A 57671-nucleotide genomic window follows, 5' to 3' on the forward strand; every position below is an offset into this window, starting at 1 on the left:
GGTGGGTGGAGGGCTTCGGTCGTGACCGAATCCGGTCGCGACGGGCTGAGCGGCCCGGGAAAGGTGGCCGGATGAAACGGATGGTTCTTCTCGCATGACCACCAGATCCATTGGTACGACGACCGTACGGCGATCATCCGGCAGTCGCTCCGGACCAACTTCGAGGGACCGTTCATCTACTTGCTGCTCGGCTCCGAACGGGCGCTGTTGCTCGACACCGGCACCGGCCACGCGACCCTGCGGCCGGTGGTCGAGAGTCTGCTCGACGGTCAGCGGTTGATCGTCGCGCACACGCACAGCCACGGGGACCATGTGGGCGGCGACGGCGAGTTCGACGAGGTGGTCGGCAAGTCGGCGGAGGACGTGGCGACGTACTTCGGGATCGCGGACTGGCCGAACGACGTGGTCCAGCTCGATCTCGGCGGCCGGGTGCTCGACATCATCCCGATCCCGGGACACCACGCCTCCCACATCGCCGTCTACGACCGGACGTCGAAGGTGCTGTTCAGCGGGGACTCGCTGTACCCGGGCCGGTTGTACGTCTTCGACTGGACCGCGTTCCGGGCGAGCATGACCCGGCTGGCGGAGTTCGTTGCCGCGGGCAATCCGGTCGAGTGGATCCTCGGCGCGCACATCGAGCTGACCCGCGAACCCGGCCGCGACTTCGAGATGGGTGCGGACAAGCACCCGGACGAACACGAGCTGGAACTCGATGCCGGCGTACTGAGTGAGCTGGCCGAGGTGCTCGAGGAGGCCGGCCCGGACCCGTCCCGGATCGAGAGCGACCACTTCATCGTGTACCCGGTGCCGGCTGGATAGGTTCACCTCATGCTGACCCTCGCGGCCCTGATCGGCGATCCCGCGCTCGAACTGCGCCTGCTGGTCCCCGGCCCGGACGGTGCGCTCGACCGGGAAGCCTTATGGGTGCACAGCACCGAGCTGCCCGACCCCTCGCCGTACGTGCGGGCGGGCGAGATCGTCCTGACCAACGGACTCTGGCAGGGGGAGACCACCGCGGGCGCCTTCGCGGCCGGCGTCCGGCAGGCGGGAGCCGCCGGCCTCGTCTTCGGCCTGCGCGAGGCGACGCCGGTGACACCGTCGGACCTGATCGAGGCCTGCCGGCACGAGCAGCTGCCGCTGGCCGAGATCTCGATTACCGTGCCGTTCACCGCCGTGACCGAGGCCGCTTCCACGCTCCGGGCCGACGAGCGCCGCGAGGCTCTGGTCGGCATGGTCCGGCGGGGCGACGCGCTGGCGTCGGCGATCTCGCACGGCGCGGGTGCCTCCGGCGTCCTGGCGGTCCTGCGGCGCGAGCACGACGTACCGCTGGCCGTCGTGGACCGAATGGCGCGACCGCTTGCGTCCTCCGGGGTGGACCTGTCAGCGGACCAACGCCGCCGGGTGGCCGAGGGATTGACCCGGCATCCGCCGCCGCTCGAGATCGACCTGGGTGGGACCGAAGGCCGCGCGACCGTGTTTCTGGTCGGTGCGGTCGGCGACACGGACGCGGCGCTCTTGTGTCTGCGGCCGGTCACCGCGCTGACGAAGGCGCAGCAGGACGCCCTCGACCAGGCGGCCCGCTTCCTCAGTCTCGAGGTGGCCAAGCAGCAGGCGATCCAGGCGATCGAGTTGCGGTTCGCGAGCGAGCTGCTGGACATGATCCTGTCGGGTGCCCAGCGTGCCGCCGAGGTGCCCGACCGGCTCCGGTCGTTCGGGGTGGATCCCTCGGGCCGGCTGGCGGTGCTCACGGTCGCGTTCGCCGAAGGCGCCGAATCGACGGTGCCCGGGTTGTCGGAGACGATCGGCGAGTTCTTCCTGACCCACGGCCTGGCGGTCGTCGTCGCGGGCGGCAGCCAGGACGTGGTCGCGGTCCTGCAGCAGCCCCGGCAGGATCTCGAGGAGCTGGCCGAGGCCCTGTGCGCCGCGGTTCGACAGCGGTTCCCCGACCGGCGGCCCGTCATCGGGCTCGGCGACATCGCGACGTCGGCGGGGGAGTTGCGGCAACCCCTCGTGCAGTCCCGGGAGGCATGCCAGGTGCTTCGGCGCCGGCGGGGCGGGCAGGCGGTCGCATCGTTCCGGGAACTGGGCACGCACCGATTGCTGCTCGGGCTGCAGGACCCGGCCACGTTGCGTGGATTCGCGAGTGGCGTGCTCGGCCCGCTGCGCGAGCATGACAGGCTGCGTGACGGCGAGCTCGAAACCACGCTGCGCGCGTTCCTGAGGTACGACGGCCAGTTCGCCGCGACCGCCACCGCGCTGTACGTGCACGTGAACACCTTGCGGAACCGGCTCGCGAAGATCACCGAGCTCACCGGCCGCGATGTCGCGCGGACGGACGACCGGGTGGACCTCTACCTGGCCCTCGAGGCGGACGACCTGGCCGGGGCCGGGTAATCGTCAGCGCAGGACGTCGATGGCCAGACCGGTCGGCCGGGCACCGTTGATGACGGTCAGATCCTGCGGGCAGGCGGACACCATGACGACACAGTCGAGCTCGGCCCGGAAGGTGATCGAGTCACCCGGAGCCGTGGCCGCGGGCAACCAGTCCAGAGTGCCGTCGGCGCGGACCGGCACCTGCATGAAGACGTTCACGGGCTGCGGTACGACGTCGACCCGGACACTGAGCGCGTCGCGCAGGTTCCGCGCGCAGGACGGATGATCCGGTACGCCGAGATCGGCGTACCGGGCGTCGTCACAGGCCGCGATGAGCAGGTCGTGCCGACCGGGCGAAGTGTCCTTGACCAAGGTGAGGATCGGGCGACGCAGGTCAGTCGTGAAGGCTTCGCCGATGGCCGGGAAGAGCCGGCTCGTCGCGGTCCTGGTGTGCGCGGCGCTCAGGTGCTCGGTGGTGACTCCCGACGGCGAGGCGACGTACGCGAAGAGGTCGCCGACCTGCCCGCCCGCGATGTCGACGACGCGGACGTGATCACCCCGCCGAACCTGGACGGCCCGTCCGGTCCGGGCGGGCACTGGAGTACGAGCGACTGTCTGCATGGCTCCACCCAAGCAGGCGGCAGCGCGGCGTTCAGTGGACGATCATCCAGCAAGGGCGGTGCATCTTGTGGGTTGATCCATCGCTGCCCGCCGCGATCGCTGCTGAAGTTCAGGTATGGAGCTGACCACGACTGATGTCCACCCCGCCCTGCGACCGGCCCGACTCGGTGCTGTCGAACTGGCGAACAGATTCGCCGTCGCGCCGATGACCCGGGTCTCCGCGACGCCGGACGGCGTACCGACGACCGAGATGGCCGACTACTACGCCGGGTTCGCCGAGGGCGGGTTCGGCCTGGTGATCACCGAGGGGACGTATCCCGACTCGTCGTACAGCCAGGGTTATCTGAACCAGCCGGGGCTCAGCACGCCGGCCCAGGTGGCGGGCTGGCGGGAGGTCGTTCGCCGGGTCCACGCGGCCGGTCGGCCGATCGTCGCCCAGTTGATGCACGCGGGCGCGATCTCGCAGGGCAATCCGCACCGCTCCGAGTTGGTCGGTCCGTCCGCTGTCCAGCCGCTCGGCCAGATGCTGCCCGAGTACGGCGGACAGGGACCGTGGCCGATGCCGAGGGCACTGACCGCTGGTGAGATCGACCAGGTGATCGAGAACTTCGCCGCGGCCGCGGTCCGGGCTCACGAGGCGGGCTTCGACGGTGTGGAGATCCACGGCGCCAACGGCTATCTCCTCGACCAGTTCCTGACGCTCTACACGAACCAGCGCACGGACCAGTACGGCGGACCGGTCGCGCACCGGATCCGGCTGACGGCCGAGGTTGCCGACGCGATCGTCCGCGCGACGCCGGCCGGCTTCATCGTCGGCGTGCGGCTGTCGCAGACCAAGGTGAACGACTTCGAGTACCGCTGGCCGGGCGGCACCTACGATGCCGGGATCATCTTCGAGCGGCTGGCCGCTCAGGGCATCGACTACCTGCACATCGCCAGCGAGGGCCGGGACTGGCTCGAGACCGCGCGACTGCAGGGCGGCCAGACGATCACCGGTCTCGCCCGCAAGGTCAGCGGTCTGCCGGTGATCGCGAACGGTGGCATGCACGACCCGGACCAGGCCGACCGGATTCTCACCGACGGCCACGCTGACCTGGTCTCGATCGGGCGCGGCGCATTGGCGAATCCCGACCTGCCCCGGCGGCTCGCGAACGACGATCGGCTCGAGCGGTTCGATCACGGGATGCTCCAGCCGGCGGCGACGCTGGCCAACGCGAAGCAGTGGCAGACTGACCGGTCATGACGAGCCCGACGTGGCACGGCGGGGCGCAGGCCGTCGTCACGCTGACCTTCGACGTCGATGCGGAGACGCCGATCCTGGCCGCCGGCCGGCGCTACGCGGACCATCTGATGACGATGTCGCACCAGGCGTACGGCCCGGACGTCGGCGTACCCCGGATCCTGGAGCTGCTGGCAGAGCTCGGCGTACCCGCGACGTTCTTCGTTCCGGGCTGGGTGGCTGAACAGCGGCCGGGGCTGGCGGCGACGATCGTGGAGCACGGCCACGAGGTCGCGCATCACTCGTACAGCCATCGGGCGCCGACCACGCTCAGCGCGGCCGAGGAGCGGGCCGACTTCGAACGTGCGCTGGACGTGTTCGTTGCGCAAGGCATCGAGATCCGCGGGCACCGGGCCGCGCTGTGGGACGCCACCCGGGTCACGCTCGAGCTGATCGCCGAGCACGGCCTGGCCTACGACTCGTCCTTGATGGGCGACGACCGGCCGTATTTGCTCGAGGTCGCGGACCGGTCGATCGCGGAGTTGCCGGTGCATTGGTCGCTGGACGACTGGGAGCAGTACGCGTACCTGCCGTCGCCGCAGATCGGGTCCGTCATCGAGTCGCCGCGCAAAGTGCTGGAGATGTGGACGGCGGAGCTCGACGCGATGCGGCACTACCGCTGCCTGTTCAACCTGTGCCTGCACCCGTTCCTGTCCGGCCGCCCGAGCCGGCTGCTCGCGCTGCGGTCGTTGATCGAGTACGCCCAGGCGTCCGGTGGGATCGGCTTCGCGCGGTGCCGCGACCTGGCCGAGGCCGCTCACTCGGACCTCTCGTTGCCCCGGCGCACGCCGCCGGCCGTTTCGGCGGACCCGGACGTTTACCCCGACTGATCCGGCGGTTCGGATCCCACCACGCGATTGCGCACCCCATCGATGGGCACCTTCAGGCACACTGAGGCCAGTAGCCACCTAGGGGAGGCGCAATGGGTGAGGAAGTCGACCGGGTCGAGTTCACCCGGGCAGACCGGACCGCGTTCCGCAATCAGGTCCATCGCAATCTGGACGCCTTCGCGCGGATGCTGCGCGAGGCCCGGTTCGCGCCCGAGCGGCCGATGACGGGGATCGAGATCGAACTGAACCTGGTCGACGAGAAGTACGACCCGGCGTTCAAGAACTCCGAGGTGCTGAGCGCGATCGAGGACGACGCGTTCCAGACCGAGCTCGGCCAGTTCAACATCGAGATCAACGTCCCGCCCGGGCAGATCGACGGCATCGGGCTGGACACGATGGAAGCCAACATCCGCGACAGCCTGAACGCGGCCGAGGAGAAGGCGGCCCGGACCGGGTCGTCGATGGTGGTGGTCGGCATCCTGCCGACGCTGCTGACCGAGCACATCCATCGCGAGGCACTCAGCACTAACCCGCGCTACGCCTTGCTCAACGATCAGATCTTCGCCGCCCGCGGCGAGGACGTGCAGATCTCCATCGACGGCATCGAGCGGTTGCAGGTGACCGCGGACAGCATCGTGCCCGAGGCCGCGTGTACGTCGACGCAGTTCCATCTGCAGGTGACACCGGAGGCCTTCCCCCGGTACTGGAACGCCGCGCAGGCGATCTCCGGCGTACAACTCGCGATCGGTGCGAACTCGCCGTTCCTGTTCGGTAAGGAGCTACTGCGCGAAACGCGCATCGCGTTGTTCGAGCAGGCCGCCGACACGCGGACGCACGAACTGAAAACCCAGGGCGTCCGGCCGCGGGTTTGGTTCGGTGAACGATGGATCACCTCGATCTTCGACCTCTTCGAGGAGAACTCGCGCTACTACCCGGCGTTGCTCCCTGTGACGTCCGAGGAGGATCCGATCGCCGTTCTCGATCGCGGGGACACGCCGGCCCTTTCGGAGTTGCGGTTGCACAACGGGACGATCTATCGCTGGAACCGGCCTGTGTACGACGTTGTCCGGGAGAAACCCCATCTGCGCGTGGAGAATCGCGTACTGCCCGCGGGACCGACAGTTGTCGACACGATCGCGAACGGTGCGTTCTACTTCGGACTCGTCCGCGCACTCGCCGATGACGAGCGGCCGATCTGGTCGCAGATGTCGTTCAGTGCGGCCGAGGAGAACTTCCACGAGGCGGCCAAGAACGGTATCGACGCCGAGGTGTTCTGGCCGGGTGTCGGTACGGCGCGCGCGACCGAGCTTGTGCTAAGACGCCTTCTGCCATTGGCTTCCAGCGGTCTCGACGCGTGGGGAGTCGATACTGCGGTGCGTGATCGGCTGCTGGGAATCATCGAGCAGCGTTGCCTGACGAACCGCAACGGAGCGTCGTGGCAGGCCGATGAGTTTCATCGACTGTATACAAAGGGATCGCACGACCGGCGCGACGCGCTGCGTGGAATGCTTCGCCGCTACAGCGATCACATGCACGAGAACACGCCTGTGCACGAGTGGCCGGTGGACTGAACCGGTTAGTTATTTTCGACAACGATGGACAGTGCGCACGGAACCGGGGTCTCTGGGGCGGAACCGTGCGTACATCCCGGGTACTGAGGGCGACCTTGCCCAAGGCAACTGGGTCGACGAGTTCGATAACGACCCGGACTACAGGGGTGGCGCGTTGGGTGACAGCCCTGCAAAGGTGTGCGCACCGGAAGGTTAGACAGAACTGTCGCGGGTAGTACTGGGGCCACCGCGCCAGGATCAGCTGACCGTCACCGCCGCGACACAACAGGTGTAAAGGCAGCGGATGCCGACCACGGTCGGGAGCAGTATCGTTCGAGACGGGTCGACACGACACCCGGAGGTGAGGCAGGGCGATGACGACCATCGTCGTGGGTTACGTGCCGAAGGCGGAGGGCCGTGCGGCCCTTCGGCGGGCGGCGGAAGAAGCAACGCTTCGAGACGCCAAGCTGGTGGTGGTGAACTCGCATCGGGGCGGACGCAGCTTCGACAGCGATGAGGCCGCGGCGAGCGACGCCGCACTGACGGAAGTACGGGAACAACTCGACTCGACCGGCGTGCCCTACGAGGTGCGGCAACTGGTGCGTGGACTCGATCCGGCGGAGGACCTGGTGGCCGTCGCCGAGCAGGTGCACGCGGAGTTCATCGTGATCGGCCTTCGGCGCCGGTCCCCGGTCGGCAAACTCATCCTCGGCAGCAACGCCCAGCGGGTGCTGCTCGATGCGCCGTGTCCCGTGCTGGCTGTGAAAGCCGAAGAAGGGGAGGACTGAGGTGACTTCGACACGCAGCAAGAAGCTGTGCCTCGCACAGCAGCCCGACGCCGACGACATGCTGAGCAGAGATCCTTTCGCCCTGCTGGTGGGGATGTTGCTGGACCAGCAGATTCCGATGGAGCGCGCGTTCGCGGGCCCGGTCTCGATCGCGCAACGAATGGACGGTCCGTTCGACCCGGCCACGGTCGCGCACTACGACCCGGACGCGTTCGTGGAGGTGGTGGCCGGCCCGCCGGCCGTGCACCGGTTCCCGACCGCGATGGCCGCCCGGATCCAGACGCTGGCCAAGCACCTCGACGAGGAGTACAGCGGTAACGCTTCGGGGCTCTGGTCCGATGTGAAGTCTGGGGACGACCTGCTGGCCAGGCTGTCGGCCCTGCCGGGGTTCGGCGCGCAGAAGGCGAAGATCTTCGTCGCGCTGCTCGGCAAGCAGCTCAAGGTCCGCCCGCGCGGCTGGCGTGAGGCGTCCGAGCCGTACGGCGAGGACGGCGCGTACAAGTCCGTCGCGGACGTGATCGACGTGGCATCGTTGGTGAAGGTGCGGCAGTTCAAACAGGAACAACAGCTGGTGCGGCAGCGCGTGGTGGCGCGGCCGCTGCGGCAGACTCGCAACGGATAGGGCAACCGACGAACGCTGACACGATCACGATCAGGCCTCTACCTGCGCGGGGACACCCACGCGGTGGGGGCCTGTGTGTGTCGTTCGGGGGGTCGCGCGACGCCTGGGCTTGGTTCGCGGATTACAATGTAGTGTTGCCGCCGCCTGACCAGCGAGCAGCGGCGAACAGTCGTTCCCAAAAGACTCGCAGTACTTATGGCACCACCATCAGTCCCACAACGTCGTACCGCCGTACAAACCCTGCGTCAGACGAGAGGTAATTCGTGTCGTCCAGCTCGTCCGAGAATCTTCCCGCCGAGTCAGCCCGGGCCGTGGCCGCCACCGCCCGCAGCACGGCTCCGAGGACCAGCGCCCGAGTGACCGAACCAGCTGCCAAGAAGGCGGCCGTGAAGAAGGCTGCGGCCAAGGCCGCCGGCACCAAGGAGGACGGTATCCCCGCCGCGAAGAAGGCCGCCGCCAAGAAGGCGCCGGCGAAGAAGGCCGTTTCCGAGGCTGGTCTGGCGATCGACCCGAAGACCGGCAAGCCGCGCGCGCTGGACGACGTGGACGAGGCGGACTTCAGCCCGGACGCGGTCAAGCCGCTGGAGAAGGAGCTCACCGAGGACGAGGGCTTCGTCGTCTCCGAGGCCGACGAGACCGACGAGCCCGAGCAGCAGGTGATGGTCGCCGGTGCCACCGCGGACCCGGTCAAGGACTACCTGAAGCAGATCGGCAAGGTCCCGCTGCTGAACGCGGAGCAGGAGGTCGAGCTCGCCAAGCGGATCGAGGCCGGCCTGTTCGCCGAGGAGCAGATCGGTGACGAGGCCGCCAAGCTCAAGGAGAAGGTCCGCGACGAGTACGAGTGGATCTCCGAGGACGGCCGCCGGGCGAAGAACCACCTGCTCGAGGCCAACCTGCGCCTGGTGGTGTCGTTGGCCAAGCGCTACACCGGCCGCGGGATGCTGTTCCTGGACCTGATCCAGGAGGGCAACCTCGGTCTGATCCGTGCGGTCGAGAAGTTCGACTACACCAAGGGCTACAAGTTCTCGACGTACGCCACCTGGTGGATCCGGCAGGCGATCACCCGCGCGATGGCAGACCAGGCCCGGACCATCCGGATCCCGGTCCACATGGTCGAGGTCATCAACAAGCTGGCCCGGGTGCAGCGGCAGATGCTGCAGGACCTCGGTCGCGAACCCACTCCGGAAGAGCTCGCCAAGGAGCTCGACATGACCCCGGAGAAGGTCATCGAGGTGCAGAAGTACGGCCGTGAGCCGATCTCGCTGCACACCCCGCTCGGTGAGGACGGTGACTCCGAGTTCGGCGACCTGATCGAGGACTCCGAGGCGATCGTTCCGGCCGAGGCGGTCTCGTTCACGTTGCTGCAGGAGCAGCTGCACGCGGTTCTCGACACGCTGTCCGAGCGCGAGGCCGGTGTGGTCTCGATGCGCTTCGGCCTGACCGACGGCCAGCCGAAGACGCTGGACGAGATCGGCAAGGTGTACGGCGTGACCCGGGAGCGGATCCGGCAGATCGAGTCGAAGACGATGTCGAAGCTGCGGCACCCGTCCCGCTCGCAGGTCCTGCGGGATTACCTGGACTGATGATGCTGGGGCAGGCATTCGCGGGCGCGGTCGCGCTGGTGATGCCTGTTCTGGATACGGCAACTCTGGCCGCCGCCGTTCTCACGGCGGCGGCCTTGCTGTTCACTCTGCTCCTCGTCGCCCGTACGTCGGCACCCGCGGCGGCGCCGCTGCTCGCGCGGGCGAGTTCCCTGCGCGATCGCGCCGAGCAGACCGTCTTTCTCCGGCTCTGTGATCCGGACGCCGCCGGCCGGCCACGTCCACGAGCACCTGGACGGTAGCGGACTTCCTCGCTACCCGTTCCTTCTCACTCGTGGAGTCTTGCTGTGCCTTCTTTCCTGGAGGCACCGGTCGCCGGTGCCTATCACGTGCTCACATCCCTCGTCACCGCCATCCAACCGCTGACCGGCAGCTTCGCCGCCGTGATCGCGATCGTCTTGTGCACTCTCGTCGTACGACTCTGTCTCGTCCCGCTCAGCGTGCGGGCTCATCGCGGGACGCGTGCCCGCGCCGAGTTGATGCCGCAGGTGAAGAAGCTCAGTGATCGCCATCGTGGTGATCCGGAGCGGCTGCAGCGCGAGATCGCCAGGCTGCAGGCGGAGTCGGGTACGACGCTCTTCGCCGGATTCCTGCCGACCCTCGCGCAACTGCCGTTCTTCTGGTTGATGTACACGCTGTTCTCCCGCGCGGTCGTGGCGGGGGAGTCGAACCAGCTGATCAGCGGGAGCCTTCTCGGCGCACCGCTCGGCCTGCACTGGCCGGTCTTCACCGGCACCCCGGCGTTCGTCGTACTCGCGGTCTTGCTGGCGGTGGTCGCGTGGTTCTCGGCCCGACTGCAGCTCCGTCAGCTCGACGAGACCGCGACTCCGTTGACCCGGGGTCTGGCGCGGCTGATGCCGTACGGCACGTTGCTCACGGTCGCATTCGTGCCGCTTGCCGCCGGGCTCTACCTGCTCACGACCACCACGTGGACGGTCGTCGAGCGGACCATCCTGCAGCGCTGAACAGATTCGTTGCCACCGTCCGGACCATTCTGCTACGGTCTTTAATAAAGCCGGTTGCATAACGGGTTGGGGCGATGGACACAGTGCGAGGTGCCGCCCAGGCGGAGCGATCGGCGAATCAGGTCGCCTGCCTGCGGTTGCTGGCCGGGACGGACGACCCGCAGACGGTCGGCGTCATCAGCGAGCAGACCGGGCTGTCGCGACCCACCGTGCACGCCGTCCTCGACGACCTCCTCGAGACCGGTCTGGTGGTGGCAACCGACCCGTCGACTGTCGGGCCGGGGCGGCCGGCACGGGCCTTCCGGTTCGCTCGGGAGGCAGGGCTGGTGGCCGGCGTGGACCTCGGACCGCGCGGTGCGCGGGCGATCATCTGTGACCTGTCCGGCCGCCGGCTCGGCTACACCGAGCTGAAGCCGGATCGGCGTGGTGGTGTCTCGGTGATCCAGCGGGCGATCCACACCGTGGCGGAGGAGAGCTCGGTCGACCTCGAGCGGCTCCGGGCGATCGGTGTGGCTCTGCCCGGTGTGATCGAGACGAACGGACAGCTTCGGGCCAGCCTGGCGTTGCCCGAGTTGGTCGGCCTGCCGGTCGCGGACCTCGTCTCCCAGGACCTGGGCCGTCCGGTTGCCGTCGACAACGACATCAAGCTGGCGGCGCTGGCCGAGCAACGTGGCGGCGCCGGCCGCGGGTACTCCGACGTCGTCTACCTCCAGATCGGTCACCGCCTGTCCGTCTCGATCGTGCTGAACGGCGTCATCCGGCAAGGACGCCACCGCCTCGCCGGCGAACTCGGTGCGCAACGCGGGATGCGCTGGACGCGGAACGCGCAGCGCGGGCAGCTGACCTGGACGTCGCAGCCGACCGGTGAGGCTGTCCTGCGGGCAGCCGCTGCCGGTGACGCGGATGCCCAGGCGGAGATCGAGGACTTCTGCGCACAGATCGCCGTACGCGTCGCGACGGTGCTGCTGGTCGTCGATCCCGAGATCGTGGTCGTGCGGGGTGGGCTCCCGCCGGAGAGCGACGTACTGCTGCGTCCGCTCGAGGCCGCGGTCGAGAAGGAGTTGGTCTTCCCCGAGCGTCCACCGTTCGTCTCGTCGGCCCTGGGCCGCGAGGCAGTGGTGCTCGGGGCGGTCGGCACTGCGTTCGACCATTTCAGTTCCGGCATCTACCAGGTCCACGGTTTCCCCAGTCCGTGGACCCGGATCACGCACGACATCCCTCATTCCCTGGAGAGGACCACCAAGTGAAGCTCGGAGTCAGCTCGTACTGTTTCCGCTCGCTCATGACGAGCGGCGAGATGGACCTGATCGCTGTCCTGGACTGGATCAAGGCATCGCCGGCCGGGCACATCGAGATCGCCGCAATGGACGGCGAGTACTACCTGGAGCACGACGAGGTCGTCCGCGACACGGCCAAGCATGCCGAGGACATCGGCGTACCGATCGTGAACTACCTGGTCAGCGGTGACCTGCGGGCGGCGGAGGAGAAGGAGATCGACCGCCTTCGCCGGCAGTTGGACGTCGCGCACCGGTTCGGCGCCAGCGTCTTCCGGCATGACGTCGCGCCGTGGTCATGGCGGGAACAGGACCCGGGGGAGTTCGAGTCGACGTTCGCGCAGGTGGTGGAAGGCTGCCGTGCGGTCGCCGACCACGCCGCGGAGCTGGGCATCGTGTCGACAATCGAGAACCACGGCTTCTTCATGAACGGCAGCGACCGGCTGGCCCGGCTCGTGCACGCCGTGGACCGCCCGAACTTCCGGGTCACGCTCGACCTCGGCAACGGTCTCTGCGTCGGCGAGGTGCCGGGGAAGACCGCGGCCGGACTGATCGACATCGCCGCCTCCGTGGGCGTGAAGGACTTCCACATCCGCCGGTCCGCCGGCGACGGCTGGCTGAAGACGCTGGCCGGCGACTACCTGCTCGGCACGATCTCCGGGCACGGTGACCTGGACCTGGCCGGTCTACTGGCGCTGGTCAACACCAAGCCCGACGTACCGGTGAGCCTGGAGTTCGAGGGCCTGGAGTCGCCCCTGAACGCGATCGAGCGCTCGCTCAACAACATCCTGCGACTGGCGGAGGCCGCCTGACATGACGACCCGAATTGCTGTCATCGGGGTGGGCTCCATCGCCACCCAGCACCTGCTGTCCTACCAGAAGAATCCGCAGGCCGAACTGGTCGCCGTGTGCGACATCGACCAAACCCGCGCCAAGGCGCAGGCCGACAAGTTCGGAGTCCCGAGGGCGACCGACGTCGTCGAGGAGATCCTGGCCGACGACACCGTCGACGCGGTGAGCATCTGCGTGCCGAACTTCCTGCACGCCAAGTTCGCCGAGGCGGCGCTGCGGGCCGGCAAGGACGTCCTGGTCGAGAAGCCGATGTCGGTGAACGTCGCCGAGGCCGAGGCACTGGTCCGGGCGACCAAGGAGACCGGGCAGGCACTGCAGATCGGCTACGTACGGCGGTTCGCTCCGAACGCCCTGGTCACCAAGCGGTTCCTGGACGAGGGCGAGTTCGGCGACATCTACGCCGCGCGGGCCACGATCATCCGGGCCGCCGGCAACCCGGGTGGCTGGTTCGGTGACGTGGCTGTCTCCGGAGGCGGTCCGCTGATCGACCTCGGTGTCCACATCATCGACCTGTGCTGGTACCTGATGGGAATGCCCGCGCCGGTCTCGGTGTCGGGTGCGACGTTCTCCAAGCTCGGTGCCCGCGACAACATCCAGCACCTGACCCGGTACCGGGCCGCGTCCGAGACGCGGGTGAACAACGTCGAGGACTATGCGACCGCGCAGATCCGGTTCGAGGGTGGGGCGGTTCTCGACGTGGACACGTCGTACTCGCTGCACGCCCGGAACTCGACGAGCGTGAAGATCCACGGCTCCAAGGGTGGGGCGGAGATCGAGCCCGAGCTGCTGATGATCACCGAGCGGCACGACACCCTGCTGCACATGCAGCCGCAGATCGACTCGCTCGGCTTCGACTTCGCGGTCGGGTTCGCCAACCAGATCGACCACTTCCTGCAGATCTGCCGCCGGGAGGTCCCGGCGGACGCCACCGCCGAGCACGGGCTCGAGATGGCGCGGATGCTGTCGGGGATCTACGAGTCCGCGCGGCTCGGCTCCGAGGTGACCATTTCCCGTTAGAACCGAAGGTGGCCCTGGGCATTAGTTGCCCAGGGCCACATCTTCGGTCAGGGTCACATCTTGGGCCGTCTTGTCAGAGGCCGCGGGGTCCTGGGGTCTTGGGTCCGCGGGACGGGGACTGGCGGGTGCCCTGGCCGAGGCCCCGGGCCCGATCGCGCACCAGCTGGGGTCGTCGGCCGGGCGGAATGGCGGCGTCCTCGGCGGCGATGCCGTCATCGAGGGCGGGGTCGTCGGCTGCGTCGGCACCGGTTTCCTCGCGCCGGGCGGCCGTGCGCTCGCTGCGTTTGACCGGGACCTCGGTTGCGCTCGGGCCGGAACGCCCCCGGGCCTCCTGGCGCTCTTCGCCGCGCGACTCGCTCGTCCGCCCGCTCCGGCGCTCTCCGGCCGCCCGGGGAGCATCACCAGCGGACGAAGGCTGGATGTCTGACACGTAGATCGCGTCTTGGGTATCGCTGATCGCCTGCGCGTCCTCGGGCATGGATGGAGTCTAGGCAGCGATCAGGCCAGCCGGGCTTCGAGACCGTCGAGGATCCGGTTCAGGCCGTAGCTGAAGGCGTCTTCCGAACCCGCTTCCAGGTCGGCGTTGTCGTACGCGGCGTACAGGGCTCGCATCCGGGGGAACGGCTCGGCCGCCTGCACCGCGGCCGGCCACACCGCTGCCCGCCAGTCGGCCCAGGTCTTGCCGCTGCGGTTGAGCTTGCTGATCGTCGCCGCCTCGACCGACGCGACACCGATGACGTAACCGAGCACGGTCTTGGAGGCGTTGTCGGCCTCGGTCAGCTCGAAGCCGGCGGCCTGGTAGACGCCGAGCAGCTGGTCGGAGACGCGCATCAGGTTCGGGCCGAGGTAGTTCATCCCGACCTCGGCCAGCGTGGGCGCGACCCACGGGTGGCGCACGATCATGTCCCGCATGCTGCGCGCGGACGACTCCGCCGCGGCCCGCCAGCCGGCCGCCTCGGCGACCTCCGGGACCTCGATCTCGGCGTACACCTCGTCGACGACGAGCTCGACGAGCTCCTCCTTGTTGGCGACGTGCCAGTAGACGGCGGTGGCAACCGCGCCGAGCTTGGCGCCGAGTTTGCGCATGGAGAGCGCCTCCAGGCCGTCGGCGTCCAGCAGCTTGAGGGCCTCGGCCACGATCTGCTCCTGGCTGAGCGCCGGCTGCTCACGTCGCCGGCCGCGCTTGGGCCGGGTCCAGACGGACGCGTACTCCTCGGTCGCCATCAACAACCTCCTCGTCGGCCTTCACTGTAGCCGTTTCATGAACACCGTGCAGGACTTGACCACCGTGCAATTAGCATTGCACACTGTTCAAGCAAACTGCACACCGTTCAATCAACGACTGAGGAGGTGCGTGATGACCGCTCGTCATCCGCGTCGCTGGCTGATTCTGATCGTGCTCTGCCTGAGCACCCTGGTCCTGGTGCTGGACAACGGTGTGCTCAACGTGGCCATCCCGGTGCTGACCGAGGACCTGGGTGCGACCGCCCAGGAGATCCAGTGGATCGTGGCCAGTTACATCCTGGTCTTCGCCGGCCTGCTGCTCACCGCCGGCAGCCTGTCCGACCGGTACGGACGCAAGAAGGTGATGATCGTCGGCCTGGCGATCTTCGGTCTGGCCTCACTCGTGGCGACGTACGCCGGAAGTCCGGAGACGCTGATCGCCGGCCGTGTCCTGATGGGCATCGGCGGCGCGATCGTGATGCCGAGCACGCTGTCGGTGCTGATCACGGTCTTCGACGACGACGAGCGCCGCAAGGCGATGTCGATCTGGAGTTCGGTGCTGATGGTCGGCCTGATCGGTGGGCCGGTGCTGGGTGGTGCGCTGATCGCGAAGTTCTGGTGGGGTTCGGTGTTCCTGATCAACGTGCCGGTCGTCGTGATCGCGATCGCCGCCGCGGTGATCCTGATGCCGGAGTCGAAGGCGCCCTGGCGCAAGCCCGATCCGCTCGGTGCGGTGCTCTCGATGGTGGGTCTGGTCTCGCTGGTCTGGGTGATCATCGAACTGCCCGAGCATGGGGTGTCCTGGCCGATGCTGGCTGTTGCCGTGGCGAGCCTGGCCGCCTTCGTCGGCTGGGAGTTGCGGACCGAGGTGCCGATGGTCCCGCTGCACCTGTTCCGGGACCGGAACTTCAGTGGCGGCAGCCTGTCGCTGGTACTGCTGCAGATCGCGAACGGTGGCTTGATCCTGGCGCTGACGCAGTACATGCAGTTCGTGCTCGGGTTCACGCCGACCGAAGCCGGCCTGGCGATGATCCCGATGGCGGTCGCGGTCATCCTCGTCAACGGCGTCGGTGCCACCCTCGGCCAGAAGATCGGCAACCGGCCGATGACCGTGCTCGGCCTGATCGGACTGGCGGCCGGGTTCTGGGTGATGTCGACCCTCTCGGCGGACGACGGCTTCGGCATGGTGGCGATCGCGCTCGGTGTGTTCGGCATCGGCGCGGGTCTGGCCCAGCCGGCCGCGACCGCGGCGCTGATGGGTGCGGTGCCGCACGAGCACGCGGGGGTCGGCTCGGCCCTGAACGACACCGTCCAGCAGGCCGGCGCCGCGCTCGGTATCGCGATCCTCGGCAGCATCCTGGCCAACAACTTCACCGACAACATGCCTCCGGGTACGCCGGAGGCGGCGCGTGGCTCGATCGGTGAGGCCCTGTCGGTCGCCGCGAGTACGGGCGACAGCGCTCTCGCTCAGGTGGCCAAGACCACCTTCGCGCACGCGATGTCCGGCACGTTCATCGCGAGCGCGATCGCCGTACTGGGATCCGCGGTGCTGGCCTTCGTCCTCCTCCGGGACAAGACGCCCGCGCCGGTCGAGGAGGAGGAAGTGGTCGCCGTCAGCTGATCAGCGCGGTGGTGAGGGAGTCGGCGTTCGCCTCGAGCCAGACCTGGCGATGCTTGATCGTGTCGCCGATTCCCTCGCTCCACATCCGCTGCCAGCCGCCGCCCAGGGTCTCCGCGCGGTACTTCATCGTGTGCCAGGCCCGCTCGTTCAGCCCGATCGCCAGCTCCATCAGCCGCTTCCGGTCCTCGAGTGCCAGATCGTAGGTGTCCGCGATCAGCCGGCACCGACGCGGCTGGTCCAGCCCGCGCATCAACGGATCGAGATCGTCGTCGGCTCCGAACGGCCCCCACCACAGCATCAGATTGACGAGCTCGCGGGCCCGGCTGACCGGGCGCAGGAGGTCGAAGTCGATCAGGGCGTACGCGCGGCCGTCGCGAAAGACCACGTTCTCCGGCGTGATGTCCTGGTGCCCGACCAGCTCCGGCGGATCGGCGAGATCCGGCAGACCGGCCGGCTCGATCGGCGCGGGCAGATTCGTCGGGATCCCGAAGCTCTCGACCGCGTTGTGGTACGCCCGGATCAGCCGGGCGATCGAGATCATCCGCTCCTCGTCCGCGATCCACTCGGGCCACGGACGGCCGGCGACCTCGCCTTCGATGTACGAGAGGGTCTGCCGGCCGGCGGAGTCGACGCCGAGGAACCGCGGTGCGCCGGTGAAGCCGACCGACTCCAGGTGCCGGAGCACGTCCCGGACGAGCTCGTCCCGCTCGCCGGGTGGCCGTCGTACCGTGTCGCCGACCCGGACCAGGCCCACGGTCACATCGCCGCCAAGCAGCGGAATCTCTTCACCGTCGTCGATCACACAGGCTCCATTCCATGTGGGTGACACATCTGTCCGCCATCGGACGCGCTACCCGATCCTAGGGCTTGTGTCGGTCACTGCCCAGTAAGTTGCCTGAGGCAAGCAGTTTCCCTGGCCCGAGGCGTGGCGGTGCGGGCTTGTGGCTGGCACGCTTCTTGCAGGGACTTGTGGGGGCGCTGGTCTCAGGGGGAGTGGTCACAGATGTCTTTGACGTTTGAACTTTCGATGGTGCCGAGGTTCGGGCTCGAGGTGTCGCCGGCACTGGTGGCGTTCGGCGAGATGCTGATGTTGCCGTACGCGTCGCTGCAGTCGGTGGTGGCGGATGAGCTGAGTGCGAACGACGCGCTCGAACGCGTGGAGCCGGGCGATTGCCCGATCTGCCGCGGTTCCTGGCGAAGTCGTTGCCCAGTGTGCTCGCATCAGGCTGGCCCGAGTGCTTACCTGCCCGAGTTCGCATCCACCGAGTCGGCGGAGACCGAGCCGGACACGATTGGACTGCTCAGAGCTGTCCGCCTGGAGGTCTCCGCGGCCGATGGCGTGATCGCGGAGTACCTGGTCGACAGCCTCGACCATCACGGTCTGCTGGACCGGCCGGTCGCGCAGTTCGCGGCTGAACTGGGCGTTCCCGCGAGCGCGGTGGCGAAGGTGCTGGCGATCGTACGACGCTGTGCGCCGCCCGGTGTGGGAGCGACGAGCGTGAACGAGTGCCTGCTTTTGCAGCTGGATGCACTTGAGTTGGAGGACGACCGGATCCGGATCGCGCGAGCGGTCATCCGAGACCATCTCGCCGACCTGGCTCGCGGCCGGTTCGCCTCGATCGCCTCGTCGCTTGGGGTACGGCGGTGTGATGTCCGGTGGGTGCTTGACCTGATCAGGGACAAGCTGCGGCCGTACCCGGCGTTCGACGGCAATGCGCCGACGGTGACGTCGTACGCCGTGCCCGATGTGGTGGTGCGGGTCGACGAGGATCAGTTCGTCGTAGAGCTGGTCGAGCCGGCGCTGACCAAACTGCGGGTGCGCCGCGGTGGCGCGTCGGTGCCGCGGGCCAAGTCGTTCCTTGCCCAGCTGCGGGACCGGTGGGACACACTGCGCCGGGTCGCGGAGTACGCCGTACACAGGCAGCGCGGCTTCGTGCTGGAGGGTGAGGCGGCGCTCGAGCCGCTGACCCGCGCGGAAGTTGCCGCGGCACTCGATCTGCATGAGTCGACAGTGAGCCGGGCCGTCGCCGACAAGTACGCGCTGCTGCCCGACCAGCGGTTGGTCCCGCTGTCACGGTTCTTCGGGACCGGCGGAGGCGTCGACTACGAGCTGCGGAGATTGCTCGAGTCGGCCGACGACCCGCTGTCGGACCAGCATCTCGCGGATCGTCTCAGCGCGGCCGGCTATCCGATCGCTCGCCGGACTGTGGCGAAGCGTCGGGCCCAACTCGGGTTCGCGTCGGTCTCGCTGCGCTGAGGCGGGTGGCACGGTTCTTGCAGATACCCAGGGTGTAGCCGCAACAGGTTCTCCCTGGAGGTGCAGAGGCCGTGAGAACGAATCCCCGGCAGGCCGAGCTCGCCGCAGAGCTGCTCGACGTCACCGGCGAACACGAGCTGGCCGAGTTCCTCGAAGGGCTCATGACCGAGACGGCGTGGCACGCGGGTGAGCTGCCGGTCGCGACCGGCCAGGAGCTCCTCCGCGAGTTGCGGAAGACCGTCGTACGGACGGTGCCGACCGTGGCCGCGCTGGTCGGGGATCGACCGCGCTCCGGCGAGACGCCGGCGGCGACCGCCGCCCGCGTCTACGGCCTGGAGCTCGAAGGGCTGAGTGCGGAGGACCGCGACTACGAGATCGCGCAGGAGTTCATTCGTTGCGCCCAGGCGGCCATCACCGCGGCCGGGCAGCGGCACTGATGCAGGGCTGGCGGACAACGTGGAAGGGGCAGGAGATGTTCGAGACGGGTGCACCGACGGCTGAGTACGGGCAGGCGGAGTACAGCCAGGGGGAGTACGGCGAATACGGCGAAGGCGAGGGTGAGTACGGCCAGGGTGAGTACGGCCAGGGTGAGTACGGCGAGGGTGAGTACGGCCAGGGTGAGTACGGCCAGGGTGAATACAACGAGGGCGAGTACGGCGAATACGGCGAAGGCGAGGGTGAGTACGGCGAGGGAGAAGGCGAGTACTCCGAGGGGGAGGGTGAGGAGCAGTTCCTGCCGTTGATCCCCGTCGTCGGCAAGGTTCTCGGTGGTCTGCTCGGCGGCCTGATGAAGGAGGGCGAGTACGGCGAGGGCGAGTACGGGGAGTACGGCGAAGGCGAGGTCGGCGAGGCCGAGGAGCAGTTCCTGCACAAGATCCTCGGCAAGGTGCTCGGTGGCGAGGCCGAGGTCGGCGAGTTGCCGCTGACCGAGGCGCAGGAGAACGAGTTCGCCGGCCGGCTGCTCGAGGTGTCGAACGAGCAGGAGCTCGATCATTTCCTCGGCGGCCTGGTCAACACGATCGGCCGGGCCGTCCAAGGCATCGGCCGGGCCGCGAGCTCGCCGCAGGGCCAAGCCCTGATCGGTGCCCTCAAGCCACTCGCCAAGGTCGCGTTGCCGGCACTCGGCGGTGCGATCGGCACTGCCATCGCCCCCGGCATCGGCACCACGATCGGAGGCACCCTCGGGGCAGCAGCCAGCAAGTTGTTCGAGTCCGAGAGTTCCGGCATGAACCCGGAGCAGGAGGAGTTCGACACCGCCCGGAAGTTCGTCCGGCTGGCCGCGACGGCTGCCCAGGATGTCGCCAGTGCTCCACCCGGTGCACCCGCGGAACTGGTCGGAGAGCTCAGCATCTTCCGCGCCGCTCGCAGGGTCGCACCCTCGCTGTACCGGCACGGCCTGCGGTCGATCTCGCCGCTGGCACGCCACGTCTTCGGTCGTTCGTACAGCAGGAGCCGGTACCCCGGCCGACGGTACGGATCGCCGTACCGCGGTGGCTACCGTCCCGGCTGGCGCGGATACTCGCATCCTGGCTACGGCAGCCGTCGCTACTGGCCGCCGCGCTACCGGTCGTCCTACGGCTACCCGTCCGCGCCGTACGCCGGTCCCGGGCCGGAGCCGATGCCCGAACCGCCACCTTCAGCGCCGCCTGGCCCGCCACAGCCTGGCTTCCGCTGGGTAGCCGTTCCTCTTGGTCAGCCCGACCCCACCCCACCACCTCCACCGGAGCCCGCCCCCGGCGCCGAACCGCCCGCGGCGCCTGCTGGAGCTGACGGCGCGGCGCCACCGCAGAGCGAGTACGGTCGCTACCGCGGGTACGGCGGACGCCGGCGCGGACGCGGCTATGGCGGCTACGGCAGTAGCAGCTCGTACAGCAGCAGTTCCGGCGGCGACGGCGACGGCACCGGTGGTAGCGGCCGCTGGATCCGGCGGTCCGGCAAGATCATCCTGCTGGACGTCTGAGTCATGTACGGCGATCTGTCCGCGACCTGGCTGCTGGAGCAGGAGACCCGCGCGATGCTGACGAGGCTCGCGCTGGTCGAACCGTTCGTGCTCCAGGAGACCTGCGTCGCGGCTGCCGCGGTGTCGCCGGCAGCGTTGTCGGGCATCGAGCAGCATCTGATCGCCGGACGGCAGGAGGTTCGCGAGCGGGCGGAGGAGCTGCTCGGCTGGTTGCGCGGTCCCGGTGCGACGGCCCCGGCGCCCGAGCAGCAGCGCCGGTTCTGGATGCTGCGGCTCGCGTTCCAGAACGCGTTGGCACAGTTCGACCTGTTCTCCGAGGTCATCACGCAACGCAGCGAGCAGGACAACGGCGTACTGCTCTCGGGCCTGGACGTGGCAGCGGCGGAAGCGTTGTTGCTGCCGGACAAGTACTTCGACGCGCCGCCGGTGGTCTGTTCGTTGCACCGCGGCCTGGGCGGGGCGATCCGCCGGGCGCGCACCAGGCTGCCTGGTGGCGGTGACAATCCGGTCGCGCTGATCCGGATTCCGCGAGAACGGATGATCGGCTACGGCATCGCCTCGTCGCTGGTGCACGAGGTCGGGCATCAGGCCGCCGCATTGCTCGGGCTGGTCGAGTGCCTGCGGGCGCGGCTGCGTGCCCGCAAGTCGCGGCTGCGGTCGACCTGGCAGCTGTGGGATCGCTGGCTGGGGGAGATCGTGGCGGACTTCTGGTCGATCGCGAGGATCGGCATCGGGTCGACGCTCGGGCTGATCGGCCTGGTCAGTCTGCCGCGCGGGTTCGTGTTCCGGCCGCCCGACGAGGACCCGCACCCGATCCCGTGGCTGCGCGTACTGCTCAGCTGCGCGATCGGAGACCGGCTCTACCCGGATCCGCAATGGAACCGGCTGGCGAAGCTGTGGCAGTCGATGTACCCGATCACCGACATCTTGCCGGAGCAGTCCGCGGTGCTCGACGAACTGCGGGCGAGCATGCCCGAGCTCATCTCGATCCTGGTTGGGGCACGACCGCAACGACTGCGCGGTCGGACCCTCGGCGAGGTGGTCCGCAATCCGCAGCTCCAGCGGGAGGCACTGCTCGAGCTGTTCGCCCACTGGCGAACCGAACCGGACCAGGTGGCGATGGCGCCACCGACGCTCGCGTTCGCCGTACTGGGACAAGCCAGGGCGAGCGGACTGCTGTCGCCGGAGCGCGAGAGCGGCATGCTGCGCCGGCTGATCACGAAGTGGGCCGTGGACAGCGCGCTCGCGACGGCCCGGGCCGGAGGCCGGGTCGAGACCGGAATGTACGTCGGCCAGCCGATCATCTGGTCCGACCAGCCCGACCACCCCCAGCGGTTACACGCCGCTGTCTGACCGGAGGAAGCACGATGGACAACAACCACGAGAACAACCACGGGAACAACCACGGCGTCGAGGTCCATGCGGCCCCGCGCAAGATCACCAAGGGCGGCATCGTCAGGGTGGAAGCCGTCACCGGCTCGCTCGGCGGAGACTTCACCGTCGAGTGGCGGGTCACCGGACCTGCGCCGTTGCCGGACCGGTCCCTGATCGGCACGACGGTCGTCAACGGCGGGGAGATCCACCTCCCGTTCGACGACGGCCGGCGACTCGAAGCGACCTTGGACACCAACTCGCTCGCGATCGGTGCCTGGCAGGTCGGCATCGTCCTGACGCGGGTCTATCACGAAGATCCACCCGTCGTCGCCGAGGACGGCGAGGAACCGCCGCTCGGGTCGAGCCCGATCGTCAACATCAACTCGCAGGCCCGGACCCCCGACGTCTACGAGGCGTGGTCGCTGCCGATCGAGGTGCGGGCCAAGCCGTTCGAGTCGGGTGACGACGTCGCCGTCACGATGAAGCGGACGGCCGTACCGGCGACGTCCGACCAGGCGCTGTGGGTCGCGATCCGGAGCAGCACGAACGCTCTCGGCTTCGAGAACTACAGCCGGTTCCTGGATCGGGTGATGTGTGGCGACGGCCCCAACGGCCTGAAGGACAAGGTCCGTGAGGTCGAGCGGCGTGCCGGACTGCCGTTCCCGAATGTGAACCGGTACCGGCTGCTGAAGGCGGCGACCGAGGTCTTCCTGATGCTGCACTGCGGTGTCGACCTGGAGCGGTTCAACCACCTGCACTTGGATCTCGATGCGGAGAGCCGGCGGCTGAACCGGACCGTGGACCGCAGCGATCTCGAGGCGCAGTGGCGGGACTACCTGAACCGGATCTTCACCAGCGACGGCGAGGCGCTGGAGATCCTGCCGTACCTGGAGCTGATCCGGATCAAGCTCGGCGACGTACCCGTCATCGGTGGCGGGCGCCGGCACGAGGACGCCGAGGTCTGCTACGGGATCCTCGCGGAGAAGCTGTCCAACCCGTGCTTCCTGGAGCTGATCTGGTCGTACTGGCTGGACGAGGGCAGCCTGATGCAGACGATGAACGCGATCACCTGGCGGTTCCAGAACCGCACCCACGGCCCGCGTGGCCGGGACCCGCTGGAAGGGCTGGAGATCGACCCACTGCGGCCGCTCAACAACCTGCTCTGGGGCTGGATCCAGGACGCGCAGCATCGGCTCACCACGGTCCGCCGGGCGTACGAGTACGACCACCACTACGGTCTCGTGCTCGCCAGCAAGCCGGGCCCGCCGGTCCGCGGTGCCGACTCACGGTCGCGGTTCATCGAGGCACTGCACAACCTGCTGCGGCTGTGCATGGAGTTCAACCACGACGATGACGACACGACCAGGATCGCGGACGGCTTCGGCGTACTGAACGCACTGAAGGAGACGCATCTGCTGCTCACCCAGGGCGCGCACAACGCGTACGGCGACCTGCCGTGGACCGCGCGGCACGAGATGCTGATGAACCAGTGGATCCTGGCCCGGCCGGAGATGCGGGACTTCCTGCCGACCCGGACCATGGTCGCCTACCCCGAGGCCTGGATGGACCGGGTCGAGGCGATGAGCCGGCTCCAGGGCTGGTCCGATGCCTCGGTGATGCACTTCCGCGACATGGCCGTCTTCGGTGAGCAATTGCTGCTCGGTATCCGGTTCGGCAACTGGACCAGCGTGATCGAGCCCGAGCAGGCCGCGAACTGGGCCCGCTACTGGCGCGCGGAGGTCCAGGGCTACATCCACGCCTACCGTGCGGTCACCGGTGTCGACCTGGCCCATCGGACCGACCGGTCGATGCCTGCGGTGCACCTGCGCAGGCAGTACGGCGCCCTTCGCGGCTGATCGGAGGACGTGCGGTGAACAGACTGTCCCGGGCCCGGCCGGCAGTGGCGACGATCATCGACGCCCACTGCCACGCCGGGCCCGGCGACGGTTTCACCGGGCCGTGGGACACCTCGGCCCCACTCGACGACTACCTGCGCCGCTGCGACGAGGCCGGCATCGGCCGGTCGAACCTGCTGGCGGCGTTCCACTCCGACTACCGGGTCGCGAACGAGGAGGTCGGCCGGATCGTCGCCTCCGATCCCGGCCGGTTCACCGCGTTCGCGTTCGTGAACGCCGAACGGGACAGGGGCCAGGTGCACTCGCTCGTACGCCGTGCCGTGGTCGGCCTCGGCTTCTGCGGCATCAAGGTGCATCGCCACGACGCCCGACTGAGCCGCGAGATCTGCGACGTCGCCCGGTTGTTCCGGCTACCCATCCTGTACGACGTGATGGGCGAGGTGGCCGCCGCGGAACTCTTCGCGACCGAATACCCGGACGTGAACTTCATCATTCCGCACCTGGGTAGCTTCGCGGACGACTGGAGTGCGCAACTGGCGTTCACGAGCCTGCTCGCGGATCACCCGAACCTGTTCACGGACACCTCCGGCGTACGGCGTTTCGACGTACTGGTGAAGGCGGTTCGACGGGCCGGGCCGGGCAAGGTGCTGTTCGGGACGGATGGTCCGTGGCTGCATCCGGGGCTCGAGCTGGAGAAGGTTCGGCTGCTCAAGTTGCCGCCGGAGGCCGAGTCACTCGTTCTGGCCGGCAACTTCCTGCGGCTGACCGAACCGGTGCGGCGCCGGCAGCTGCGGTCGTCCGGACTTCTGCCAAGCCCGGACCGCGCGCGCCGGCACACGTAGCTGCTGGGCGGCGCGTTCGACGTTGCCACCCGCGCAGGCGAGAGCGAACCGCATGGCCGCCGCAATGGTGGCCGAGGTGATGTCGTCGAGTCCCGCGCCACGAGCCAGTGCTCGACGCACACTGTCGCCCAGGTCGCCGTCGTTCGCGGCCGGTTCGGTGCGCGGCACAGGACGCTCATGATCGGGGATGTCCCCGACGGTGACGAAGCCATTGGTGAGATGGCGGTGGACGATCTGCATCACCAGGCTGCGCAGGTCGCGCACGTTGCCCGGATAGGACCTGGAGACGAGCAGCTCGCGGACCGCCTCCTCGAGTCGCGGCGGTTCGCGGCCGGGATAGACCTGGCCGAAGAAGTGCTGGAACAACAGGACGATGTCCTCGGTCCGTTCCCGCAGGCTCGGCAGTCGCAAGGTGCTGCCGGCGATCCGGTAGTAGAAGTCGTTGCGGAAGGATCCCTCGGCCCGGGCGGACCCGAGGTCGCGGTTCGTCGCGCAGACCAGGCGGAACGTGCTCTGGCGCCAGACGTTGCTGCCGACCCGTTTGTACGTGCCTTCCTGGATCACTCGCAGCAGTTCGGCCTGAAGGGTGGCCGGCAGCTCGCCCACCTCGTCGAGGAACAGCGTGCCGCCGTCGGCGAGCTCGAAAGCGCCGGCCCGGGCCGACGCGGCGCCGGTGAATGCACCCTTCTCATGCCCGAAGAACTCCGAGCCGGACAGGCTCGGCACGATCGTGGAGCAGTCCAGGATGACCAGGCTCTTCTTGCCCGGCCGCGGGTCGAGCTCATGGATCAGCTGGGCGACGCGTTCCTTGCCGGTGCCGCTCTCGCCGGTGATGAGGACCGCGGCCGAGGTGAACCGCGCGACCTCGACAGCCTCGCGTAGGACGGCCTGCCAGACCGCACTTTCGCCGACCAGGAAGTCCTGGACGTGCCGGCCCCGGACCAGCTCGTCGATCGTGTGCCAACGCTGGAGCCGGTCGGCGATGTGTTGCGCGGAATCCTCGGGATCGCGCCACGTGAAGACATCCGAGGCCCCGGCGCGCAACAGCCGCCAGCTGTCCTCGCCCCGCAACCCGTCGCCGGTGGACAACGCCAGTACGCGTCCGGGCTTGGCCGCGGCGTGCTCACTGATGCCGGCGGCAACAGCCGGGGAGGCGGCGCCGAAGACGACGAGGCCGTTGAGCACCGACCCGTTCGCGTGCGTGGGGTCGAGCAGTTTGATGTCGAGCGCCTCGAGGCCGTGCACTACCGTTCGGATCACCGATTCCGGTGCTCCGATGACGTCGATCCAGGCATCCACTGGCGTACGGCGGGTTGCGATCGTGGTGGTCAGCTGTCGCGGCGGCCGTGGTTACGCTCGCCGGCGAGGAGCGGCACGGTGTCCTTGTGCAGCTCGAAGTGGCTCTCAGGGAGGTGCGGCAGGCGTTCGAGGATGTCGGCCTCGGGGAAGACATCCTTCAGGACGTTGATCGCATCCTCCGCGTCCTGCCGCGAGTTGTAGTCGCGGGTACCGCGGGCCAGCGAACGGAGCTGACCGTTCTTGGCCTCCATGAAGCTCCAGACGAACTGATGGTTGCCGAGTCGCTTGATCTCGAACCAGTAGCCGTTCACGGTTGGTCCTTTCAACGTTGAGAAGAGCTGCGGAAGGTGCGGAGGGCCTGCGCGCCGGCGGCACGCCGCTTGGTCAGGACCGCCTGAACACCGGGGTCGCTGGTCGGCTTGTCGTTGACAGCGGCCGGGCGCTCGAATTTGAGTACGACGACATCCGACGCCTGGTCGAGAGTCACGCCGGGGGAGCGCAGCACCGTGTCGACGGCGCGATAGGTCCCGCGCAACTCGGCGACCAGGTAATCGACCTGCGCGTCGAGATTGTGCAGGATCGCCGAGCCCAGCTGCCGGCCGTTGAAGGTGTGCTTGAACAGCCCGACCCGGCGTTCCGGGCTGGTCCACTGCGCCAGCCCGACCCCGGGCAGCCGGGGACCGATCTTGCGGCTGAAGTTGCGGTCGCGGACCTGGTCCGGGGTGAAGTCGCGGAGCTGTCCGCTGAAGTCCGGCGCCCGCAACGGGGTCTCGGACTTACTGCCCTCGATCCGGTCGGGCTGGACCTGCGACTCCGACATCAGGTTGCCGACCAGACCGGCGGCGCCGTTGACCGGGTAGCCGTACTTGCGAACCAGCAACTCCATCACCCGGGCGACCCGCGCGTCGAGACCGACCGGGGTCGAGCCCGACGCCGGCGGACCGTAGGTGCGTGGGGCAGGAGGACCGTAGGTGCGTGGGGCCGGAGGACCATAGGTGGGTTTGGTGTCCGGAGCGCTTCGGGCGGAGCGGCAGCGGATCACCGCGAAGAAGCGGCTTTGGTTTCCCGACAGGTCCAGCTTGCCGTCCGGCCGCGTCCGCAGGAGCTTCTCGCCGACCGTCTGACTGACGTTGCCGCCGATCACCCGGATCTGCCCGGGCCGTACCTCGGTGACCACGTCGCAGTGCGTCTTCCAGGGTCGTCCGTTGCCGATGTTGTCGTAGGTCACGCCGCTCTCCCGGGAGGCGCAGACGAGGTCTCCGACCTGCGGTGCGATCTCGGTCGCGCGATAGGCCCAGAAGGGGTTCGACGTGTTGCCGTCCAGCCGGTTCTTGCGTGCGGCCGCGATGTAGGCCCGGTGCGCCGAGGAGTAGTTGAACCCTGTGGCTCCCGCCGTACGCATGACGTAGGAAATGAACACGGCCGACCACGGATGTGACCCCTGGTACGTCGAGCTCTGCATCTGCGCGTCGGTCACGGTGTCGTGGACACCGACGCGGTAGTACTCGCGCAGGATCGGACTCGCGGCGGGGGAGGTCTCCGTCAGGGCTCGTCCGCCGCCGGGACGCCAGCGCCGGAACTGTTCGCGCGCTACCCGGGCGATCGCGGCGCACAACGCCGAGTTGTTGGACCCGCTCGGGGTCTCGTGCTCGGAGCGGTCAGGCTGTCGTGGCCGGGTTGCGCCCGGCAGATCCGCGCCAGGATCGGCCAGCAGCCGCCAGCCGTAGGTCTGGGGAATGGCCATGTGGGTTACCCCTGTCTGCTCGACTCGGAACTTCGCGGATGTGCGCCCCAGCGCGGTGGCGACTCGGAGGCTGTTGCGGGCGGTCGCTTCGCCCGGCCGGAACAGGACCCGGAGCGCACCCGAGCCGGCGGCCTGGCGGCGGCGGGCCCAGGTGATCAGCGGGCCGGGATCGCTGTACAGGGCATCGAAGGTGTGCACCTCATCCGGGTCGAGATGCCGAAGGATCGCCATCAAGGCCGAGCCGCCGCCGGAGTGCGCGGTCAGGATCAGGCGCCCCCGGCGCGCGTGGACTCCGGTCGCCTTACCGAACCTGCGCAACGCTTCGTCGACGAGCTTCGTGATCGCGCCCGGCGGCTGGAGGGCCGGGAAGCTGTAGCCCCGGCCGGACCGTCCGCCGTAGAAGTGCCCGCGCGGCAGAATCATCAGCGTCGGCGTGGTGCGCCCGGCCGTCGACGGATGCGCCGGGTCGACGAGGTCGAGACCGCTGACCGGCGCCATGTCGCGGACGAGTTGCATCGAACGGCCCTTGGGCGAGTGTCCGTGCAGATGAACGACGACGTCGACCGTGGTTGTGCCCGCCGGCATCGCGCTCCACCGCAGCAGTACGTCGGGTGGGGTGCCGTGATGGCTTGCGAGCAGGGGCAGGTGTTCGACGACCAAATGGCCGCGTGTGGACGCGCCGCGCTGATGATCGAGCTCCGGCGCCAAGGATCCGGTCATGGGCCGACCTTCCTGCTGATCCGACCGTTGGCCCATATCCCTGCAAGAACCGGGCCAGGCCGAACCCCCCCCCGAGCGCGACCGGTCGCACGATGACGCGCAGCGCGCGTCTCCCAACCCCTAGGCTTAACCGTACCGTGATTTTGTTCATCTGTGGGCAGCTCGCGGTTCACCGCCGCAAGGCTGAAGGCAGCGAATGTTTGAGGCTATGAGCACCCCGAATCTGGTCAGCGAACTCGGCTTCCGTGTCCTCGACGAAGAGGACGACGACCCGGTGCTGCTGCGCGCGGACGGTACGCCGGTCGACACCTGGCGCGAGGGTTATCCGTACGGCGAACGGCTGGCCCGCGAGATCTACGACCGGGACAAGCGGCTGCTGCAGATCGAGCTGCTCAAACTGCAGTACTGGGTGAAGCGTTCCGGGCAGAAGCTTGTCATCGTCTTCGAGGGACGCGACGCCGCCGGCAAGGGCGGGACGATCAAGCGGTTCATGGAGCACCTCAACCCACGCGGCGCCCGCATCGTCGCGTTGGAGAAGCCGACGGACCGCGAGCAGACGCAGTGGTACTTCCAGCGCTACGTCGAATACCTCCCGGCCGCGGGGGAGATGACGCTGTTCGACCGCTCTTGGTACAACCGCGCCTGCGTCGAGCGCGTGATGGGCTTCTGCTCCCAGGACCAGTACGACGAGTTCATGCGGCAGGCGCCTGAATTCGAACGGATGCTGGTGCGGTCGGGAATCCTGCTGGTGAAGCTGTGGTTCTCGGTCTCGCAGGCCGAACAGCAGACCCGCTTCACGATCCGCCAGATCGACCCGGTCCGGCAATGGAAACTCTCACCCACCGACCTGGCGTCGTTGGACAAGTGGGGCGACTACACCGAGGCCAAGGAAGCGATGTTCCACTACACGGACACACCCCACGCACCGTGGACCGTCGTGAAGAGCAACGACAAGAAGCGCGCCCGCCTGGAGGCCATGCGCCACGTCCTGAGCCTCTACGACTACACCGACAAAGACCTGGAACTAGTAGGCACCCCAGACCCCAAAATCCTGGGCCCAGCCGCCCAAGTCCTAGAACACGGCGAATCCGCCAACCGAACCTTCCCGGTCCTCTGACTCGCTACTGCCACCAGTAGTAGTAATAGCCCTTGTACCAGCGGTAGCAGCCGCTGGTCGGGTCGGTGGGGAGGCCGCGGGCGTACTTCACCCGGCGTTGCTCGTCACACTTCCTGGCGTCTGCGTAGTTCGGCGAAGTGTGCCAGCTCTGCGACGCGACCACCGCCGGAGAACTCTGGGCCGCAGGAGACGCACTGGCGGTCGAAGCACCGGCGCCGAGTAGGGCAACCCCCGTCGAGGCGATGGCGAGAAGTGTCGTAGCAGTACGCCGCATGGAAAGTCCCAACTCCCGGAAACAGATGCCGCGAGCGTAGGAGCGAGCGCTTTCAGTTCGCTTTCAAACGTTAGTTCTCGCGGGGGAGGGGGAGGTGGACTGTGAAGGTGGCGCCTTGGGGGTGGGTGTTGGTTACCGTGACGCGGCCGGCGTGGGCGGTTACCAGGGCGGCGACTATGGACAGGCCTAGGCCGGAGCCGCCGGTGGAGCGGGTCCGGGCTGAGTCGGCTCGGTAGAAGCGTTCGAAGACCCGAGCCTTTTGCTCGTCGGACAAACCGGGTCCGGAGTCGCTGACCTCGAGGATGGCCTCGCCGTCTCGGGTGCCGACGGAGACCACGATGGGGGCGTCGATCGGCGTGTGGTGGAGCGCGTTGCTGATCAGGTTGCCCAGGACCTGACGCAGCCGGGCCTCGTCGCCCGAGACGACCGGCGCCTCGGAGTCCGGGAGGATCTGCAGGGACATGTTGCGCTCCGGCTCTACAGCCTGGGCATTGTGCAGGGCATCCGCGGCGATTGGGAGCAGGTCGACCGGCTCCATCCGCAAAGGTCGTTGTTGATCGAGCCGGGCCAGCAGCAACAGGTCATCGACGAGCAGGCCCATCCGTTTCGCCTCGTCCTCGATCCGTCGCATCGTGTCCGCGTCGCCGCCGTCACCCCGTTGCCGGGTCAACTCGGCGAAGCCGCGGATCGACGTCAGCGGCGTACGCAGCTCATGGGACGCATCCGCCACGAACCGCCGCATCCGGTCCTCCGACTGCCGCGCCGCGTCTTCGGACTGCCGAGCAATCTCCTCGGACTCCCGCGCAGTCTCCTCCGACCGCCGCGCCGCGAGCTCCGACGCGGTCCGTTGCGCGAACGCGTTCTCGATCTGCCCCAGCATCTGGTTCAGCGCGAGCGACAAACGGCCGACCTCGGTCCGTGGATCCCGCTGCGGCACGCGCCGGCTCAGGTCCCCGCCCGCGATCGCAACCGCGGTGTGCTCGACGTCCTCGAGTCCGCGCAGACTTCGTCGTACGACGTAAGTCCCGACGCCGGCGAGCAGAATCAACAAGATCACCGCCGCGGCAGCCTGAATGCCGATCAGTTGCCGGATCGTGCCGTTCACGTCGCCCAGGCTCTGCGCGACCAGCACCGAACCGCTGCCGTCGTCCAGCGGTAGCGCCACCACCCGCCAGGTCGCGTTCCCGGAGACAGCCTTGGTGTTGAACGGCTTGCCGTTGAGCGCACGGACCTGGTTGAGGTTGAGCGTCGGCAGCGCAGGCAACGGCTCGGTGTCCGCGAACGGCGCCCGGAACGGCTTGTCGTCAGCCGTGCCCTCGGAGTCGTTGTACTGCACGACGATGAAGCTGGGCAGCGGCCGGCGACCACCACCGGGACGCGGCGGGCGGTTGCCGGGGTTGTCCTGCTGGAAGATCGTCGAGGCCTGGGTCAGCTGTCCGTCGACCCGGTTCACCAGGTAGTCGCGCATGATCGTGGTCGCCACTACGCCGGAGGCGACCAGAGCCAGCGCCACCAGGGTCAGCAGGACGACCACGATGGTGACGCGGAGCGGGTACCGGTCGGCGAACCGCCGGTGGGTCAGCTGCATCAGTTCGGGCCTCGCGGGGTGCGCAGGACATAGCCGACCCCGCGGACGGTGTGGAGCAGCTTCTGGTCGCCGGTGTCGACCTTACGACGCAGGTACGACATGTACGACTCGACCACGCCCGCGTCGCCGGCGAAGTCGTAGTTCCAGACCGCCGACAGGATCTGACCCTTCGACATCACCCGCTCGGCGTTCTCCAGCAGGCACCGCAGCAGCTTGAACTCCGTGAGCGACAGCTGCACCGCCTGGCCGGACTTGAACACCTCGTAGCTGTCCTCGTTCAGCTCCAGGTCGGCATACCGCAGTACGGCGGCCTCCGTGGTGGTCTGCTCCCGGTGACCGGACCGCCGCAGCAGTGCACGCACCCGGGCGACCAGCTCGTCCAGGCTGAACGGCTTGGTCACGTAGTCGTCGCCACCGGTGTGCAGGCCGAGCACCTTGTCCTCGACCGCGTCCCGGGCGGTCAGGAACAGGACCGGCACGTGCCGGTCCTCGCCGCGCAGCCGCCGGACCACCTCGAATCCGTCCAGGCCGGGCATCATCACGTCGAGCACGACCAGGTCGGGCTCCACCTCACGGGCCTTGCGCAGCGCCTCGGCGCCGTGGGTCGCCGTGGTCACGTCGTACCCGGCGAAGCGCAGACTCGCGGAGAGCAGCTCGACAATGTTCGGTTCGTCGTCGACCACCAGCAGATGCGGACTCATGCCACTCAGTGTGCCGCCGGTACCCGTGTGATCCCTGGAAGCTTCCTGGCAATCAGCTGTGAGTCGGCTCCGGAATCACCGGGGGCCGTGCTTGAAACCCCACTTCTGGCCGGCCGCGTCGCGGGCGGTGCTGTCACTGACCGAGGTCGCCGTGGCGTTGTTGTTCGCCACCACCGCGCTGACCATCACGTTGCTGCCCGTCTTGATCGAGCCGATGCCGTCGCGGGCCGAGTTCACCAGGGTCTCCGCCGTGACCGCATAAGTCCGGCTGTACCCGTCCTCGCTCTTCACGGTGATCGAGTCCTTGCTGACCGCGATCACCGAACCCCGCTGGCTGGCGACGGTCTGGTATGTCCCGTCGTCCTTCTTGACCACGAACTCACCGTGCAGCGCCCCGCCGAGACCGAACTCACCACGAAGACCCGGGCCCTTACCAGGGCCGTCGGGCCGTGGCTGGTTCGGTGTCGACGGTGAAGCCGAAGGTGATGGGGTGGGGTCGGCACTGTTGGCCGCCCACGCGACGCCGCCGGCGGTGGTCGTCACGGCAACCGCGGCCGCCGTACCGATCAGTCGCCACTTCTTCTCTGAAAGCTTCATCCTTCACACACTGCCTCAGCTAGCTGTGACGAGGCTCCGGTGCGGCTAAGAAAATCCTGGCAATCACACCAAAAACAGGACGGCGATCAACCAGACGGCCGCGGCCAGCGACGTACCGATGAACTCGATCAGGATCGACAGACCGGTCGCCTTCAGCGCGTGCTTGGTCGACGTCCAGGCCTCGGCGTGGGTCCTCAGCCGCTGCGCCTCGGACAGGTACACGCCGAGCGGGAAGCCGACAAACATCCCGACCACCGGGATGACGAAGAACCCGACGATCCCGAGCAATACGCCGACGATCATGGACCGCCTGGGTACGCCGGAGTCGCGAAGTCTCCGCTCCGGTACGACGTACTTCACCACCTGGCTGGCCCCGATCAGCACCACCGCCGCGGCGAGCACGATCCAGGCGGTCGCGCTGCGGTCCAGCAGCGCCCAGACGAGGATCGCGGCCAGGCTGAGGATCGCCCCGGGCAGGATGGGCACGACGATGCCCACGATGCCGACGAAGATCACGATCCCGACCAGGACGGTCAAACCTGTATCCACACACCCCACTGTGCCCGAACCGGGGACTTTTAGAGCCGGACGCGCGCACCTTTAGGGTGGACGCATGCCCGCTTTGCACGAATTGGTCACTGCGCTCGCTGCTCCTTGGGTGGTTCTCTCGCCGCGTTCCGGTCAACTCACCGGGGCGGGTGCCGAGGGGGTGTACGCCCGGGACCGGCGGATCCTGTCACGCCTGAGCGTCACGATCGACGGCCAGGACCCGCTCCCGGTGCACGTCGACGAAGTTGACGCGGCCACCCACCAGTACGTCGCCCTGGTCGAAGGGCTCGGCGACACGCGGCACGATCCGACCGTGATGCTGTACCGGACCCGCACGGTGGACAGCGACGGCCTGACCGAGCGCATCACGCTGGTGAATCGTTCCCGGGCCACGATCGAGTGTCGCCTGGATGTTGCCCTGGGCACCGATCTCGCCGGCACCGCGGCCGTCCGCAGCGGCGCCGCGGCCGAGCTCCCCGAACTGACCCCGGTCGCTGACCTGGAATGGGAGAGCGACGAGACCCGAGTCCGGGTAGCAGCCGACCCGGGCGTCTCGGCGACCCCGCGGCTCGAACCGGGGGAGGAGTTCACCCTCACCCTCCGCGTCACCGCCGACTTCCCGAAGTCCAGCACCGGCTTCACGATCGAGCCGCCCGCGGACAGAACGCCGTACGCCGTTGGGCTGTCGTGTGACGACCGCCGGGTCGAGCGCTGGTGGAACCGATCGCTCGAGGACCTCCAGGCCCTGCAGCTCGCCGTGGGCGACGACCGCTACCTCGGCGCCGGTCCGCCCTGGTACCTCACGCTCTTCGGCCGCGACTCCCTCATCTCTTCGGGCATGCTGATCCCGGTCGATCCCGGACTCGCTGCCGGAACACTGCGAGCACTCGCCGCCTGGCAGGGCACCAAGGTCGACCCGGAGTCCGCCGAACAGCCCGGCAAGATCCCGCACGAACTGCGCGCCGAGGTCGCCGACCACGGTGGCGGCCTGGTTCTGCCTGCGGCCTACTACGGCACGCACGACGCGACCCAGCTCTGGATCATCACCCTCCACAAGGCCTGGCGCTGGGGCCTGCCGGCCGAGGAGTTCCTGCCGAACCTCCGCGGCGCGCTCAACTGGATGCGGGAGTACGCCGATCCCGACGACGACGGCTTCCTCGAGTACGTCGACGAGTCGGGTCATGGACTGGCCAACCAAGGCTGGAAGGACTCGGCCGACGCGGTGCAATGGCCGGACGGCACCCTTGCGACAGCACCGATCGCGCTCTGCGAGGTGCAGGGGTACGCGTACTCAGCAGCGATCAAGGGTGCCGAGCTGCTCGAAGCGCATGGCGAGTCCGGCGACGAATGGCGCGCGTGGGCGGCGGCCCTGCAGGAGCGGTTCCGGAGCGCCTTCTGGGTCGATGGCTATCCGGCCATCGCGTTGGACGGCGCCAAGAACCCGGTCGCGGGGCGTGCGTCGAACATGGGGCACCTGCTCGGCACAGGCCTGCTCGACGCGGACGAGGAGCAGACGGTCGCCGACGGACTGGCCGGTGCGGATCTCAACAGTGGCTTCGGGCTGAGAACGTTGTCCACGGCAATGACCCGGTTCAACCCGCTCGGCTATCACACCGGCAGCGTCTGGCCGCACGACACCGCGATGACGATCCAAGGCCTCTACGCATCCGGTCACGCCGCGGTGGCGTCGTCGTACGCCGAGGGTCTGATCCGTGCCGCGGAAGCGTTCGACTACCGGCTGCCCGAGTTGTACGGCGGCCGTGGGACGGGCGAGGAGAGTTCGCCGACGCCGTACCCGCTCTCGTGCCGACCGCAGGCGTGGGCCGCTGCGTCGGCGGTCGCGGTGGTTGTCGCGGCGCTGGGGATCGAGCCGGATGTGCCGGGGGAGACGCTGGTGGTGAATCCGGGCGAGTCTCCGTGGCGTGCGCTCGAGGTGAGCGGGCTTCGGCTCGGCGGGGAGACGCTGTCGCTCCGGTTGGACGCCGACGGTCTCACGGTGCTGGAGGCGCCTCAGAACGCGGCGATGAGGGCGAACGCGGACAACGCGAGGTAGATCCCGGCGACGACCAGGTTGCGGCCACGACTTGTCGTACGGACGGCTCGGAAGCGTCTGCCGATCGCGTCCGCACCGACGGCGTAGCAGAGGTCGAACACGAGGCCGATCAGCAGCGCGCCGGCGCCGAGCAGCAGCATCTCGGTGCGCAGCTGGTCCGGTCCCGCGTCGCGCGTGGTGAACTGCGGCAGGAACGCGAGGAAGAACAGCGCTGCCTTCGGGTTCATCAGATTCACGAGTACGCCGTCGCGAAAGACGCGGCCGAGTGGTGCGGTGTCGACCCCGCCGGTGTGCTCCGACGTCCGGGTCGTGATGAGCTTCACGCCGAGGTAGGCCAGGTACAGAGCACCGGCGAGCGTGATCGCGGTGAACAGCGCCGGCGAGGCCTTCACCAGCGTCGCGAGACCAAGTGCGGTGACGGCGATGTAGACGAGCGTGCCGGTCTCGATCGCCAGCGCCGAGACCACTCCGGCGCGGCGTCCCTGGGTCAGGCTGCGGAGCGAGATGTAGAGGTTGTTCGGGCCCGGCATTCCGACCAGCACCACCGTCGCGCCGGCGAACCCCACCAGTTGCCCGATCCCCATCGTCATACCTTCCGCTCGAACTGGACTGCTTGCCGGTACTAGCCTGGCGGCGCGAGAAGCAGTCCACCCGAGCCAATAGGGAGAGAAGTGGACCGTTCCGGAGACCCGGCCGCGCTGGCGGACCTGATCGGCCACCGGCTGTCCGGCCGCGTCGGCGGTCTGTACCGGCGACTGGCCGACGAGATCGCGGCACTGATCGGCTCGACCGAGCTCCCGGTCGGCGCCCGCCTCCCGGCCGAACGCCGGCTCGCCGAGTCCCTCGCGATCAGTCGCTCCACCGTGGTCGCGGCGTACGACGAACTCCGCGCCCGCGGCCTGGTCGAGAGCCGCCGCGGCAGCGGTACGACGGTCGCCCGGTCAGCCGGACGTGGTCGGTCCCGGGCCGACAAGCGGATGCCGACCGGGTACGGCGAGTCCCTGTTCCACCGGATCGCGGTCGGACCGGGCGAGGTCATCTCGCTCACGTACGCCGTCGATCCGGGGATGCCCGAGTTGACCGAGGAGCTCATTGACCTGGCGTCGACCGACCTGCCGGCCTTGCTCGGCGATGTCGGGTACCATCCGCGCGGGTTGCTGGTGCTGCGGGAACGGATCGCGGATCACTTCACTGAATCCGGGTTGCCGACCTCGCCCGACGAGATCGTGGTCACCACCGGTGCACATCAGGCGATCGCGTTGGTGACGCAGATGTACCTGCGGTCGGGTGCGGCGGTCGCGATCGAGCAGCCCAGTTGGCCGGGGTGTTTCGATCTGTTCGGGGCGGCCGGCGGGCGGGTGGTCGGCGTACCGCTGGATGATGCGGGGATCCGGCCGGACCTGCTTGCTGCCGCGTTCGCCGAGCATCAGCCGGCGATGCTGTTCGTGATGCCGACGTTCCACAATCCGACCGGCCTGTTGATGTCGGCGGCGCGACGACGGCAGGTCGCGGAGCTGGCCGCTCGGTACGGGGTGGTCGTGGTGGAGGACAACGCGTACTCGGCGTGGGATCCGGCCGGGCCGGCGATCCCGCCGCCGCTGGCGGCCTATGCGCCGGATGGTGCCGAGGTGCTGTCGATCGGGTCGGTGTCGAAGGCTGTGTGGGGTGGACTGCGGATCGGGTGGATCCGGGCGTCACGTCCGCTCGCGGAGCGGTTGGCGCGGCACAAGGCGCTGGCCGATCTGGGGAGTCCGGTGATCGATCAGGCGTTGACTGCTCGGTTGCTGCCGCGGCTGGGGGAACTGACCGCGGCGCGGGCGCGGACGGCGACTGTGCGGAAGAAGCTGATGGGTCAGTTGCTGACCGAGCGACTGCCTGATTGGGAGTGGTCAGTGCCCACTGGTGGGTCCGCGTTGTGGATCCGGTTGCCGGAGACCGATGCGCGGGTGTTCGCACAGGTCGCGTTGCGGCACGGGGTCGAGGTGGTCGCGGGGCATGCGATGGATCCGACTGGTGACCACGACGACTACCTACGGGTTCCTTTCGCCTACTCCGAGCAAGTGCTTGATGATGCGGTCAACCGGTTGGCACGCGCCTGGCAAGAACTACGCCGCCACGGCCCCGCCCCCGCCGTACCCCTCGTCTGAACGAACGGATGGCGGTCACCTTTTGGGTAACCGCCATCTCCTACCCCTCATCCGTTCGTTCCCTTCTGCCCGAACGAACGGATGGCGGTCACCCTGTTGGGTAACCGCCATCGAAGCCTGTTTGACTTTGGCGCCGCCGTTGGCGCGTTTAGGAAGCCAGCTCGTTACCGCTCTTCGTCCGTCGCGACGGCAGTCGCGGCGGTGGTGGAGGTGTCGAGCCGACCGGTCTCGTCATGGATCGTGATCGCGATGTTGCGCAGCTTCTCCGCGTGCTCCCGGCCGTGGTGGGCGCAGAACAGAAGCTCCCCACCGCTGGTCAAGGTGACACGGACGTAGGCCTGCGCGCCGCAGCGATCACAACGGTCCGCAGCCGACAGGGTCGAGCTCGGGGCGAGTGCTGTAGTCATTGAGGCCTCATCTCATCTAGTTCCGTACTCACCAGATAGCAACATCCTGACATGCGGATCGCTTCCCTGGATGGGCAGCGTGTCCGTATGTGAGACGAACCACCTGTTCCCGTATGACGCATTTTGACGAGGAATCGTTTCGGAAGCAGGCGAATTCTTGTTTCCGGCGGGTGTCGGGCGTGTCTACTCTCACTGTGCGCCACGACTTGGTTACTGCGCGCTGGTTTCCGGAGTGTCGTACGCCACTTCGGATCGAGTCCGGATCGATACCTGCGAGAACACCTATCTGCTGTTGTGATCTGCTGACCACCTTGTACCCACCAGCATGCCCGCACAGCCCTGCCTGCAAGGTTTTGGGGGTCGGTCCGCATAGGCTGTGAACATGCGTTCGGAACCGCGGCGGTCCCGGATGTGTGGCATGTGTTTGTGAACCAGTGAAGGAGCCCTGTGGCCGCCCCGACGCCTCGCAGTACCGAGCTCGACCCGACGTACAACGCGCGCAACCTGCTCGTCCTCGAAGGACTCGAGGCGGTCCGTAAGCGTCCTGGTATGTACATCGGGTCCACCGACAGCCGCGGCCTGATGCACTGCCTGTGGGAGATCATCGACAACGCCGTCGACGAGGCCCTGGCCGGGCACGGCGAGCGGATCGACGTGGTGCTCTACAAGGACGGCTCGGTCGAGGTGATCGACCGTGCCCGCGGCATCCCGGTCGACATCGAGCCGAAGACCAAGCTCAGCGGTGTCGAGGTCGTGTTCACCAAGCTGCACGCCGGCGGCAAGTTCGGCGGCGGGTCGTACAACGCCTCCGGCGGTCTGCACGGCGTCGGCGCTTCCGTTGTGAACGCGCTGTCCGCGCGCCTGGACGTCGAGGTCGATCGCGGTGGTGTGGTCTGGACCACGTCGTTCCGGCGTGGCGTTGCGGGCGAGTTCGACGGCGAGGGTGCGAGCGCGAGCTTCACCGCGGCGAAGGGCCTGCGCAAGGCCGGCCGCGCGAAGAAGGGCATCACCGGCACCCGGATCCGGTACTGGGCCGACCGGCAGGTCTTCACCCGCGACGCGGCCTTCAACTACGACGAGCTCGTCACCCGGGCCCGGCAGACGTCGTTCCTGGTGCCAGGGCTCGAGCTGGTGATCCGGGACGAGCGTGGCGACGAGGTCACCGAGGAGACGTTCAAGCACGACGGCGGGATCAGCGAGTTCTGCGAGTTCCTGGCCACCGACCAGAAGGTGACCGAGGTCGTCCGGCTGTCCGGAACCGGCCACTTCACCGAGACCGTGCCGATGCTCGACGACGCCGGTCACATGACGCCGACCGACGTCGAGCGCGACCTGGACGTCGACATCGCGGTCCGCTGGGGTGACGGGTACGAGACCGAGGTCCGCTCGTTCGTGAACATCGTGGCCACGCCCAAGGGCGGGACGCATGTGGCGGGCTTCGAGCGGGCGCTGTCGAAGAGTTTCACGAATGCACTTGACGGCACCCGGCTGCTGAAGAGCGGCGAGGAGATCATCAAGGACGACGTACTCGAAGGTCTGACGTCGGTGGTGACGGTTCGGCTGGCCGAGCCGCAGTTCGACGGGCAGACCAAGGAGGTGCTCGGCACGCCGGCGGCGTCGCGGATCGTCTCGAAGGTCGTGCAGAGCGAGCTGGAGGCGTTCCTCACCTCCACCAAGGCCGCGCAGAAGGCCCAGGCGCGGGCGGTGCTGGAGAAGGTCGTCGCCGCGTCACGCACGCGGGTGGCGGCCCGTCAGCATCGCGAACTGCAGCGGCGGAAGACCGCGCTGGAATCGTCGGCACTACCGGCGAAGCTGGCTGACTGCCGCAGCAACGATGTCGACCGGTCCGAGCTGTTCATCGTCGAGGGTGATTCGGCGCTCGGTACGGCGAAGCTCGCCCGCAGCTCGGAGTTCCAGGCACTGCTCCCGATCCGGGGCAAGATCCTGAACGTGCAGAAGGCGTCGGTCGGCGACATGCTGAAGAACGCCGAGTGCGCGTCGATCATCCAGGTCGTCGGAGCCGGCTCGGGCCGGACGTTCGACCTCGAGCAGGTCCGCTACGGCAAGATCATCTTCATGGCGGACGCCGACTCCGACGGTGCCCACATCCGGTGCCTGCTGGCGACGCTGTTCTTCCGGTACATGCGGCCGCTCGTCGACGCCGGTCGCGTCTACACCGCCGTACCGCCGCTGCACCGCTTCGAGTTGACGAACCCGAAGAAGGGTCAGGACAAGTACCTGTACACCTACAGCGACGCGGAGTACCAGCGGAAGACGGCCGAGCTGATGAAGAAGAACGTCCGCTGGAAAGAGCCGCCGCAGCGCTACAAGGGTCTCGGTGAGATGGACGCGGACCAGCTGGCCGAAACCACGATGGACCCGCGCCACCGGACCCTGCGCCGCATCACGGTCGACGACGGCGAGGCCGCCGCGAACGTGTTCGATCTCCTGATGGGCAACGATGTCGCGCCGCGGAAAGAATTCATTGTCCAGGGCGCGTACGACTTGGACGAGAACCGCATCGACGTCTGATGGGCCGGCTGGCCTGCTTCGATCTGGACAACACGTTGATCGATCGGGACGGGGCGTTCCTGGCGTGGACTCGGTGGTGGGTCGACCGGGCCGGTCTCGGCACCGACGCGGTCGACTGGTTGGTTGCCCACGACAACGGAGGCTTCACGCCGCGGGCTGAGTTGTTCACGCGGTTCGAGGAGCGCTTCGGTCTGGCGATCTCGGTCGACGAGTACGACCGGGAGCATCCGTCGTTCACCTGGGTCGAGCCTGCTGTCCTCGAGGGCCTGGCGTCGTTGCGTACGGCGGGCTGGCGGGTGGCCGTGATTACCAACGGCGGCGTTGTGCAGCAGAGTCGCAAGCTCGAGCACACCGGGATCGCGGCCGCGGTCGACTACTGCTGCATCTCGGAGGCAGTGGGCGTCCGGAAACCTGACCCGAGGATCTTCCAGATCGCCGCGAAGGAGACCGGCGCCTCGCTGACCAATGGGTGGATGGTCGGCGATCATCCGGCGTACGACATCGCCGGCGGAATCAACGCCGGTATGCGAACCATCCGCATCGGCCACCATCACGAGATCGCCAGCCCGGTCGCCGATCACCACTTCACGTCGGTGCTGGACGCGTTCCGCATCATCCTGGCGAGCTGATCCGGGTCCACAATGGACCATGAAGTCCTACCTGGCACCACAAGGACGAGTGCTGACGCCGTACATCTGCTGCCGGGATGCGGCCCGGGCGATCGAGTGGTATATCGACGTATTCGGTGCGCGGTTGACCTCCGAGCCGTTCATGGATCCTGACGGTCGGGTCGGGCACGCCGAACTCGAGATCGACGATGCCGTGATCATGTTGTCCGATGCCTACCCCGATCTGGTCGAAGCCCCCGCGGCCGATCGGCTTCCGACGTACGCGTTGAATCTCTATCTGCCGGACGTCGACGCGACCACCGCCGCGGCTGAGCGGGCCGGCGCGACGGTTGAGAGGCCGCCGGCTGACGCGTTCCATGGTGCGCGTTCGGCGACGGTCCTTGACCCCTTCGGTATCCGGTGGATGCTGGCGACCCAGGTCCGTGAGGTCAGTGACGAGGAGTTCGACGCGGCTCGGACGGACTTTGCGGAGGGGTGAGTCAGCGCGGGGGGACGGCGAAGGTCGATCCGGGTGGGAGTCGGCGGCCGTCGACTGTTACCTCGGGGCCGCGGATGTCGATCGTTCGGTCGCGGTAGATCAGGCCTCGGAGTTCGATCGTGCCCCCGGGGACCGGGTTGGGCTGGATGGTGAGTGAGCCGTCGGGGTGTGGGTGGATGCCGGCCAGGCCGGTGAGGATGGACTCGGCGCCGGTGAGGCCGGCGATGATGTTGATGCGGCGGCTGGTGGCGGGGGCACCGGGTTTGTCGGAGTAGTGGTCTTGCGGGAAGTACGGGTAGTGGTTGCCCATCCAGAGGTGGCGGCGGAGGACGTCCCACGCGAGTGCGGGCTCGCCGTGTTGCCAGAGGGTGAGAGCCAGTTGCGGGCCTTCGCCGGTGTAGGCGCCACCTCCGGACCAGTCGATGTCAGCGGTCTCGTAGTGGAGTTCGTCCTCGGCGCCGACACTGCTGACGCCGTACTCGCCGAGGAATGCACCGGGACGCACATGCTCGAGCAGAGTGGCGGCGACGTCCGGCGGGCAGGCACCGGATCGCAGTACGTCGAAGGCTTGGATCGAGTAGGCCAGCTCGGTATGCCCATCCGGGTAGCGACTGCGGAACCAGCCCGCGGCGGGATCCCAGAGTTGCCGGATGACCTCCGTGCGGATCTGTTGTGCCGACGTCCGGAGTTCGGCGGCCGGTAGCGCGGCACCGGTCAGATCCGAGAGTTCGGCCAGGGCGTCGAGCGCCCACGCGCGTTCGGCGTTCGGACTCGCCACCACGTGTTCCCACCCGGCTCCGCGCATCTCCAGCAGATTGCTCTGGTCGCCGTAGTCACGCAGTACGCCGGTCTGGTCATCCGGCTGGAACCGCTTGTCCAGCGCGATCAGTACGTCGTACAACCGGGCGATCAGCGTGGGATCGAGTCGGTGTTCTGCCGCGGCGGCTCGGGTGAGGGCGACGAGGGACCAGCCGCTGTACGCATAGGCGACCCCGAGCCCGGTGCCATCGGGCGCGATCGCGTAGCGGTCGGTGAGGTCGGCGTCGAGCAGCGACTCGATGATGTCCTGAACGCTGTCCCCGAGCATGAGGCTGAGCAGGTTGGGCGCGTAGCCGCCGATGTCCCACGCATAGGCGCACAGCGCACCGCCGTCCAGGCCTGAGGTCGCGATGAACGGCGTGGTGACGAAGTCCGGGTGATCCCACCAGCACACCAGTCCGCTGGCCAGGGATCGGCGGTAGTACTGCTCGAGCCCCGGGATGTCCGACGTCAGAGTGGGAACGCGACCTAGTGCCTGGGTGATGCGCTGTTTCCACGGAGACGTCAGGTCGGTGGACTGCAGGCCGATGCTGAACGTTGCCGTGCCGTGTGGCCCGAGCGTCGCGGACAGGCCGTTGTGCACCAGCGTGATCGGTTCTCCGCTGCCTGCACCGGGCGGCACCCAGCCCCAGTTGGAGAGTGGGACCTGGCTTTGCCGTCCGGTGAGTTCGGGGCGAACCGTCAGGTAGTGGGTCTGCTCCGAGCGATTGCGAATCGCGAGGGTGAGCACGAAGCCGGGGGAGCCGTGATGCGGGACGAGGGTGGACTCGACCGAGAACGAGGTCAGGCGGCCGGCGTCGTACTGGTGGTAGGTGCCGTGCCGGACGAGTCGATCGGGTCGCCAGGTGCCGCCGGCCGGGAGCAGCCCGCGATTGCCGGCACCGGGTCGTGCCTCGTCAACCACTCGGCGTCCGTCCACGTCGAACGAGATCGTCAGCCGGCTGTCAGGGGCAGCGAGCGGGGGAGCGAACCACCCGCCGACACCGCAGACCGTGCCGGTCAGCTGGGTGACGGTCCCTGTCCCGCTACCGACCCAGATCTCGGCCGGTGGCACGGCACGACGCAGGTCGAAGGCGAAGTCGTCGAGGGCGTACGGCGGCATGGGCGGCCTTCCGTGGAGAGCGGTCAGGCGTGCGGTGAGCGTGACGTGCCGGACCGGTCCCGGCAGGTGATCCCGGCCTGCGTAGGACCGGTCCAACACGATGCGCCGATCGTGGCACGAACTCGACCGCGGGCGCAATGGTTCGACGGGAAAGCGATTGCGGATGGGGTGTTGACGGCGTACTGCCGCGCTGTTACGTTCCGGTGCACAGCCGTTGGACCAGTCCAACGGACCCGATCAAAGGACCTGCCGATGGCGAAGCTGACGATTCGTGACATCGCCGCGCTGTCCGGTCTGTCCAAGTCCACCGTCTCGCTGGTGCTGAACAACAGCCCGAAGGTCGACCCGGCCACCCGGCGGCACGTCCTCGCGGTGATGCGCCGGCATCGGTACGTGCCGAGCTTCGCCGCGACCGCGTTGGCCAAGGGGAGCACCCGGCTGATCGGGATGGTCGTGCCCGGCCTGTCCTGGCACATGGTTGCCTCGATCAACATCGGGGTAGCTGCCGTGACCGAGCGGAGCGGGTTCGACATCATCCTGTACACCGCTACCAACGACCGCGACTACGGTTCGCTGATCGACCGGATCCTGACCTCGAGCATGGCATCCGGCCTGCTGGTGGTCAGCCACGACCAGCCGCTCGAACCACTCGTCCAGTTGCACGAGGACGGTCTGCCGGTCGTCCTGGTGAACACCATCGACGCCGACGTGGCACTGCCGTCCGTCACCGCGGACAACTACGACGGTGGCCTGACGGCGATGGACCATCTTCTGCAGTTGGGGCACGAGCGAATCGCTTGTGTGCAAGGCCTGATGCGGTACCGGTGCTGCCAGGACCGCTACCGCGCGTACCTGGACGCACTGCGGGGAGCGGGCATCCAGCCCGACCCGGAGCTGACCAAGCCGGGTGACTTCCTGCCCGACCAGATCCGGTCCCGATCCCGTGAACTGTTCGCGCTCCCGCCCGACCAGCGGCCCACCGCGGTCTTCGCCCACTCGGACGTGACGGCGTACGCCGTGATGACCGCGGCGGCCGAGGCCGGGCTGCGGGTGCCGGAAGACGTGTCGGTGATCGGGTTCGACGACATCGAGTCGGCGGCCCAGATCCGGCCGCCCCTGACCACCATCCAGCAACCGTTCGTCGACATGGGTAAGCGCGCCGCCGAGCTGCTGCTGTCCCAGATCGGTCCCAACGACGACGAAGCAGAGCCCGCACCGGACGTTGCGGCCGAGCCATCGGCCGACCTGCCACGTCTGGTGATGCCGACCAGTTTGATCGTCCGGGCGAGTTGCGGGCCGGCGCCCGTGACCCGGTCCCCGCGCGGACGCTCGCAGACCGCCAAGGCCTGATCCCACGGATCGAGGTCCCGCCCGACCACCGACACAGCAGCATCCTGATGACCCACGGGCCTCCGGCCGGCGGGTGATGCGGTGCTGCGCGCTCCCGGAAGGATCCGGAGTGATCAGAAAACTGGCCACCGGTGCGGCGCTTGCCCTTCTCGCCGCGGTTGCGATCCAGTCCACCGCCCAGTCCACCGCCCATGCCGACGCGACACCGTTCGAGGTGCTGCCGGCCGATCCCGTTGCCCAGTTCAACGAGTTCAAGAGCCTGCCCGCCGATGCGACGCAGCAGGTCCCGATCACCGGGAACCCAAACTTCAGCAAGGCCCTTCAGATCACCGTCCCGAACGCGCCGCAGAGCCCTGGCCTGGACGGTGAGTACGAGATCAGCCTCGGCGTGCCGACCGCGGCGACTGTGACCGAAGGCGATGCGCTCGTCGCGACGGTGTGGGCGCGCTCGATCGAGCCCACGCCGGGTGCCACGACCGGCAATGCCCATGTGGTCTTCGAGACGGACGGTTCGCCGTACAAGAAGTCGCTCAACGCTGCCTTGCTGTACGGGACCGAGTGGAAGAAGTTCGAGTTCCCGTTCCGCGCGGCCGTCACGTACACCGCGGGAACCACGACCGCCGCGCACCTGAACCTCTGGCTCGGGTACGGCACGCAGAAGTTCCAGATCGCCGGAGTCTCGGTCAAGGACTGGGGACCGGGCACACCGGCCGGCTACCCACAGGTGACGTACGACGGCCGGGATGCGAACGCAGCCTGGCGTACGGCGGCCAACGCCCGGATCGACCAGTACCGCAAGGGAAACCTCGCCGTGTCGGTCGTAGATCCGGCCGGCCATCCGGTCAGTGGTGCGACCGTGTCCGCCGTACAGCAGACGAGCGAGTTCAAGTTCGGCGCTGCCTCCGACGGGGCTCGGCTGATCGGGGATCCGTCCAGCGGAATCAGTGCGAGTGACCTCCAGCAGTACCAGAGTAAAGCCTCGACGCTCTTCAACCAGGGTGCCCTCGGCAACAACCTGAAGTGGAACCACTGGGAGAACCAGACCGAGCGCGACACGATCACGCTGCCGTCGCTGCAGTGGATGCGCGAGCACGGGCTCCGGATCCGCGGTCACAACCTGATCTGGCCGTCGTGGGGTCTGATGCAGCCGGATGTCGTGAACCTGCAGAGCGACCCGGCCGCTCTGCGGGCGCGCATCAACACCCACATCACCGACGAGGCGAGCTCGCTGGCCGGCATCGTCGACGAGTGGGACGTGGTGAACGAGCCGTACTCCGAGCACAACGTCCAGGACATCCTCGGGCCGAACGAGATCGCGAACTGGTTCCGGCTCGCTCACCAGGCCGACCCGAACGCCAAACTTGCCTTGAACGACTACGGATTGGTGGAGAACAACGGCTGGGAGAAGCGCCACCGCGACCACGTCTACGACATCGTCCAGTCGCTGAAGTCGTCCGGCGCACCGATCGACCTGGTCGGCTTCGAGAGCCACTTCAACGGGCTGCAGCTGACCTCGCCGGACGACCTGATGACGATCGTCGACCAGTTCGCCGGGCTCGGGGTCAAGGTCGCGGTCACCGAGTTCGACGTGGATACCGACGACCTGCAGTTGCAGGCGGACTACACCCGCGACTTCATGACCGCGATGTTCTCGAACCCGAACGTCAACCAGATCAGCAACTTCGGCATCTGGGCGAACAACATCTACAACCCGCGGGTCGCGCTGTACAACGCGGACTGGTCGCCGAAGCCGAACACCCTGGTCTGGGAAGACCTGATCAAGCGCCAGTGGCACACCAGCGTCGCCGGCCAGACCGCAGCCGCCGGGACGTTCGGTACGCGCGGCTTCCTCGGCGACTACCTGGTCACGGTGACCGTCAACGGCGTCTCGAAGCAGGTCAAGGTTTCGATGCCCACCACGGCCGGTGCCTCGGTCAAGGTGATTGCCGACGGCATCGCCACCACGGTCCGGACCGATCCACCGAACCCGATCGGCGACGGCGACTTCGAGAGCGGTGCCCGCGGGTGGACCCCGCTCGGTACCGGCCCGGCTACCGCGGCGAACGCGCACAGCGGCCACGCCGCACTGTCGCTCAGCCCGGGTTCCGGCGTCACCCAGAACGTCACCGGTCTCACTCCGGGCACGAGCTACCTGTTGTCCGGATGGGGCCGGCTGAACGCTGCCGGCACTCAGTGCTACGTCGGCGTCCGTGGTGGCGCATCCGCCGGCGCGCCGACCTTCCAGTACCAGCTCAGCTACGCCGATGAACGCACGTACACCCAGAAGCTGGCCGCGTTCACGCCACCGACTGGGACCAAATGGGTCCAGGTGTTCGCCTGGTCCAATCCCAGTACGTCGTCACCGGAGTGCACGCTCGACGATCTAGCCATCACGCCGACGGATGGGACGCCACCACCGGCGCAGGGTCCGCCAACGGTATCGCCGTACCTGCCGACGCCTTCTGTGCTCGGGAACGGGACGTTGGAGAACCAGTCGAACACGACAGGCTGGTACTGCCTGGGGACCTGCACGTTGAAGAACGCGTCGACGACTCCGCACACCGGTAGCGGCGACCTGTCGGTGACCGGGCGTGCGGCCGCCTGGGCCGGTCCGGCGCAGGGAGTGTCGATTGCGAACGGCGGGCTCTACGACTCGTCCGCCTGGGTGCGACTGGCAAGCGGCTCGGACACCGCGATGGTGAGTCTGAAGCTGACCACCTCGACCGGATCAACGACGATCCGGCTCGGATCCGCACCGGTCAGCAGCACGGGCTGGACCCGCATCTCGGCCGCCAACACAGAGGTGTCCTGGACCGGCACGCTGACCAAGGCCGAGTGGTGGATCAGTACGTCGACCGGCACCGGCGACCTGCTCGTCGACGACGCCTCGTTCGCGCCGATGGCCAAGACCGTTGCCGGTGGCACCGGTCCGGCGGAGACCGCGTTCAACCCGGTGCAGCCGACGGCGGCCTGCGTCGTACGCAACTCCGTGGACAACACCTACACGGCGTACTTCGGTTACACGAACGCGAACAACTACTACGTCCCGGTCCCGGTCGGTGCTGACAACGCGTTCAGTCCCGGACCGATCGACCGCGGCCAGCCCACGTCGTTCCTGCCGTTCCAACGGCCGCGCCGGGTCGCGGTGACCTGGGACGGCAGCCCGCTCACCTGGCGGCTGGGTTCCCTGACCCAGACCGCATCGTCGGCAACGCCGGCCTGCACCTAGATCACTGGAGGCAACACCCATGTCATCACCCATCTCCCGACGGACAGTGCTCCGGGGTGCGGCGGCACTGGCCGGCGCCGGCGCGCTCGCCGGATGCTCCTCGGACGGCGACGCCGAGGGGTCCAAGGCCAAGACCACGATCACCTACTGGGACTGGTACGCCAGCCAGGCCGGCTGGGTGGACAACGAGATCAAGCTGTTCCAGCAGGCCAATCCGGGCGTGCTGGTCAAGAAGACCACGCAGGTCAGCGACAAGTACGCCGACCTGGTCTCGCTGGCGTACCGGAGCAACAACGCACCGGACATCCTGATGGTGCCGAAGAGCCCGCAGCTCAGCCAGCAGGTGTCGCAGGACTGGCTGATGCCGGTCGACAAGTGGGCAACCACGTCGTGGCAGTCCCGCTTCCCGTCGGGCAGCTTCGTCGAAGGCGTGGACGTGTTCGACGGGAAGGTCTACACCGCGCCGTTCGCTGCCCCGGCACCCTCGCTGCAGCTCTACATCCACCACGGCGTGTTCAAGGACGCGGGCGTGACCAATGCCGACGGGAGTGTGAAGCTGCCGAAGACATGGGACGACGTGAGTGCCGCTGCCGATGCGATCGCGTCGAAGAGCGGTGGCAAGGTCTCGCCGTTCGGGTTCGGCAACTCGACGAACACGACCCTGGCCTGGTGGCTGGATCTGTTCGTCCGCGGCGCGGGGTCGCCGGGTGGCGCTGCCGTCGGCGGCATCGACGGGATGGACTACCGCGTCGGCAAGTGGACGTTCGGCACCGACCGCAACTACCTCGACGTGATCAACCTGCTGCTGGAGTGGAAGAACAAGAACTGGTTCTACCCGAACTCGATGAGCATCTCCGACGAGCAGGCGCGCGCGTTCTTCGAGCGCGGCCGGTTCGGGATGACGGTCGGGGGAGTGTGGAACCAGCCGGAGTGGACCAAGCACAAGTTCACCGACTACAGCCTGGTCACTCTGCCCGCTCCGAGCGGTGAGCCGAAGGCGCTGTTCTACGGACCGCCCGGCGGCAAGTTCGTGGCAGTGTCGTCGAAGACTCCGCACGCCGACGAGGCGTGGGCCTGGTTCGACTGGCTGTACAGCGCGGATGCGGGGAAGCGCTGGGTCGAGCAGGGCCAGGGCCTGTCGGTCTACGCGAAGAACAACGACCCGAAGGGCGTGACCTTCGCGCCGTTCTCGCAGTACGTCGGCCTGTCCGGGACGGCCGTCGTCGGTCCGCAGCCGACGATCCGGAACCCGAAGCTGACCAAGCTCGAGCTGCCCGCGGTCAAGCCCGACATCAACGATGTACTGGCGGGTGTCTACACGGGCCAGATCAAGGACGCGCAAGGCGCTCTGACCGAGCTGACGGACAAGATGAACCAGGCACTGTCAACCGCAGTGGCGAAGACCGGCGCCGGTCTGAAGGACTTTGCCTTCCCGGACTGGGATCTGACCAAGCCCTACACGACGAAGCCGGGCGCCTGATGGTGATGACCACCACTGTGCGGGAGGAGGTCTCGACTGCCGGGCCGCCTCCCGCGGTGGCCCGGCGCCGGGCACGTCGCCGTACGTATCTGTGGTCGTATGTCTACCTGGCACCGATGATGGTGCTGCTGTTGGTGTTCGTGGTCTACCCGATCATCGCGTCGCTCGGCTACACGTTCTACAAGTGGGACGGGATCGGCGACCCGTCGGACTTCGTCGGGCTGGACAACTTCCGCCAGATCGTCCACGACAGCATCTTCTGGCGATCCCTCGGACACACCTTCGTGTACGCCGCTTTCGTCGTACCGATCCAGCTCGTACTGGCGTTGGCCCTGGCGCTCGTGCTGAACAACAAGAAGCTCCGGTTCGCGTCGTTCTACCGGACGTTGTTCTTCCTGCCGGTGGTGACGTCGGCCGCGGTGATCGGGGTCGTGATCCAACTGCTGGTGTCGAACTTCGGTGACTCGATCAACGACCTGTTGCTGAAGCTGCACGTCATTCACCAGCACGTCGACTGGCTGGGGGATCCGCACTTCGCGCTGGCGATCATCATCCTGGTCGGGATCTGGCACACGTTCGGCTACAACCTGGTCTACTTCCTGGCCGGCCTGCAGACGATCCCGGACGAGCTCTACGAGGCTGCCCGGCTGGACGGGGCCGGCCGGTTCGCGACGTTCCGGTACATCACGATCCCGATGCTGCGCGCGGTCGGCGTGGTGATCGTGATCCTCGCGGTGATCGGGACGTTCCAGATCTTCGACCTGGTCCAGGTGCTCACCAGCGGCGGTCCGTACTTCGCGACCGAGGTCGTGAACACCTACATCTACCACCTGGCCTTCGGTGGCAGTAATGCGAACGCGGTGCAGCCGGACATCGGTCTGGCCTCGGCCGCGTCGTTCATCTACGGCGTCCTGCTGATCGCGTTCTCCGTGGTGCAGGTCGTCGTACTGCGCTCGCTCGCGAAGCGGCGGGGGACAGGGGGACTGGCATGACTCGACGCCGTGTGGTGACCGTGATGACGCATGTCGCCTTGCTGGTCAGCGGTTTGGCGTGGTTGTACCCGCTGTTCTGGGCGCTGGGGAGCTCGCTGAAGAGTGACGACGACTTCTTCACCGACGGGCTCAATCCGATGCCGTCGCACTTCCTCTGGGCGAACTACCTGAACGCCTGGCAGGAGGCCTCGTTCGGCCGGTACTTCATGAACACAATTCTGATCACCTTAGGCACAGTGGTGATCACTTTAGTAGTCACGTCCTGCGCGGGATACGTACTTGCCCGCACACGCTTCCCGGGCCGCGGATTCTGCCTCGGACTGGTGTCTGCGACGCTGTTCCTGCCGCACGGCTACACGATCATTCCGGTGTTCGACCTGATGCAGCGCCTGCAGCTGCTGAACAGCCTGTGGTCGGTGATCATCGTGCAGGCGTCCGGCGGCGTGGTCTTCGGGACGTTCCTGTTCATGGGCTACTTCATGGCCATCGACCGTGAGCTCGAGGACGCAGCCCAGGTGGATGGTGCGAATTTCCACCAGACGTTCGCCCGGATCATGCTCCCGCTGTCCGGCCCGATGCTGGCCACGGTTGGCTTGTTCACCGCGATCACGGCCTGGAACAGCTTCTTCATCCCGCTCGTGTTCACGCTCGGCCGGCCTGAGCTGCGCACGCTCGCGATCGGCATGTACGCGTTCATCGGCGAGAACTCGACCGAGTGGACGCTGCTGTGCGCCGGCACCGTGATCACGCTCGCGCCGATCATCCTGCTCTTCGTGCTGCTGCAGCGCTTCTTCGTCAACGGCCTGGCCGGCGCGGTCAAACAATAGGAGGTCTGAATGCCTGTGCGGACGGCAATCGTCGGAACCGGGAACCGCGCGCAGCTCTTCACCGAAGGTCTGGCCAAGCGGGACGAGTACGACGTGGTCGCGTTGTGCGACCCGAACTCGGTCCGGATGGCCTTTCACAACCGCATGCTGCTCGCGGCAGGTCGTCGTACGGCGCATCAATGGCCGCCGGCCCGGTTCGACGAGATGCTGCGGGTCGAGCGGATCGACCTGCTCGTGGTGACGAGCGTCGACGCGACCCACGACCGGTACATCGAGGCCGCGTTGCGGGCCGGCGTACGCGTGATCAGCGAGAAGCCGATGACGACCGATGCCACCAAGGCGCAGAGCATCCTCGACACCGTGCGGGAGACGGGTGGGTCGTTGTCGGTCGCGTACAACTACCGTTTCAATCCGGTGCATCGGCGGGTGCGGGAGTTGCTGGCCGAGGGTGCGATCGGGGACGTGCATTCGGTCCACTTCGAGTGGATGCTCGACGTCTCGCACGGGGCGGACTACTTCCGCCGATGGCATCGCGACAAGGCGAACTCGGGCGGCCTGATGGTGCACAAGGCCAGTCACCATTTCGACCTGGTCAACTGGTGGCTCGGCGCCGAACCACGGACCGTCTATGCCCGAGGTCAGCTGGCGTTCTACGGGCCGGGGCACGAGCACGGGTACGCGCGGGACTACGAGCGGGCGAACGGATCACCTGAGGCGCTGGATGATCCGTTCGCGCTCCAGTTGGCCGACAACGCGACGTTGCGCGAGCTCTATCTGGATGCGGAGGGGGAGGACGCGTACTACCGGGATCGCAACGTGTTCGCGCCTGGTGTGACGATCGAGGACGACATGGCGGTGCTGGTGTCGTACGACTCCGGCGCGACGATGAGCTATCACTTGACCGCGTATTCGCCGGCTGAGGGGTACCGCGTGATGTTCAACGGCTCGCGCGGCCGGCTGGAGCTGAATGTCGAAGAGTCGACATGGACGCAGCCACATCTGCGGGTCGAGTCCGCCAAGGGAGCCGTCCACGGTGACCTGGCGGCGCCGATGGCGGGACGTACGAGCATCACCCTCAGGCCGCTGTGGTCGCCGCCGGTCGACCACACCGTCGACCACGATCACGCGGGTCATGGCGGTGCGGACGCGCGGGTACTCGCGGCCTTGCTGGACGACTCGCGGACCGAGGGCGCCGAGATCGCGGATGCTCGACAGGCCGCGCTGGCGTTGGTGACGGGGTTGGCCGCGAACCGGTCCTTGGAGACGGGACAGCCTGTGCAGACTGCCGACGTACTGAAGATTTAACTGGACATCGCCACGCTCGGAGTGACCAGAATACTGATCACACTGAGCGGGGCAATGATCAGTATTCTGTACTAGCCGAGGGCTGCCCGGAGGACCGCGTGGGCGCCGGTGACGATGGCCTCGCGGTTGGCTTCGTAGGTCGGATCGGTGATCTCGGTCTTGTTGGCAGGATCGAAGGAGAGCACCGGGACGTGTAAGTGACCGGCCGGCATGGACGGGTCCAGCAGGTCGCGCTGCAAGGTGTTGCGGTAGGCAACTTCGTTGGAAAGGTAGCCGCCGCCGGTGCCCTCGGAGGCGATCGAGCCGGGCGTCGGGCCGTTGGGCTGCCGGACCGGCTCGGTCTGGCCGGCCGGGATCTCCAGGACCGAGGTGTTCACCCGCGTCCGGAACGGCGTGACGTCGGCCTGGGCCATCCGCGCCAGTGGCAGGCTCGACGTGATCCACTCGGGTCCCGGCGGCATGCTGGGGGAGACGACCGGAGCAGCGATGGTGCCGCCACCCCAGAGGTTGTTGTTGTCACCGATCGAGCTGACCGAACGACGCCGGCCGTTGAATACCTCGAGATCGAAGATCCCCACCCGGCCCTGACTCGCGGTCATGACGAGGTCGGCGCGTTGTGGACCGCGACGGTAGTGCGGGGCGAGCGCGTGCTCGACCATGTTCTCGTCGAAGTCCGTGTACCGGACCGGGAACATGACGGTCTGGACCTCGTACGTCTTGCCCTTGATCGTCCAGCGCTGCCCGTCGAGCGTGAGCGCGTTCGCCCCGGACGGGTTGCCGATCCGGATGTCGGCGTCCAGCGTGAACGGGTCGAAGCCCGTGACCAGGATCTTCTGTACGCCGGGACTGAAGCGATTGCTCGTGATTCCGCGGGACGTGTATTCGAGGGACCGGATCAGGTCTGCGCGTTCCGTCGTACCGAGGCCGAAGCGGGGATGCCATTGCCTGAGGGCGAGGGCCATGGAGAGGCGGGCCCAGTACAGGCCGCGGTCGTCGGTGGCGGGGAGGGCGTCGGGTCCGTGTGGTTGGTGCTGGGCGCGGTACGTCGCCGTACGCCAGAGGGTCTCGCCCTGGGTGTGGACGAGGGCTGCCGCGGCTCGCCGGTTCGGGACCGAGCAGAGTAGGCGGCTGAAGACGGCGACCTGACGGTCGAAGCCGGAGCGGCGGAGGATCTCGGCCGGGACCGACGGACCGTCGGCGATGCCGTTGTCGAGGCGTTGCTCCTCGACCGTCCCGTTGACGGACTGGTCAAGACATCCCGTGGCTGCCGGTACTGCGTGCACCGTCGGAGCACCGGACAGCACAGCCGTCAGCGCAAGCGCACCGAACAGCAGCGACCGAGGAAATGAGCTGGGGCGGAGTCTCATACCGGCTGTCTACCAGATCAACGCACTCCCTCAAAGGGGCGATCAGGCAGGGGAGTGTCAGTCGATCTGGGTGAGGTGGCCGGTGTCGACGTCGTACATGAAGCCGCCGACGAGGATGTCGTTGCCGATCAGCGGGTGTTCGCGGACGGCGGCGACGTCGCGGCGCAAGGCCTCGAGTTGGTCGGGGATGACCGGGATCGGCAGGTAGCCGGCCGGCTTGCCCGCGGCGAGCTCGACCTTGGCGCGCAGGTCGTCCTCGGACATGGCCGCCATCGCGCAGCGGGTGTGCGGGATGATCATGATCCGGCGGACGCCGAGCAGTTGGACACCCAGCACCAGGCCGGTCATCGTCACCTCGGTGACACGGCCACCGGCGCTGCGCAGCACCTTCGCGTCACCCGGCTTCAGCCCGAGCATCTCCAGCGGCGGGATCCGTGAGTCCATACAGGTGACCACGCCGACGCCGGCGTGCGCGATCCCGTCGAATCCCCCGTACGAGAAGTCGGCGGCGTACTCGGCGTTCGCGGCGAGCAGGTCCTCGAAACCGGTGGTCATCGCAGGTCACCCACCTGAGGGGCTCCGGCTTGCAGGATCGACATGGCGAAGGGCTCCTTTCCGCAGGAATCCGGACGTGGTGGATTGGCCACCGCGGTGGTGACGGGCACGGTCCAGGCCCGGCCGTCGAGATGCCGTACGGCGACGGCTTCGGAATCTTCGCCCGCGACGGTGAGGGCATCCAGGTCAAGCTCGCCGATCAGACGGCGTACGGCGACCTCCGCGACCTGACCCCGTTTGGTCCAGGTCGACCGGCCGCGCAGCCCGGTCAGCGCGATCTCACCACGACCGGCTGCTTCGAGGATGGTCGCGGCGGCCTCGACAGTGAGGTGGCCGTGCATGGTGCCGGCCGGGAGGAAGGTCGCGGTCGGGGCGAACCGATGGCCACCGAGGTGAGTTGCCTCCCAGACCCGGCCGGGAGCAATCTTCGCCAGGCCCGTGACGAGCGGACGTCCGAGCAGTGCGCAGCAGCCGTCTCGCTTGCCGTTCGTGCAGACGAGCACCATTGGCCCGTCGACCGGAGCCAGGTCGGGCAGGGATGCGATCACGGCTGCCTGGTCACCGCGACTGACTGCCTCGAGGTCGAGAACCTCCAGCTCGGTGGGATCGGCGACCGTGCCGCCGAGCAGCCAGGTCCGGCCCGGTGTAGTGGAGGCAACGAACACCCGGTGCGTGCGCATCGGCGGCTCGGAGTGGCGACCGGGGGCGCGGATCAGCCCGAAGCGGACGTCGACCTTCTTGCACGCATCGTCGAACGCACCACCGAAGACCGGATCCAGATGACTCTCGGTCGCTGCCTTAGCTCCCCACGGACCGGGCTGCTCCACGACGACCCAGCCGACGGCGACGACCGCTGTGCCGGCCAGCGGCTCGTGCAGCTCCCGGCAGAACGTCGAGCACAGGCCTGGCCGGCCGGTGGCATCGGGTCGTGGGGTCACAAGATCAAGGTACGCGAGGTGAGACGGCTGTCCCTCATGATGATCATCAGGTGTGCACAACGCCACGTCGACCGAGCAGCAGAACGGCCAGAACAGCGGCCGCGAGAGCGCAGACGGCCGCTCCGGCGAAGATTGCGTGAACTTGTGAAATGGCGGCGTCGCGGAGCGCGTCGATGTACGGGCGGCAGTTGCCGGGGGAGGACGGGCACAGCTCGTTCGGCGACCGGACGTCCTCGGCGATCGCGAAGTACCGCCGGAGTCCGATGGCGGTGAGCGCGGATACGCCGACGAGCATGCCGACCATCCGCGCGACCACGACCAGTGCGCTGACCAGGCCGTGGCTGTCCGCGGGCGTGGCGCCGAGCATGGCGGTGTTGACCGGCGACAGGGCCAGGCCGAAGCCGAAGCCGCAGAGCAGGAGTACGACGGTGGCCGGCCAGTGGTCCAGCGCCGTACGACTCCAGAACGCCATCACCAGGAACATTGCCCCGGACAACGCCAGCCCGGCACCCGTGATCAGGCCGAGCCCGTAGCGCCGGGTCAGCCAGCCGCCGACGACCGCACCGACCGGCAGGGCGATCAGGAAGCGCAGCAGGACCAGCGCCGCAGCCAACTGGCCCCCACCCTGGGTCGTGCGGGCAAATACCGGTACGTCGACCAGCGCAGCGATCAATGCACAGCCGACCAGGAAGCTGACGAGCAGCGATCCCCAAGCCGGTCGGGCGCCCAGGAGACCGTGCGGCACGATCGCTCGCGCCGTACGGCGTTGCCAGACCGCGAACGCGATCCCGAACACAGCGGCCGCGACCAGCAACCACGGACCGGCCGGAGACATCAGCTCACGCTCGGGATCAGCGGTGGCAAACGCCAGTACGACGCCTGCCAACGCCAACGCGAGTAGCAGAGCCCCGAGCAGATCGATCTGGGCCAGCAGCCGCGGCAACTGCCCGCGAGTCCGCCACAAGACGAGACCGAGCCAGACCAGCGCCAGTACGAGTGTGGCGACGCCGATCGGAGTGAGCAGTCGGGAAGTCCCGGTGAACGGCACGAACGGCAACCCGAGCGTGACGCCGGTGGCCAATCGCTCAGGCGCCGTCAGCGTCAGCCCCAACAGAACGCAGGCGAGCACTCCGACTGCCGCAGACACAGGTGGACGCTTGAGCCCCCGCAAGAGCAGTGCCAGTACGACGGCGACGGCCAGGTTGAGCCAGAAGATGTAGCGCCAGTCCGCGATCGCGAGTACGGCGGCACCCAACAGCGGACCCAGAACAGACCCGAGCTCCTGCACCGCGCCCACTACACCCAGCGGGAGCCCGCGCCGATCAGCGGGCCAGAGGTCGGCCACCAGAGCGAGCGTCGCCGGGATCAGCCCACCGCCGCCGACGCCCTGAAGAAACCGACCGGTTACCACCAGCGGCAGGTCGTAGGCCCCGGCCGTGATCAGCGACCCGACCGCGAACAGCGCCAACGCTCCGACCAGTACCGGCGTACGTCCGACCACGTCCGCGATCCGTCCGATCAGCGGCAGTACGGCGATGTATCCCAACAGGAACCCGGAGATGATCGGCGCGGCCCGCTGCAGTTCGTCGGCCGACAGCCCGACCCCGGACATCATGTCCGGCAGCGCGAGGACGACGACGTACGTGTCCGCGGCTGCGAGGGCGACCGCGATCGAGGCGAGGGTGAGCCGGGTCCGGGGGCTGCTCGCCGGGTCCGCGCTCACGGCTTGGTGATCTCGACCTTCTCGCCGTACTTGTCGAGGGTGATGTCGTAGCTGCTGGTGGCGCCGGCGTAGAACGGGCCGGTGATGGTGGCGGACACCAGTTGTTTCGTGTCCTTGTTGAGCTTGAACGACGAGGGGAAGTCCTTGTCGGCAGGCGCCTTCGGGAAGATGCCCTGCAGCGACTTGCCCTGGACCGAGCCGGTGATCTCGGTGAGAACCTTCGCGCCTTCGCGCGTCTCACCC

General features: G+C 67.9%; 52 protein-coding genes (1 of these 52 running past the window's edge). 32 read left to right on the forward strand and 20 right to left on the reverse strand.

What is annotated here, in order from left to right; all coding sequences use genetic code 11:
* The first annotated feature begins 174 nt into the window (after positions 1–174).
* Together AB0L70_RS04660 and AB0L70_RS04665 are read left to right on the forward strand one after the other, a co-directional pair.
* Entirely contained in the window at positions 175–819 is a 645-nt protein-coding gene (locus AB0L70_RS04660) for an MBL fold metallo-hydrolase (protein WP_363680906.1), read from the forward strand.
* A gap of 9 nt (positions 820–828) precedes the next feature.
* Positions 829–2394, forward strand: coding sequence for a helix-turn-helix domain-containing protein (locus AB0L70_RS04665; RefSeq protein ID WP_363679993.1), 1566 nt, complete (start codon positions 829–831; stop codon positions 2392–2394).
* Between the two features lie 3 nt (positions 2395–2397).
* Here the strand turns inward: AB0L70_RS04665 and AB0L70_RS04670 are convergent, their stop codons facing one another.
* Positions 2398–2994, reverse strand: a complete 597-nt coding sequence (locus AB0L70_RS04670; RefSeq protein WP_363679995.1) for an urea carboxylase-associated family protein — start codon at positions 2992–2994, stop codon at positions 2398–2400.
* A 115-nt stretch (positions 2995–3109) separates the two neighbouring features.
* On the opposite strand from AB0L70_RS04670, the gene AB0L70_RS04675 reads away from it, so the two are divergent.
* From AB0L70_RS04675 to AB0L70_RS04725, 11 genes are all read left to right on the forward strand, one after another.
* Entirely contained in the window at positions 3110–4237 is a 1128-nt protein-coding gene (locus AB0L70_RS04675) for an NADH:flavin oxidoreductase (RefSeq protein ID WP_363679997.1), read from the forward strand.
* Positions 4234–5103 carry a polysaccharide deacetylase gene (locus AB0L70_RS04680; protein WP_363679999.1) on the forward strand — a complete coding sequence of 290 codons (870 nt, stop codon included), beginning with the start codon at positions 4234–4236 and terminating at the stop codon, positions 5101–5103. Before AB0L70_RS04675 ends, AB0L70_RS04680 begins: the two co-directional genes overlap by 4 nt.
* Positions 5104–5195: 92 nt before the next feature.
* On the forward strand, positions 5196–6674 hold the full coding sequence (locus AB0L70_RS04685; protein ID WP_363680001.1) for a glutamate--cysteine ligase: 1479 nt from the start codon (positions 5196–5198) through the stop codon (positions 6672–6674).
* 353 nt (positions 6675–7027) lie between these two features.
* Entirely contained in the window at positions 7028–7441 is a 414-nt protein-coding gene (locus AB0L70_RS04690) for a universal stress protein (protein WP_131337975.1), read from the forward strand.
* 1 nt (position 7442) lies between these two features.
* Positions 7443–8063, forward strand: coding sequence for an HhH-GPD-type base excision DNA repair protein (locus AB0L70_RS04695; protein WP_363680003.1), 621 nt, complete (start codon positions 7443–7445; stop codon positions 8061–8063).
* A 263-nt stretch (positions 8064–8326) separates the two neighbouring features.
* Positions 8327–9646, forward strand: a complete 1320-nt coding sequence (locus tag AB0L70_RS04700) for an RNA polymerase sigma factor (protein WP_363680005.1) — start codon at positions 8327–8329, stop codon at positions 9644–9646.
* Entirely contained in the window at positions 9646–9906 is a 261-nt protein-coding gene (locus tag AB0L70_RS04705) for a DUF6412 domain-containing protein (RefSeq protein ID WP_363680007.1), read from the forward strand. Before AB0L70_RS04700 ends, AB0L70_RS04705 begins: the two co-directional genes overlap by 1 nt.
* Before the next feature lie 45 nt (positions 9907–9951).
* Positions 9952–10629, forward strand: a complete 678-nt coding sequence (gene yidC / locus AB0L70_RS04710; protein ID WP_363680009.1) for a membrane protein insertase YidC — start codon at positions 9952–9954, stop codon at positions 10627–10629.
* A 74-nt stretch (positions 10630–10703) separates the two neighbouring features.
* Positions 10704–11876 carry an ROK family transcriptional regulator gene (locus AB0L70_RS04715; protein ID WP_363680011.1) on the forward strand — a complete coding sequence of 391 codons (1173 nt, stop codon included), beginning with the start codon at positions 10704–10706 and terminating at the stop codon, positions 11874–11876.
* Positions 11873–12715, forward strand: coding sequence for a TIM barrel protein (locus tag AB0L70_RS04720; RefSeq protein ID WP_363680013.1), 843 nt, complete (start codon positions 11873–11875; stop codon positions 12713–12715). The genes AB0L70_RS04715 and AB0L70_RS04720 overlap by 4 nt, the downstream gene beginning before the upstream one ends.
* A gap of 1 nt (position 12716) precedes the next feature.
* Positions 12717–13772, forward strand: coding sequence for a Gfo/Idh/MocA family oxidoreductase (locus tag AB0L70_RS04725; RefSeq protein WP_363680015.1), 1056 nt, complete (start codon positions 12717–12719; stop codon positions 13770–13772).
* Between the two features lie 73 nt (positions 13773–13845).
* Here AB0L70_RS04725 and AB0L70_RS04730 read toward each other — a convergent pair whose 3' ends face one another.
* The gene (locus tag AB0L70_RS04730) at positions 13846–14250 is read right to left on the reverse strand and encodes a hypothetical protein (RefSeq protein WP_363680017.1); all 405 of its coding nucleotides are present in this window, start codon (positions 14248–14250) and stop codon (positions 13846–13848) included.
* Positions 14251–14270: 20 nt separating this feature from the next.
* The gene (locus AB0L70_RS04735) at positions 14271–14996 is read right to left on the reverse strand and encodes a TetR/AcrR family transcriptional regulator (protein ID WP_363680019.1); all 726 of its coding nucleotides are present in this window, start codon (positions 14994–14996) and stop codon (positions 14271–14273) included.
* 133 nt (positions 14997–15129) lie between these two features.
* Between AB0L70_RS04735 and AB0L70_RS04740 the strand changes: the two genes are divergently transcribed.
* On the forward strand, positions 15130–16617 hold the full coding sequence (locus tag AB0L70_RS04740; RefSeq protein ID WP_363680021.1) for an MFS transporter: 1488 nt from the start codon (positions 15130–15132) through the stop codon (positions 16615–16617).
* On the opposite strand, the gene AB0L70_RS04745 is transcribed toward AB0L70_RS04740, so the two are convergent.
* Positions 16610–17419, reverse strand: a complete 810-nt coding sequence (locus AB0L70_RS04745; RefSeq protein ID WP_363680023.1) for a phosphotransferase — start codon at positions 17417–17419, stop codon at positions 16610–16612. The genes AB0L70_RS04740 and AB0L70_RS04745 overlap by 8 nt on opposite strands.
* A 201-nt stretch (positions 17420–17620) precedes the next feature.
* Between AB0L70_RS04745 and AB0L70_RS04750 the strand changes: the two genes are divergently transcribed.
* From AB0L70_RS04750 to AB0L70_RS04775, 6 genes are all read left to right on the forward strand, one after another.
* Entirely contained in the window at positions 17621–18874 is a 1254-nt protein-coding gene (locus AB0L70_RS04750; RefSeq protein WP_363680025.1) for a hypothetical protein, read from the forward strand.
* Positions 18875–18945: 71 nt separating this feature from the next.
* On the forward strand, positions 18946–19311 hold the full coding sequence (locus tag AB0L70_RS04755; RefSeq protein ID WP_363680027.1) for a hypothetical protein: 366 nt from the start codon (positions 18946–18948) through the stop codon (positions 19309–19311).
* A gap of 35 nt (positions 19312–19346) precedes the next feature.
* Entirely contained in the window at positions 19347–20834 is a 1488-nt protein-coding gene (locus AB0L70_RS04760) for a hypothetical protein (protein ID WP_363680029.1), read from the forward strand.
* A 3-nt stretch (positions 20835–20837) separates the two neighbouring features.
* Entirely contained in the window at positions 20838–22187 is a 1350-nt protein-coding gene (locus AB0L70_RS04765) for a hypothetical protein (protein WP_363680031.1), read from the forward strand.
* 14 nt (positions 22188–22201) lie between these two features.
* Positions 22202–24064, forward strand: coding sequence for a hypothetical protein (locus AB0L70_RS04770; protein WP_363680033.1), 1863 nt, complete (start codon positions 22202–22204; stop codon positions 24062–24064).
* A 14-nt stretch (positions 24065–24078) separates the two neighbouring features.
* Positions 24079–24906, forward strand: a complete 828-nt coding sequence (locus AB0L70_RS04775; RefSeq protein WP_363680035.1) for an amidohydrolase family protein — start codon at positions 24079–24081, stop codon at positions 24904–24906.
* On the opposite strand, the gene AB0L70_RS04780 is transcribed toward AB0L70_RS04775, so the two are convergent.
* The 3 genes from AB0L70_RS04780 to AB0L70_RS04790 form a co-directional block, all read right to left on the reverse strand.
* Positions 24796–26166, reverse strand: a complete 1371-nt coding sequence (locus AB0L70_RS04780) for a sigma 54-interacting transcriptional regulator (protein WP_363680037.1) — start codon at positions 26164–26166, stop codon at positions 24796–24798. The genes AB0L70_RS04775 and AB0L70_RS04780 overlap by 111 nt on opposite strands.
* Positions 26167–26234: 68 nt before the next feature.
* On the reverse strand, positions 26235–26516 hold the full coding sequence (locus AB0L70_RS04785; RefSeq protein ID WP_363680039.1) for a hypothetical protein: 282 nt from the start codon (positions 26514–26516) through the stop codon (positions 26235–26237).
* An 11-nt stretch (positions 26517–26527) separates the two neighbouring features.
* Positions 26528–28669, reverse strand: a complete 2142-nt coding sequence (locus tag AB0L70_RS04790) for a phage tail tip lysozyme (protein ID WP_363680041.1) — start codon at positions 28667–28669, stop codon at positions 26528–26530.
* 208 nt (positions 28670–28877) lie between these two features.
* Between AB0L70_RS04790 and ppk2 the strand changes: the two genes are divergently transcribed.
* Positions 28878–29786: a polyphosphate kinase 2 gene (gene ppk2 / locus AB0L70_RS04795; protein ID WP_363680043.1), complete on the forward strand. Its 909-nt coding sequence runs from the start codon at positions 28878–28880 to the stop codon at positions 29784–29786.
* Positions 29787–29790: 4 nt separating this feature from the next.
* Here ppk2 and AB0L70_RS04800 read toward each other — a convergent pair whose 3' ends face one another.
* The 5 genes from AB0L70_RS04800 to AB0L70_RS04820 form a co-directional block, all read right to left on the reverse strand.
* Entirely contained in the window at positions 29791–30060 is a 270-nt protein-coding gene (locus tag AB0L70_RS04800; protein ID WP_363680045.1) for a hypothetical protein, read from the reverse strand.
* Positions 30061–30130: 70 nt separating this feature from the next.
* A complete protein-coding gene (locus AB0L70_RS04805) occupies positions 30131–31648 on the reverse strand; it encodes an ATP-binding protein (RefSeq protein WP_363680047.1) in 1518 nt (505 codons plus the stop codon).
* Positions 31648–32349: a response regulator transcription factor gene (locus AB0L70_RS04810; RefSeq protein WP_363680049.1), complete on the reverse strand. Its 702-nt coding sequence runs from the start codon at positions 32347–32349 to the stop codon at positions 31648–31650. The genes AB0L70_RS04805 and AB0L70_RS04810 overlap by 1 nt, the downstream gene beginning before the upstream one ends.
* Before the next feature lie 75 nt (positions 32350–32424).
* Complete coding sequence (locus AB0L70_RS04815) at positions 32425–32946, reverse strand: hypothetical protein (RefSeq protein ID WP_363680051.1); 522 nt, start codon at positions 32944–32946, stop codon at positions 32425–32427.
* Between the two features lie 63 nt (positions 32947–33009).
* A complete protein-coding gene (locus tag AB0L70_RS04820; RefSeq protein WP_363680053.1) occupies positions 33010–33495 on the reverse strand; it encodes a DUF456 domain-containing protein in 486 nt (161 codons plus the stop codon).
* A 64-nt stretch (positions 33496–33559) separates the two neighbouring features.
* Between AB0L70_RS04820 and AB0L70_RS04825 the strand changes: the two genes are divergently transcribed.
* Entirely contained in the window at positions 33560–35548 is a 1989-nt protein-coding gene (locus tag AB0L70_RS04825; protein ID WP_363680055.1) for a glycogen debranching N-terminal domain-containing protein, read from the forward strand.
* Here the strand turns inward: AB0L70_RS04825 and AB0L70_RS04830 are convergent.
* The gene (locus AB0L70_RS04830) at positions 35506–36132 is read right to left on the reverse strand and encodes a LysE family translocator (RefSeq protein ID WP_363680057.1); all 627 of its coding nucleotides are present in this window, start codon (positions 36130–36132) and stop codon (positions 35506–35508) included. The two genes, AB0L70_RS04825 and AB0L70_RS04830, sit on opposite strands and share 43 nt — an antisense overlap.
* An 87-nt stretch (positions 36133–36219) precedes the next feature.
* Here AB0L70_RS04830 and AB0L70_RS04835 point away from each other — a divergent pair, with 87 nt between their 5' ends.
* Entirely contained in the window at positions 36220–37695 is a 1476-nt protein-coding gene (locus tag AB0L70_RS04835) for a PLP-dependent aminotransferase family protein (RefSeq protein WP_363680059.1), read from the forward strand.
* A gap of 164 nt (positions 37696–37859) precedes the next feature.
* Here AB0L70_RS04835 and AB0L70_RS04840 read toward each other — a convergent pair whose 3' ends face one another.
* Positions 37860–38102, reverse strand: a complete 243-nt coding sequence (locus AB0L70_RS04840) for a hypothetical protein (protein ID WP_363680061.1) — start codon at positions 38100–38102, stop codon at positions 37860–37862.
* Positions 38103–38549: 447 nt separating this feature from the next.
* On the opposite strand from AB0L70_RS04840, the gene AB0L70_RS04845 reads away from it, so the two are divergent.
* The 3 genes from AB0L70_RS04845 to AB0L70_RS04855 are packed head-to-tail and all read left to right on the forward strand — an operon-like array spanning position 38550 to position 41741.
* Positions 38550–40634 carry a DNA topoisomerase IV subunit B gene (locus tag AB0L70_RS04845; RefSeq protein ID WP_363680062.1) on the forward strand — a complete coding sequence of 695 codons (2085 nt, stop codon included), beginning with the start codon at positions 38550–38552 and terminating at the stop codon, positions 40632–40634.
* A complete protein-coding gene (locus tag AB0L70_RS04850) occupies positions 40634–41263 on the forward strand; it encodes an HAD family hydrolase (RefSeq protein ID WP_363680064.1) in 630 nt (209 codons plus the stop codon). The genes AB0L70_RS04845 and AB0L70_RS04850 overlap by 1 nt, the downstream gene beginning before the upstream one ends.
* Before the next feature lie 19 nt (positions 41264–41282).
* Positions 41283–41741: a glyoxalase/bleomycin resistance/extradiol dioxygenase family protein gene (locus AB0L70_RS04855; protein WP_363680066.1), complete on the forward strand. Its 459-nt coding sequence runs from the start codon at positions 41283–41285 to the stop codon at positions 41739–41741.
* Between the two features lies 1 nt (position 41742).
* Here AB0L70_RS04855 and AB0L70_RS04860 read toward each other — a convergent pair whose 3' ends face one another.
* A complete protein-coding gene (locus AB0L70_RS04860; RefSeq protein ID WP_363680068.1) occupies positions 41743–43761 on the reverse strand; it encodes a hypothetical protein in 2019 nt (672 codons plus the stop codon).
* Positions 43762–43914: 153 nt separating this feature from the next.
* Between AB0L70_RS04860 and AB0L70_RS04865 the strand changes: the two genes are divergently transcribed.
* The 6 genes from AB0L70_RS04865 (at position 43915) to AB0L70_RS04890 (ending at position 52845) form a co-directional block, all read left to right on the forward strand.
* Positions 43915–45012, forward strand: a complete 1098-nt coding sequence (locus AB0L70_RS04865) for a LacI family DNA-binding transcriptional regulator (RefSeq protein WP_363680070.1) — start codon at positions 43915–43917, stop codon at positions 45010–45012.
* A gap of 109 nt (positions 45013–45121) precedes the next feature.
* Positions 45122–48241 carry an endo-1,4-beta-xylanase gene (locus AB0L70_RS04870; RefSeq protein ID WP_363680072.1) on the forward strand — a complete coding sequence of 1040 codons (3120 nt, stop codon included), beginning with the start codon at positions 45122–45124 and terminating at the stop codon, positions 48239–48241.
* A gap of 19 nt (positions 48242–48260) precedes the next feature.
* Positions 48261–49721 carry an extracellular solute-binding protein gene (locus tag AB0L70_RS04875; RefSeq protein WP_363680074.1) on the forward strand — a complete coding sequence of 487 codons (1461 nt, stop codon included), beginning with the start codon at positions 48261–48263 and terminating at the stop codon, positions 49719–49721.
* 5 nt (positions 49722–49726) lie between these two features.
* A complete protein-coding gene (locus tag AB0L70_RS04880) occupies positions 49727–50713 on the forward strand; it encodes a sugar ABC transporter permease (RefSeq protein ID WP_363680076.1) in 987 nt (328 codons plus the stop codon).
* Positions 50710–51540: a carbohydrate ABC transporter permease gene (locus AB0L70_RS04885; protein WP_363680078.1), complete on the forward strand. Its 831-nt coding sequence runs from the start codon at positions 50710–50712 to the stop codon at positions 51538–51540. The genes AB0L70_RS04880 and AB0L70_RS04885 overlap by 4 nt, the downstream gene beginning before the upstream one ends.
* Before the next feature lie 9 nt (positions 51541–51549).
* Entirely contained in the window at positions 51550–52845 is a 1296-nt protein-coding gene (locus tag AB0L70_RS04890; protein ID WP_363680080.1) for a Gfo/Idh/MocA family oxidoreductase, read from the forward strand.
* A gap of 71 nt (positions 52846–52916) precedes the next feature.
* Here the strand turns inward: AB0L70_RS04890 and AB0L70_RS04895 are convergent, their stop codons facing one another.
* The 5 genes in view from AB0L70_RS04895 to AB0L70_RS04915 are tightly spaced (at most 57 nt apart) and all read right to left on the reverse strand, a layout consistent with a single transcriptional unit that may run on beyond the window.
* Positions 52917–54212 carry a hypothetical protein gene (locus AB0L70_RS04895; protein ID WP_363680082.1) on the reverse strand — a complete coding sequence of 432 codons (1296 nt, stop codon included), beginning with the start codon at positions 54210–54212 and terminating at the stop codon, positions 52917–52919.
* Between the two features lie 57 nt (positions 54213–54269).
* On the reverse strand, positions 54270–54767 hold the full coding sequence (locus tag AB0L70_RS04900) for a carbonic anhydrase (RefSeq protein WP_363680084.1): 498 nt from the start codon (positions 54765–54767) through the stop codon (positions 54270–54272).
* On the reverse strand, positions 54764–55705 hold the full coding sequence (locus AB0L70_RS04905; RefSeq protein ID WP_363680086.1) for a sucrase ferredoxin: 942 nt from the start codon (positions 55703–55705) through the stop codon (positions 54764–54766). Before AB0L70_RS04905 ends, AB0L70_RS04900 begins: the two co-directional genes overlap by 4 nt.
* A 46-nt stretch (positions 55706–55751) precedes the next feature.
* Positions 55752–57428 carry an MFS transporter gene (locus tag AB0L70_RS04910; RefSeq protein ID WP_363680088.1) on the reverse strand — a complete coding sequence of 559 codons (1677 nt, stop codon included), beginning with the start codon at positions 57426–57428 and terminating at the stop codon, positions 55752–55754.
* Positions 57425–57671 carry the final stretch of an LppX_LprAFG lipoprotein gene (locus tag AB0L70_RS04915; RefSeq protein WP_363680090.1) on the reverse strand. The gene runs 464 nt beyond the window's last position, so only the last 247 of its 711 coding nucleotides appear in the window; the start codon falls outside the window, past its right edge — the gene reads right to left on this strand; the stop codon is at positions 57425–57427. The genes AB0L70_RS04910 and AB0L70_RS04915 overlap by 4 nt, the downstream gene beginning before the upstream one ends.

It is taken from the genome of Kribbella sp. NPDC051952 (assembly GCF_040680855.1).
Lineage (GTDB): Bacteria > Actinomycetota > Actinomycetes > Propionibacteriales > Kribbellaceae > Kribbella.

What these genes read in the sequence shown, in the direction of transcription:
- AB0L70_RS04705 (WP_363680007.1), top strand. Translation starts at nt 9,646, where the DNA reads ATGATGCTGGGGCAGGCATTCGCGGGCGCGGTCGCGCTGGTGATGCCT.
- AB0L70_RS04810 (WP_363680049.1), bottom strand. Translation starts at nt 32,349, where the DNA reads ATGAGTCCGCATCTGCTGGTGGTCGACGACGAACCGAACATTGTCGAG.
- AB0L70_RS04895 (WP_363680082.1), bottom strand. Translation starts at nt 54,212, where the DNA reads ATGAGACTCCGCCCCAGCTCATTTCCTCGGTCGCTGCTGTTCGGTGCG.
- AB0L70_RS04735 (WP_363680019.1), bottom strand. Translation starts at nt 14,996, where the DNA reads ATGGCGACCGAGGAGTACGCGTCCGTCTGGACCCGGCCCAAGCGCGGC.
- AB0L70_RS04815 (WP_363680051.1), bottom strand. Translation starts at nt 32,946, where the DNA reads ATGAAGCTTTCAGAGAAGAAGTGGCGACTGATCGGTACGGCGGCCGCG.
- AB0L70_RS04825 (WP_363680055.1), top strand. Translation starts at nt 33,560, where the DNA reads ATGCCCGCTTTGCACGAATTGGTCACTGCGCTCGCTGCTCCTTGGGTG.
- AB0L70_RS04885 (WP_363680078.1), top strand. Translation starts at nt 50,710, where the DNA reads ATGACTCGACGCCGTGTGGTGACCGTGATGACGCATGTCGCCTTGCTG.
- ppk2 (WP_363680043.1), top strand. Translation starts at nt 28,878, where the DNA reads ATGAGCACCCCGAATCTGGTCAGCGAACTCGGCTTCCGTGTCCTCGAC.
- AB0L70_RS04750 (WP_363680025.1), top strand. Translation starts at nt 17,621, where the DNA reads ATGTCTTTGACGTTTGAACTTTCGATGGTGCCGAGGTTCGGGCTCGAG.
- AB0L70_RS04740 (WP_363680021.1), top strand. Translation starts at nt 15,130, where the DNA reads ATGACCGCTCGTCATCCGCGTCGCTGGCTGATTCTGATCGTGCTCTGC.
- AB0L70_RS04670 (WP_363679995.1), bottom strand. Translation starts at nt 2,994, where the DNA reads ATGCAGACAGTCGCTCGTACTCCAGTGCCCGCCCGGACCGGACGGGCC.
- AB0L70_RS04680 (WP_363679999.1), top strand. Translation starts at nt 4,234, where the DNA reads ATGACGAGCCCGACGTGGCACGGCGGGGCGCAGGCCGTCGTCACGCTG.
- AB0L70_RS04765 (WP_363680031.1), top strand. Translation starts at nt 20,838, where the DNA reads ATGTACGGCGATCTGTCCGCGACCTGGCTGCTGGAGCAGGAGACCCGC.
- AB0L70_RS04690 (WP_131337975.1), top strand. Translation starts at nt 7,028, where the DNA reads ATGACGACCATCGTCGTGGGTTACGTGCCGAAGGCGGAGGGCCGTGCG.
- AB0L70_RS04850 (WP_363680064.1), top strand. Translation starts at nt 40,634, where the DNA reads ATGGGCCGGCTGGCCTGCTTCGATCTGGACAACACGTTGATCGATCGG.
- AB0L70_RS04890 (WP_363680080.1), top strand. Translation starts at nt 51,550, where the DNA reads ATGCCTGTGCGGACGGCAATCGTCGGAACCGGGAACCGCGCGCAGCTC.
- AB0L70_RS04840 (WP_363680061.1), bottom strand. Translation starts at nt 38,102, where the DNA reads ATGACTACAGCACTCGCCCCGAGCTCGACCCTGTCGGCTGCGGACCGT.
- AB0L70_RS04880 (WP_363680076.1), top strand. Translation starts at nt 49,727, where the DNA reads ATGACCACCACTGTGCGGGAGGAGGTCTCGACTGCCGGGCCGCCTCCC.
- AB0L70_RS04770 (WP_363680033.1), top strand. Translation starts at nt 22,202, where the DNA reads ATGGACAACAACCACGAGAACAACCACGGGAACAACCACGGCGTCGAG.
- AB0L70_RS04760 (WP_363680029.1), top strand. Translation starts at nt 19,347, where the DNA reads ATGTTCGAGACGGGTGCACCGACGGCTGAGTACGGGCAGGCGGAGTAC.
- AB0L70_RS04725 (WP_363680015.1), top strand. Translation starts at nt 12,717, where the DNA reads ATGACGACCCGAATTGCTGTCATCGGGGTGGGCTCCATCGCCACCCAG.
- AB0L70_RS04875 (WP_363680074.1), top strand. Translation starts at nt 48,261, where the DNA reads ATGTCATCACCCATCTCCCGACGGACAGTGCTCCGGGGTGCGGCGGCA.
- AB0L70_RS04665 (WP_363679993.1), top strand. Translation starts at nt 829, where the DNA reads ATGCTGACCCTCGCGGCCCTGATCGGCGATCCCGCGCTCGAACTGCGC.
- AB0L70_RS04685 (WP_363680001.1), top strand. Translation starts at nt 5,196, where the DNA reads ATGGGTGAGGAAGTCGACCGGGTCGAGTTCACCCGGGCAGACCGGACC.
- AB0L70_RS04805 (WP_363680047.1), bottom strand. Translation starts at nt 31,648, where the DNA reads ATGCAGCTGACCCACCGGCGGTTCGCCGACCGGTACCCGCTCCGCGTC.
- AB0L70_RS04855 (WP_363680066.1), top strand. Translation starts at nt 41,283, where the DNA reads ATGAAGTCCTACCTGGCACCACAAGGACGAGTGCTGACGCCGTACATC.
- AB0L70_RS04715 (WP_363680011.1), top strand. Translation starts at nt 10,704, where the DNA reads ATGGACACAGTGCGAGGTGCCGCCCAGGCGGAGCGATCGGCGAATCAG.
- AB0L70_RS04865 (WP_363680070.1), top strand. Translation starts at nt 43,915, where the DNA reads ATGGCGAAGCTGACGATTCGTGACATCGCCGCGCTGTCCGGTCTGTCC.
- AB0L70_RS04900 (WP_363680084.1), bottom strand. Translation starts at nt 54,767, where the DNA reads ATGACCACCGGTTTCGAGGACCTGCTCGCCGCGAACGCCGAGTACGCC.
- AB0L70_RS04675 (WP_363679997.1), top strand. Translation starts at nt 3,110, where the DNA reads ATGGAGCTGACCACGACTGATGTCCACCCCGCCCTGCGACCGGCCCGA.
- AB0L70_RS04830 (WP_363680057.1), bottom strand. Translation starts at nt 36,132, where the DNA reads ATGGGGATCGGGCAACTGGTGGGGTTCGCCGGCGCGACGGTGGTGCTG.
- AB0L70_RS04730 (WP_363680017.1), bottom strand. Translation starts at nt 14,250, where the DNA reads ATGCCCGAGGACGCGCAGGCGATCAGCGATACCCAAGACGCGATCTAC.
- AB0L70_RS04800 (WP_363680045.1), bottom strand. Translation starts at nt 30,060, where the DNA reads ATGCGGCGTACTGCTACGACACTTCTCGCCATCGCCTCGACGGGGGTT.
- AB0L70_RS04790 (WP_363680041.1), bottom strand. Translation starts at nt 28,669, where the DNA reads ATGACCGGATCCTTGGCGCCGGAGCTCGATCATCAGCGCGGCGCGTCC.